This window comes from Clostridium beijerinckii (assembly GCF_008705175.1).
Classification (GTDB): domain Bacteria; phylum Bacillota; class Clostridia; order Clostridiales; family Clostridiaceae; genus Clostridium; species Clostridium beijerinckii.
The window spans coordinates 5,227,230-5,284,900 of record NZ_CP043998.1 but is presented as its reverse complement, the minus strand read 5'-3'; the positions used below and the strand labels follow the sequence as shown (position 1 = coordinate 5,284,900).

At 28.5% G+C, this 57,671-nt stretch carries 52 protein-coding genes (2 of these 52 cut by a window edge); 45 read left to right on the top strand and 7 right to left on the bottom strand.

What is annotated here, in order from left to right:
* The 6 genes from F3K33_RS23615 to F3K33_RS23590 form a co-directional block, all read left to right on the top strand.
* A protein-coding gene (locus tag F3K33_RS23615) for a PTS sugar transporter subunit IIB (RefSeq protein ID WP_012060794.1) crosses the window boundary here: on the top strand, nt 1-50 show its final stretch. Its footprint begins 262 nt before the window's first position; the window shows 50 of its 312 coding nt (coding positions 263-312); its start codon lies off the left edge, out of view; it ends in the stop codon at nt 48-50.
* A gap of 281 nt (nt 51-331) precedes the next feature.
* Complete coding sequence (locus F3K33_RS23610) at nt 332-1,672, top strand: PTS sugar transporter subunit IIC (RefSeq protein ID WP_039769875.1); 1,341 nt, start codon at nt 332-334, stop codon at nt 1,670-1,672.
* A 257-nt stretch (nt 1,673-1,929) separates the two neighbouring features.
* On the top strand, nt 1,930-2,154 hold the full coding sequence (locus tag F3K33_RS23605) for a hypothetical protein (protein WP_012060792.1): 225 nt from the start codon (nt 1,930-1,932) through the stop codon (nt 2,152-2,154).
* Nucleotides 2,155-2,629: 475 nt separating this feature from the next.
* Complete coding sequence (locus tag F3K33_RS23600) at nt 2,630-2,950, top strand: PTS lactose/cellobiose transporter subunit IIA (RefSeq protein WP_017211270.1); 321 nt, start codon at nt 2,630-2,632, stop codon at nt 2,948-2,950.
* Between the two features lie 80 nt (nt 2,951-3,030).
* Nucleotides 3,031-3,339 (top strand): PTS sugar transporter subunit IIB, encoded by a 309-nt coding sequence (locus tag F3K33_RS23595; RefSeq protein WP_039769877.1) that lies wholly within the window; start codon nt 3,031-3,033, stop codon nt 3,337-3,339.
* Between the two features lie 86 nt (nt 3,340-3,425).
* Complete coding sequence (locus F3K33_RS23590) at nt 3,426-4,754, top strand: PTS sugar transporter subunit IIC (protein WP_039769878.1); 1,329 nt, start codon at nt 3,426-3,428, stop codon at nt 4,752-4,754.
* Between the two features lie 117 nt (nt 4,755-4,871).
* On the opposite strand, the gene F3K33_RS23585 is transcribed toward F3K33_RS23590, so the two are convergent.
* Both F3K33_RS23585 and F3K33_RS23580 read right to left on the bottom strand, forming a co-directional pair.
* Nucleotides 4,872-6,713 carry an MBL fold metallo-hydrolase gene (locus tag F3K33_RS23585; protein WP_039769879.1) on the bottom strand — a complete coding sequence of 614 codons (1,842 nt, stop codon included), beginning with the start codon at nt 6,711-6,713 and terminating at the stop codon, nt 4,872-4,874.
* Between the two features lie 315 nt (nt 6,714-7,028).
* On the bottom strand, nt 7,029-7,997 hold the full coding sequence (locus F3K33_RS23580) for a glycosyltransferase family 2 protein (RefSeq protein ID WP_039769881.1): 969 nt from the start codon (nt 7,995-7,997) through the stop codon (nt 7,029-7,031).
* Nucleotides 7,998-8,208: 211 nt separating this feature from the next.
* On the opposite strand from F3K33_RS23580, the gene F3K33_RS23575 reads away from it, so the two are divergent.
* From F3K33_RS23575 to F3K33_RS23560, 4 genes are all read left to right on the top strand, one after another.
* Nucleotides 8,209-9,054, top strand: coding sequence for a LicD family protein (locus F3K33_RS23575; protein WP_039769882.1), 846 nt, complete (start codon nt 8,209-8,211; stop codon nt 9,052-9,054).
* A gap of 453 nt (nt 9,055-9,507) precedes the next feature.
* Entirely contained in the window at nt 9,508-10,491 is a 984-nt protein-coding gene (locus F3K33_RS23570) for a glycosyltransferase family 2 protein (RefSeq protein ID WP_017211264.1), read from the top strand.
* 54 nt (nt 10,492-10,545) lie between these two features.
* Nucleotides 10,546-12,408, top strand: a complete 1,863-nt coding sequence (locus F3K33_RS23565) for a polysaccharide biosynthesis protein (protein WP_017211263.1) — start codon at nt 10,546-10,548, stop codon at nt 12,406-12,408.
* Nucleotides 12,409-12,410: 2 nt separating this feature from the next.
* Nucleotides 12,411-13,916, top strand: coding sequence for an O-antigen ligase family protein (locus F3K33_RS23560; RefSeq protein ID WP_039769883.1), 1,506 nt, complete (start codon nt 12,411-12,413; stop codon nt 13,914-13,916).
* 143 nt (nt 13,917-14,059) lie between these two features.
* Here the strand turns inward: F3K33_RS23560 and wecB are convergent, their stop codons facing one another.
* Complete coding sequence (gene wecB / locus F3K33_RS23555; protein WP_023976453.1) at nt 14,060-15,124, bottom strand: non-hydrolyzing UDP-N-acetylglucosamine 2-epimerase; 1,065 nt, start codon at nt 15,122-15,124, stop codon at nt 14,060-14,062.
* A gap of 537 nt (nt 15,125-15,661) precedes the next feature.
* Between wecB and F3K33_RS23550 the strand changes: the two genes are divergently transcribed.
* From F3K33_RS23550 to galU, 9 genes are all read left to right on the top strand, one after another.
* Nucleotides 15,662-16,918, top strand: coding sequence for a glycosyltransferase (locus tag F3K33_RS23550; protein ID WP_039769885.1), 1,257 nt, complete (start codon nt 15,662-15,664; stop codon nt 16,916-16,918).
* A gap of 562 nt (nt 16,919-17,480) precedes the next feature.
* Nucleotides 17,481-18,209, top strand: a complete 729-nt coding sequence (locus F3K33_RS23545) for a response regulator transcription factor (protein ID WP_012060780.1) — start codon at nt 17,481-17,483, stop codon at nt 18,207-18,209.
* 26 nt (nt 18,210-18,235) lie between these two features.
* On the top strand, nt 18,236-19,630 hold the full coding sequence (locus tag F3K33_RS23540; RefSeq protein WP_023976451.1) for a sensor histidine kinase: 1,395 nt from the start codon (nt 18,236-18,238) through the stop codon (nt 19,628-19,630).
* 229 nt (nt 19,631-19,859) lie between these two features.
* Nucleotides 19,860-20,894 (top strand): N-acetylmuramoyl-L-alanine amidase family protein, encoded by a 1,035-nt coding sequence (locus F3K33_RS23535; protein ID WP_039769888.1) that lies wholly within the window; start codon nt 19,860-19,862, stop codon nt 20,892-20,894.
* 158 nt (nt 20,895-21,052) lie between these two features.
* The gene (locus F3K33_RS23530; RefSeq protein ID WP_039769890.1) at nt 21,053-22,762 is read left to right on the top strand and encodes a PspC-like choline-binding domain-containing protein; all 1,710 of its coding nucleotides are present in this window, start codon (nt 21,053-21,055) and stop codon (nt 22,760-22,762) included.
* Between the two features lie 448 nt (nt 22,763-23,210).
* Nucleotides 23,211-24,428, top strand: a complete 1,218-nt coding sequence (locus tag F3K33_RS23525) for a glycosyltransferase family 4 protein (protein WP_017211259.1) — start codon at nt 23,211-23,213, stop codon at nt 24,426-24,428.
* Nucleotides 24,429-24,538: 110 nt separating this feature from the next.
* On the top strand, nt 24,539-25,144 hold the full coding sequence (locus tag F3K33_RS23520) for a sugar transferase (RefSeq protein ID WP_017211258.1): 606 nt from the start codon (nt 24,539-24,541) through the stop codon (nt 25,142-25,144).
* Between the two features lie 187 nt (nt 25,145-25,331).
* Nucleotides 25,332-26,420, top strand: coding sequence for a Gfo/Idh/MocA family protein (locus F3K33_RS23515; protein ID WP_017211257.1), 1,089 nt, complete (start codon nt 25,332-25,334; stop codon nt 26,418-26,420).
* A gap of 183 nt (nt 26,421-26,603) precedes the next feature.
* A complete protein-coding gene (gene galU / locus F3K33_RS23510; RefSeq protein WP_012060773.1) occupies nt 26,604-27,479 on the top strand; it encodes a UTP--glucose-1-phosphate uridylyltransferase GalU in 876 nt (291 codons plus the stop codon).
* A gap of 135 nt (nt 27,480-27,614) precedes the next feature.
* Here galU and F3K33_RS26555 read toward each other — a convergent pair whose 3' ends face one another.
* Nucleotides 27,615-27,773, bottom strand: coding sequence for a hypothetical protein (locus tag F3K33_RS26555; RefSeq protein WP_017211256.1), 159 nt, complete (start codon nt 27,771-27,773; stop codon nt 27,615-27,617).
* A 336-nt stretch (nt 27,774-28,109) separates the two neighbouring features.
* Between F3K33_RS26555 and F3K33_RS23505 the strand changes: the two genes are divergently transcribed.
* The 9 genes from F3K33_RS23505 to F3K33_RS23465 all read left to right on the top strand — a co-directional run bounded on the left by F3K33_RS23505 (nt 28,110) and on the right by F3K33_RS23465 (nt 38,461).
* Nucleotides 28,110-29,192, top strand: a complete 1,083-nt coding sequence (locus F3K33_RS23505) for a sensor domain-containing diguanylate cyclase (RefSeq protein WP_023973950.1) — start codon at nt 28,110-28,112, stop codon at nt 29,190-29,192.
* A gap of 206 nt (nt 29,193-29,398) precedes the next feature.
* The gene (locus F3K33_RS23500; protein ID WP_023973949.1) at nt 29,399-30,547 is read left to right on the top strand and encodes an AlbA family DNA-binding domain-containing protein; all 1,149 of its coding nucleotides are present in this window, start codon (nt 29,399-29,401) and stop codon (nt 30,545-30,547) included.
* A gap of 297 nt (nt 30,548-30,844) precedes the next feature.
* The gene (gene tyrS, locus F3K33_RS23495; protein ID WP_023973948.1) at nt 30,845-32,065 is read left to right on the top strand and encodes a tyrosine--tRNA ligase; all 1,221 of its coding nucleotides are present in this window, start codon (nt 30,845-30,847) and stop codon (nt 32,063-32,065) included.
* Between the two features lie 321 nt (nt 32,066-32,386).
* Nucleotides 32,387-32,614: a small acid-soluble spore protein Tlp gene (gene tlp, locus F3K33_RS23490; protein WP_023973947.1), complete on the top strand. Its 228-nt coding sequence runs from the start codon at nt 32,387-32,389 to the stop codon at nt 32,612-32,614.
* Nucleotides 32,615-33,047: 433 nt separating this feature from the next.
* Nucleotides 33,048-34,118 carry a butyrate kinase gene (gene buk / locus F3K33_RS23485; RefSeq protein ID WP_012060764.1) on the top strand — a complete coding sequence of 357 codons (1,071 nt, stop codon included), beginning with the start codon at nt 33,048-33,050 and terminating at the stop codon, nt 34,116-34,118.
* 281 nt (nt 34,119-34,399) lie between these two features.
* The gene (locus tag F3K33_RS23480; protein WP_039769893.1) at nt 34,400-36,283 is read left to right on the top strand and encodes a flagellar hook-length control protein FliK; all 1,884 of its coding nucleotides are present in this window, start codon (nt 34,400-34,402) and stop codon (nt 36,281-36,283) included.
* Between the two features lie 141 nt (nt 36,284-36,424).
* Nucleotides 36,425-36,685, top strand: a complete 261-nt coding sequence (locus F3K33_RS23475; RefSeq protein WP_012060762.1) for an EscU/YscU/HrcU family type III secretion system export apparatus switch protein — start codon at nt 36,425-36,427, stop codon at nt 36,683-36,685.
* A 26-nt stretch (nt 36,686-36,711) separates the two neighbouring features.
* On the top strand, nt 36,712-37,401 hold the full coding sequence (locus F3K33_RS23470; protein ID WP_023973945.1) for a metallophosphoesterase: 690 nt from the start codon (nt 36,712-36,714) through the stop codon (nt 37,399-37,401).
* 181 nt (nt 37,402-37,582) lie between these two features.
* Complete coding sequence (locus F3K33_RS23465) at nt 37,583-38,461, top strand: aldose 1-epimerase family protein (RefSeq protein WP_039769894.1); 879 nt, start codon at nt 37,583-37,585, stop codon at nt 38,459-38,461.
* A gap of 89 nt (nt 38,462-38,550) precedes the next feature.
* Here F3K33_RS23465 and F3K33_RS23460 read toward each other — a convergent pair whose 3' ends face one another.
* Complete coding sequence (locus tag F3K33_RS23460) at nt 38,551-39,504, bottom strand: methyl-accepting chemotaxis protein (RefSeq protein ID WP_017211248.1); 954 nt, start codon at nt 39,502-39,504, stop codon at nt 38,551-38,553.
* Nucleotides 39,505-39,543: 39 nt separating this feature from the next.
* A complete protein-coding gene (locus F3K33_RS23455; RefSeq protein WP_017211247.1) occupies nt 39,544-40,224 on the bottom strand; it encodes a DUF2225 domain-containing protein in 681 nt (226 codons plus the stop codon).
* Between the two features lie 203 nt (nt 40,225-40,427).
* Between F3K33_RS23455 and yjbM the strand changes: the two genes are divergently transcribed.
* From yjbM to F3K33_RS23430, 5 genes are all read left to right on the top strand, one after another.
* On the top strand, nt 40,428-41,219 hold the full coding sequence (gene yjbM, locus F3K33_RS23450; RefSeq protein ID WP_023973943.1) for a GTP diphosphokinase: 792 nt from the start codon (nt 40,428-40,430) through the stop codon (nt 41,217-41,219).
* Between the two features lie 233 nt (nt 41,220-41,452).
* A complete protein-coding gene (locus tag F3K33_RS23445; RefSeq protein ID WP_023973942.1) occupies nt 41,453-42,232 on the top strand; it encodes a hypothetical protein in 780 nt (259 codons plus the stop codon).
* A 17-nt stretch (nt 42,233-42,249) separates the two neighbouring features.
* Entirely contained in the window at nt 42,250-43,338 is a 1,089-nt protein-coding gene (locus F3K33_RS23440; protein WP_012060755.1) for an ATP-binding protein, read from the top strand.
* A gap of 55 nt (nt 43,339-43,393) precedes the next feature.
* Nucleotides 43,394-44,728 (top strand): vWA domain-containing protein, encoded by a 1,335-nt coding sequence (locus tag F3K33_RS23435; RefSeq protein ID WP_023973941.1) that lies wholly within the window; start codon nt 43,394-43,396, stop codon nt 44,726-44,728.
* Nucleotides 44,729-44,807: 79 nt separating this feature from the next.
* The gene (locus tag F3K33_RS23430) at nt 44,808-45,479 is read left to right on the top strand and encodes a hypothetical protein (protein WP_039769897.1); all 672 of its coding nucleotides are present in this window, start codon (nt 44,808-44,810) and stop codon (nt 45,477-45,479) included.
* Nucleotides 45,480-45,605: 126 nt separating this feature from the next.
* On the opposite strand, the gene F3K33_RS23425 is transcribed toward F3K33_RS23430, so the two are convergent.
* Entirely contained in the window at nt 45,606-45,935 is a 330-nt protein-coding gene (locus F3K33_RS23425; RefSeq protein WP_017211242.1) for a HesB-like protein, read from the bottom strand.
* Between the two features lie 253 nt (nt 45,936-46,188).
* Between F3K33_RS23425 and F3K33_RS23420 the strand changes: the two genes are divergently transcribed.
* The 12 genes from F3K33_RS23420 to F3K33_RS23360 form a co-directional block, all read left to right on the top strand.
* The gene (locus F3K33_RS23420; RefSeq protein ID WP_017211241.1) at nt 46,189-46,932 is read left to right on the top strand and encodes a hypothetical protein; all 744 of its coding nucleotides are present in this window, start codon (nt 46,189-46,191) and stop codon (nt 46,930-46,932) included.
* Between the two features lie 115 nt (nt 46,933-47,047).
* The gene (gene dcd / locus F3K33_RS23415) at nt 47,048-47,569 is read left to right on the top strand and encodes a dCTP deaminase (protein ID WP_039769899.1); all 522 of its coding nucleotides are present in this window, start codon (nt 47,048-47,050) and stop codon (nt 47,567-47,569) included.
* A gap of 522 nt (nt 47,570-48,091) precedes the next feature.
* Nucleotides 48,092-49,036 (top strand): 2-hydroxyacid dehydrogenase, encoded by a 945-nt coding sequence (locus tag F3K33_RS23405; RefSeq protein WP_039769901.1) that lies wholly within the window; start codon nt 48,092-48,094, stop codon nt 49,034-49,036.
* 213 nt (nt 49,037-49,249) lie between these two features.
* Nucleotides 49,250-49,918: a hypothetical protein gene (locus F3K33_RS23400; protein ID WP_023973937.1), complete on the top strand. Its 669-nt coding sequence runs from the start codon at nt 49,250-49,252 to the stop codon at nt 49,916-49,918.
* Between the two features lie 27 nt (nt 49,919-49,945).
* Nucleotides 49,946-50,149 carry a hypothetical protein gene (locus F3K33_RS23395; RefSeq protein WP_023973936.1) on the top strand — a complete coding sequence of 68 codons (204 nt, stop codon included), beginning with the start codon at nt 49,946-49,948 and terminating at the stop codon, nt 50,147-50,149.
* 209 nt (nt 50,150-50,358) lie between these two features.
* Nucleotides 50,359-51,594 (top strand): sensor histidine kinase, encoded by a 1,236-nt coding sequence (locus F3K33_RS23390; RefSeq protein WP_039769904.1) that lies wholly within the window; start codon nt 50,359-50,361, stop codon nt 51,592-51,594.
* Between the two features lie 159 nt (nt 51,595-51,753).
* On the top strand, nt 51,754-52,440 hold the full coding sequence (locus F3K33_RS23385) for a response regulator transcription factor (protein WP_017211235.1): 687 nt from the start codon (nt 51,754-51,756) through the stop codon (nt 52,438-52,440).
* Nucleotides 52,441-52,642: 202 nt separating this feature from the next.
* On the top strand, nt 52,643-55,312 hold the full coding sequence (locus tag F3K33_RS23380) for a sigma-54-dependent transcriptional regulator (RefSeq protein WP_039769906.1): 2,670 nt from the start codon (nt 52,643-52,645) through the stop codon (nt 55,310-55,312).
* Between the two features lie 442 nt (nt 55,313-55,754).
* On the top strand, nt 55,755-56,171 hold the full coding sequence (locus F3K33_RS23375; RefSeq protein ID WP_039769908.1) for a PTS sugar transporter subunit IIA: 417 nt from the start codon (nt 55,755-55,757) through the stop codon (nt 56,169-56,171).
* A 23-nt stretch (nt 56,172-56,194) separates the two neighbouring features.
* On the top strand, nt 56,195-56,674 hold the full coding sequence (locus tag F3K33_RS23370) for a PTS sugar transporter subunit IIB (protein ID WP_039769910.1): 480 nt from the start codon (nt 56,195-56,197) through the stop codon (nt 56,672-56,674).
* A gap of 34 nt (nt 56,675-56,708) precedes the next feature.
* Nucleotides 56,709-57,470 carry a PTS mannose/fructose/sorbose/N-acetylgalactosamine transporter subunit IIC gene (locus F3K33_RS23365; RefSeq protein ID WP_039769911.1) on the top strand — a complete coding sequence of 254 codons (762 nt, stop codon included), beginning with the start codon at nt 56,709-56,711 and terminating at the stop codon, nt 57,468-57,470.
* 27 nt (nt 57,471-57,497) lie between these two features.
* Nucleotides 57,498-57,671: the 5' portion of a PTS system mannose/fructose/sorbose family transporter subunit IID gene (locus F3K33_RS23360; RefSeq protein WP_051144777.1), read on the top strand. 684 nt of this gene lie beyond the right edge of the window; the window shows 174 of its 858 coding nt (coding positions 1-174); its start codon is at nt 57,498-57,500; the stop codon falls past the right edge of the window.

Here is a 57,671-nt window from a genome sequence, read left to right as displayed (position 1 = left end):
ATGGAGCTAAAGTTTTAGACTTAGCATTAAATCTTGCAAAAAATAAATAATTGAAAAATTAATTATTTTTATAAAATTAACCAATAAAAAATAATTTGCAAAAATAAATAGCATTTGTAGTTTTACATGATTAAGTAAAAGTACAAATGCACATATAAAGATATATCTAATCGGTTAACTTATATTCATATTTTATATGAGAAAAGAAAACCTTTAACAACAATTATAGAAAAACAAAATAAATATGTAAGTTTATAAGTAATAATAGCAAATTTTTATTTGTAATTATTCATATTATAATCACAATTTAGTTATAAGGGGGAAATTTATTATGTCACTCAATCAAACACTGAACGAAAAAGTAGTGCCAGCGGTAATGAAATTCGTTAATCTTAAAGGTGTTCAAGCATTAAAAGATGGTATGTTATTTACTTTACCATTAAATATCGTTGGATCTATATTCTTATTAATTGCTTGCTTCCCAGTAAAGGCATTTACAGATGGTATGGCTGGAGCCTTTGGGCCAGGTTGGAATGATCCATTATTTAAATTACAGCATTCAACAATGGGTATTATGGCAGTGGTAGCTGTTATAGGTATGACTTATGTATACTGCAAAAATGAAGGTCTTGAACCTTTTTCACCAGCAGTAATTGCTTTAAGTGTATTCTTAACTGTAACAAATGATTTTGTTATGTTTAAAGCAACACCTGATGCAACTCCAATTCAAGTTGGTGGAGTTATTCCACAAGACTGGACTGGTGGATCAGGTATGATTACTGCAATTATTGTAAGTTTAGTTGTTTCATTTGTTTATTGCGCAATGGTAAAGAAAAATATTACAATCAAGATGCCAGAAGGTGTACCTCAAGGTGTTGTTAATGCATTCTCAGCATTAATTCCAGCTACAGTTATATTTATAGGTGCAACTGTTGTATATGCGGTATGTAAGTTTGGATTCAATACTTCTTTTGTAGAAATCATATATAAAGTTGTTCAAACACCATTACAAGCTGCATCAGATTCACTTCCAGGAGCTATACTTATTGCTTTCGCTGTTCCATTCTTATGGTTCTTTGGAATCCATGGAGGTATGACAGTATCAGGTATGGTAGGAGCTTTATTAACTGCTAATACTGCAGCTAATGCTAAATTACAAGAAGCAGGGACTTTAGATCTTGCTCACGGAGCTCATATAGTAACTCAACAATTCTATGATAACTTTATTAACTTAGCAGGTAGTGGTCAAACACTTGGATTTACTATATTATTATTAGTACTTGCAAAATCTGCTCAATATAAACAATTAGGTAGATTAGCACTTCCAGCTAACTTGTTTAATATTAATGAACCAGTATTATTTGGTACTCCAGTAGTAATGAACCCAATAATGGGTGTACCATTTATACTTACTCCAGTAGTAAATGCAATATTACTTTATTTAGCAATTGCAACAGGTATACTTGCACCAATGGGTGGAGCATTACCACCTTGGACAGTTCCAGCTGTATTCTCAGGATTAATAATTGGTGGTCCTAGTTATGCTATAGCTCAATTAGTATTCCTACTTATTGGAATGGCAATATACTTCCCATTCTTTAAGAAAGTTGATGCTATGTCATATGCTGATGAATTAGCAGCACAAAAACACGAAAATAGCGCTCAAGCGTAAATACAATTAATTAGCCCTATTATTAACAATTTAAAATAAATTTAAAAACTCTAACATTTCTAATTATTGAAATTATGATTTCTGCAATAGCAGAAGCTCAATGAGAAAATAATTGAAATGTTAGAGTTTACTCAGTATAATTCTGAAAAATAAATGATATAATATGTTAATAATCAAAGTATAATAAAGAATTATTAAAAATTAAATTAAAATAAAGTTGTTTTTTTCAAAAGATTAAATAGGAGTGAGGTAGAAAGATGATATTAATAAACTGTGCATTAAGACAAGACGATATAATAAATATAGTAGAAAATATTGAAGTTGAGAATGAGAAAGTATTTAAATTTGTTAGAAAAGAAGGAATTAAGATACTTTTTGAGTGTAGCCTTAGTGATCAACAAAATGCGGCTGCAATTGCAAAACAATCAATAAAAGATACTGAACTTGGAAAAGTATTATATTTTGGAGTTAGTGTACAATAAAAATTAGATATAATTTAATTATTTATATTGTAAATAAAAAGCATTTTCTTATAGTTAAGAAGATGCTTTTTATTATTCCTATATAATTTGCTTCATTTCTAGTTGTAGAAATTATTTTTTAATGATTAAAATAAATTTAGTGATTAAACAGTTCTTGGAAGTGTTCAAACACTAATCACAATTATATACTTTCATCTAAACACTGGACAATATTACCAAAACGCTAATAAGAATAATCAAACTCTTATATTAGATATTGATTATATTAAGTAAACATATAAAAGATTAATGACAATTTGGATACATAAAAATTTTGTAAACGTTTTATAAATCCGGGGTTAGGATTTATATAGATAATATCAATATATTTAAAATAATGTCTACTAAAAAGCAGAATAGTGTTTGGCATAATTTATGCTATGCAATAGGATAAAAGGAAAAATATTCTAAAAGACGTTAAATGGGGGAGTGTAGAGTGGAAGAGTTAGAAATGGCAATCATGAATATTATAATAAACGCTGGAGATTGTAAAAATCATGCGTATATGGCACTTAACAATGTAAATGAAGGAAAATACGAAGAAGCTGATAAGGAAATGCAATTAGCAAATGATGCATTAGCAAAAGCACATGATGGGCAAACAATGTTCCTTCATAAAGAAGCAAATGGTGAAAAGATTGATATGTCAGTTTTGTTTGTGCATGCACAAGATCATCTAATGACAGCAATAACAGAGAAAAACTTAATTGAACAAATAATCGAACTAAGAAAAGTGGTAAATACACTGGTTAAATAATTAACAAATAGATTAAAATTTCATAAGGACACTTATTAAAAGTTTATATAAATAAATTTATATTTCAGGAGGAATGAACCATGGTAATAATTAGATTGTTTTGCGCAGCAGGAATGTCAACAAGTCTTTTGGTAAACAAAATGAAGGAGGCGGCTAAGAATAATGGGATAGATGTAGATATTGAAGCTTTTCCAGAAAGTCAAATGGATAAGAATACAGAGGGAGTTGATGTTGCATTATTGGGTCCGCAAGTTGGATATACATTGAACAAAGCAAAAAAAATATGTGAACCTAAAGGAATACCTGTGGATGTTATACCAATGGTTGACTATGGAATGATGAATGGTCAAAAAGTTTTAGACTTTGCCTTGAAGCTAGCAGGAAAATAGTTAAAAAGTTTTTACAATATCATTTTTATAAATTATTTAATAAACCTTGTTAATTTATATTTACTAATTTTTAAGGAGGAATTATTATGTCATCATCTGGGACAACTTTAAACGAAAAAGTATTGCCAATAGTTATGAAGTTTGTTGGTTTAAAGGGAGTTGTTGCATTAAAAGACGGTATTTTATTCACTTTACCATTAACTTTGGTAGGATCGGTATTTTTATTGCTAGCGCAATTGCCATACCAACCGTTAAACGATTGGCTAAATGTTACATTAGGTGCAGGATGGACTGACCCACTGTTTAAAGCAAATGGAGCAACTTTTAACATGATAGCACTTGTTGCAACAATAGGAATAGCATACACTTATGCTAAAAATGAAGGTCATGAACCTTTATCAGCAGGAATAATATCATTTGTAGTATTTATATTAACAACTAGCTCTTCAGTAACTACTAAAAGCGGAGAAACAGTAGGGGATGTCATACCAACAGCATGGTGTGGTGGAAAGGGAATGGTTACCGCAATTATAATAGGATTAATAGTTGGAGCAGTTTACTCATGGTTTATGGCAAATAAGATTACAATAAAGATGCCTGATGGCGTACCACAGGGAGTTGTGAATTCGTTTGCAGCATTAATACCAGCAGCAGTTATAGTGCTTGGAGCAACAATAGTTTATATGATATTTAAATGGGGATTACAAACAACATTTATTGAATGGATATATAAAGTACTTCAAACACCATTGCAAGGTATGACAGACTCATTAGGTGGAGTTTTAGTCATGGGATTTTTAATTCCATTCTTATGGTGGTTTGGTGTTCATGGAGCAACAATAGTAAGCGGTGTAATGTCAGGAATATTACAATCAAATACCTTAGATAATGCAGCTATAGTTACGAGTGGAAAAGAATTAACAATAGCAAATGGAGCTCATATAGTAACACAGCAATTTCTTGATCAATTTATGACAGTAACAGGATCTGGTATGACAATAGGTTTAGTAATATGTATGCTATTTTTTGCAAAATCGGCACAATGCAAACAATTAGGAAAACTCGCAATAGTACCAGGAATATTTAATATAAATGAACCAATTACATTTGGAACACCAATAGTAATGAATCCATTTATGGCAATTCCATTTATAATTACTCCAATGCTATCAGGCACAATACTTTATTTTGCAATAGCAACAGGAATAGTTCCACCATTTGGAGGGGTAATGGTTCCATGGACAACTCCGGCACCAATATCAGGACTTTTGACAGGTGGAGTTAGAACAGCAATATTACAGTTATTAGTATTAGCGATGTCATTCTTCGTTTACCTTCCATTCTTTAAGAGACAAGATAGTATAAACTTAAAAAATGAATTGGCAGCTCAACATGGTGATAATATTCAGGCATAAGAATTACTAAATAATATTATTATGACAAGGAAAGATTAAAACTTTAGGTAATTAAATTTAAGCTTATCATTTGTAAAAAAGTACAAATGATAAGCTTTTTTTAAATTTGAGTTAATATTAAGATTTACTATTTGCTGGTTCCACATTCCAATTATCTTTAGTAGAGTATACTGAAATTCCATCAGGATCACTGCTTGTCTCAAATATGTTAACACCACATGTAGTTAGAACATTGTAAGATTCATTAGTAGTGCTAATAGATTCTTTAGCTCTAGAAATTATTCCTACAATTGGGTTAACATATCCGATAAATGGATACGATGAAGATGTTGGATTTCCATGATGAGGAATCTTTAATACATCAACTTCTTTTCCATCTAAGGCTTTTCTACTAACAAAGTCGTTTTCTGCGCCCCATTCAATATCTGCAGCAAATAATTCTTGAAGATCATGATAATTCAAATAAACAAGTGCAGAGTTATTGTTTAGCAATGTGTATTCTTGGTAAGGGTTAGATGCTTCAAAGCTTGGATAATCCTTATCAGCATGAACAAATTGTAAAATATTTTCGCTATCAATATATGATTTTGGTTCAGCTGTAACTAAAGGTACTCCGCTTTTCTTTATAGCATTCATTGTTGCTTTATATACTTCGTAATCATGTTTCATAATTTCTTTTTCACTGGCACTAGAAGCAGTATCATTCATACTTGCAAAATCTTTCATTTCAAAGTATTTTGGAACTAATATTTTTCCGACATCAAAGTTTTTAAGCAAATCAATCACTCCACCAATGTGATCTGAGTGAGGATGTGTAAGCACTACGTAATCTACAACTCCTTTTCCATTAGAAGTCTTGCTAGTGTTAGATTCAACAGCTTGTACACTACTACTAGTAGTAGATTGGAAGAAATCTTTCTTTAAGTTCTGGCTATTTAAGAAATCTATTAATGTACTACTAGTTGTTGTATCACCAGTATCTATTAAAACGGTCTCTCCACTAGGTAATCTTATAAATGCACAGTCAGCATTACCTACATTTAAATGACGTACAAATAGATAATCTTTATCGTTTTTATCTGAACCTTGGTAGTAACCATTTGAATTAAAATCTTCCATAGTTCCGTTTAAATAAAGCTTTCCAGTCGCAACAGAACCATCGGATTTTATGTAATATTTGTGATTTCTAGAATCAACCCAAGTATTTACAACCATTATTCCTTTGTCATCAGAATAATATTCTTTATTTTTATAATAGTAAAGGCCTTTTTGAAGTTGCCCATCATCGCTAAAGAAATACCAATTATCATCTATTAATGTTTTATGAGTAGCCATGTGACCGTATTGATCAAAATAATAAGTATCCCCATTGATTTTTTGCCATCCAGTTTCCATAGCACCGTTCTTGTCTGTATAGTAGATATTATTATCATAAACCCATCCAGTTTGCAGTATTCCATCTTTATTGAAGTAATACCAGGTTCCGTCTATTTCTTTCCAGCCAATTACTACTGAAAAATCACTATCTAGATAATATTTATCATCATAGCCTTTATCTTTAGAAGTTATATCAGGATTAACATCTTTCTCCATGAACCATCCAGTTTTTTCGAGGACTTTATCACTAACTATATAGTATTTTTTAGAATCAATAGTTTTCCATCCATATGGAATAGATACTTCTTCTTGCTTATTCGGTACAGCAGTTGCGTTGTTATTATTATCTGTGTCTTTTTTTGAATCTTTTTCTGATTCGTTACTTGAAACGCTTGTACTGATATCTTTGTTAGTATTTTTTGAAGAATCTTCGTTTGTTGAATTATGTAAAGTTGATTCATTTGTTTTTTGTGAAATTTCATTTGTTTGCTGTTCAGCATATACTATTGTTTCTGTAAAAAGATGAAAAGATAAACAGATTAGAAAGAATAGTATAAAACTTTTAAAATATTTTGTCATCATTATCTTTTAACACTCCTTAAATTCAATACAAAATATTATAGCACATAATCAAGCAAATTTTAAGCCAAGTCTCGGGATTTATTCCGCATTATGTAAAATTAAGAAAAAATTTTTAGAGGTAATAGAAAAATAACAAGTCAATATGTTAGTGGATTTTGCATTATGTTTAGTACGGAAACTAAGCTGATAGTTCTCTATGAGATAGATATCTTTCCGTGTATGACGCAAAATACACAAGGTATTTTAGACTTGTTATTTTCTCTAATAATCATTGAACAAAACAAAATATGAATAACATAATTGTCTTGTTATCTTTTAACTTCTCAATAGCTTTTTATATAATTTAGGATTCATTTTAAATATAGAAAATAAAATTATCCAGTGAAGCTGTTTTTTATTGCTTTGAATATAAGATTTATATGTTTCTGATACCTTATGGTTAATCAATGTTAAATATTCAGTATTATTTTCAATATTATTAGAACATTCAAAATAACAATTTATAAGCTTAAATAAATACCATTTTAATGTTTTTGAATAGATTTCTTCATTATTTATATTTTTAATGAACTTAACTTTTTCATCGTAAACATCTATTATATCTAACCTTTTTTTATTAAACTTACTTGTAGTTATACTGTTAGGAGTGATCCTATAGTAGTATAAAGGCCTATTAGTATAAGTGATCTTATTAGCTTTATAATATAATTTATATGTAGTGCCTTCATCTTCATGAATTTTGCCTACAGGATAAAAAATATCTTTAAAGAGTTCTCGTTTGTAGAGCTTATTCCAAGCTACTACTGTTTGAGTATATAAGCCATTATAGAAGTTATTTAGGCTTTCCATATTATTGTAAGAATTAATAATCTCATCATCTATATGAGATATTGAGTCATCGCTATTAGCTGTTTTAAAAAAATCGCAACATGAAATATCAGAATTATTTTCCTTTAGCAATTTTAACAAAACTTCATACATAGTTTTATCTAACCAGTCATCGCTGTCTACGAAACCAATATAATTTCCGCTAGCTATATCAAGGCCAGCATTTCTGGCAGAACTTAGACCATTATTTTTCTTATGTATAACAATTATTCTATCATCCTTTTTAGAGAATTCATCACATATCTTTCCGGAATTATCCAATGAACCATCATCAACTAAAATAATTTCAAGATTCTTTTCAGTTTGATTTAAAATGCTATCTATACATTGAGGTAAATATTTCTCAACATTATAAACAGGCACAATAACACTAATTAAATCTTTAGTATTTTCCATAATATATTCTCCAATCTTTTACTAAGGTTAAAATTTGCTCTATAGATGGTTAAGCTGTAATAAATTATAACATATTAAGGCATAATTTAGAATTAATAATCTGTAGCAGGTATTGTAATAGAAAATTAAAAGTCAATATTTAATATGTATTATTGAGTTTTATGACTACATTGATATAATAAAAGGTAGATATGTATTAAAGGAGAAAAAGATGAACAATAATACTAATTATTCAAATTATGAAGACTTAGGGCTAAGAGATGCGCAGTTAATAATGGCAAGCATTTTAAAAGATGTAAAAAGAATTTGTGACAAGCATAATATTAGATATTTTTTAGATGCTGGAACGCTTATAGGAGCGGTTAGACATAAAGGATTTATACCATGGGATGACGATATTGACATTGGAATGCTTAGAGAAGATTATAATGAATTTTTAAGTGTAGTTAAGAATGAACTACCTGATCATTTATTTTTGCAGACTCATGAAAATGATCCTAATTATGATATCTATCAAGTTCCATGCAAAATAAGATATAATAATACACTTTTTATTGAAGATAAGATTGCAGAAAATGAAAAGATGCATAATGGTTTATTTATAGATATTATACCTTATGATAGTCTTCCTAAAAAAAGATGGGTATACAATATTCAAAGAAAAATAAGTAATTTCGTATTAAGAAGTTTCATAAGAATTAGAGAAAAACCTGAAAAGCTTACATTAAAAAATAAAATTACATATTTTGTTTATAATATTGTATCAAGTATTTTTACAACAAAAAGAAGACAAAAGTTATTTGATTTTTTAGTTAAATGGAATGATAAAGATTCAGAATGCATGGGATATGGATTGGATACAGTATGGAGTCAATACATATATAAAAAAGAGGACTTTTTTGATTTGATAAAAGTTGAATTCGAAGGAGATTATTTTAATGCGCCTAGGAATTATGATGCTGTTTTAACACAATTGTATGGCGATTATATGACACTTCCGAAAGAAGAAGACAGAGTATGGCATGCCAGAATAATCAAAAAGTTAAAAAATGCCTAATAGGCATGTTCGTTTTAATTATAAAAGAATGTAGATTTATTTATAGTAGTGAAACTATTTCTCTAAATAAGAGTATTTTTACTTAGCTATAATGAATGAAAATGAAAATTTACTTAAGAAAATGGCTTAATATTGCATATGGGCATCAATACTAGTATAATTCAAGTAGTGTTGAAAAGTTTAAAGTTATTTGACGGTACAGTATTTAAATATAAAAGTATATCACTCATTTCTGGTTGGAATATATTTCATGGACTAAGTATAGTTTGTTATTGGGATATCCACAATTGATGTGAAAAATGATAATTTTAACATATATATTCTTTAAAACAAAAGAATATATATGTTCATAATGTCTATTAGTCCAATATTATAGTAAGTTATGGCATTAAATAGGCCAGTATGCTGACTTATTGTTTTCTGAATATAATTAAATAAAAGGAGCGAATAGTTTTGGTAAAAGTATCTATCATTACTCCTGTTTATAATGTAGAAGAATGTATTGAAAGAAGTATTAAATCTGTTATGAATCAAACTTGCAAAGATTTTGAACTTTTACTTATAGATGATGGATCGAAGGATAAAAGTATCGATATAGCAAGAGGATTACTTGAAAATTCAAGTATAAATTATAAAATCATAACTCAAAAAAATTCGGGTGTTAGTGCGGCAAGAAACAGAGGAATAAAAGAAGCTAGTGGAGAGTATATAACTTTTTTAGATTCAGATGATTATATTGATCATAAATTTGTTGAGCGTATGTATGAAAAAGCCGAAGAAAGTAAATGTGAGATAGTTTTTTGTGATTATAGTGAGGTTGACGCTAAAGGAAATGTACTAGTCCAAAATAGAACTAACTATTTAAATGAGTTCATTAGCGGAAAAGAAGCTGCTCTTATGCAGTTAAAAGATGATATAACAATAGGAATGAGAAGTGCTATATATAAATCTTCCATTATACAAGATAATAATCTTTTATTTGATACTAAAAGAAAATATGGAGAAGATATGGTCTTTGTTGTAAAGGCATTGTTATATGCAAAAAAAGTTATAAGCGTAAATGAAGTATTGGCTTTTTATGTTATATGGGGAAATTCTGTGACTCAAAATGTATCATTGAAGCATTTGGATTGCTATTATTCATATATTGACCTATTAAATGATATAAAAGGTGATGAAAGCTTAAAGAAGATAAAAAGTTTTTTAGTTGAATTTAAGATACCTTATTCAATATCACATGTTTTTTCGGTATTAGGTAAGGATTCAAATTTCCATGAGGAACTTTTTAAGTTTTTAAATAAAGAGGATGTAAGAAAATATTTAAAGAATTATAAAATGCAAAAGTTGGATAAGAATAATATTAGATATTCTATTCAATGTAAGGGAATGCTGTCTTGTCCTAAATTATTAATAAAAGTTTTAGATAAAGTAAGATAATAGTTTAAATTAGGACATTTTAGTGAGAATCTCTGAAGTAGGAGGGGAAGTATAGTGAAGAATTGGAAGACTTTTATAGTTATGATAATCGATATGTTTATGGTTAATATGGCATATCTTTTCTCAATAAATATAACCAATAGTGGAGATTTTACATTAATTGCGAAAATATACACTCATGATTGTATAGCGTTAAGTTTAATTTATTTAGTATGTTTTTACTTGTTTAAAATGTATGAAAGTCTATGGCATTTAACTGGTACTGACGAGTTTTTGTTAGGTGTTGGTGGAAATATTTTAGCAGGAATAATATCAATAGGGTATACTAGAATTCTAGGTAATACAATTCCGTTAAATGTTTCGGTTGTCGGAATACTTTTAAGTATTTTCTTTGTATTAGGATATAGAATATTGTATAGGGTATATAGAAGAACTCTTTTGTACATACCATTTAAATACTCATCAGACCAAAGAAGAGTAATGATAGTCGGGGCTGGCTCGGCTGGAACTATGCTTATTAATGAAATGATGGCAAGAAGAGAACTAAAGTATAATCCGATAGTTCTTATAGATGATGATAAAAGTAAGCTTGGAAAAAGAATATCAGGTGTAAAAATAGAAGGAAACAGATACGATATACCTTATATAGTTGGAGATCAGGAAATAGATTTAATATTAATTGCGATTCCATCTCTTGATGCGAAAAATAAGGCAGAAATAATTGAAATTTGTAAGAATACAAATTGTAAACTTCAAATAATACCTGGAATGTACGAAATACTAAGTGGAGACGCTACAGTTAGTAGAATAAAAGATGTTGATTTAGAAGATTTGCTTGGAAGAGATCCTATTCAACTTGATAATAAAGGGATTTCAGATTATATAGAAGGAAAGACTATATTAGTAACTGGAGGGGGAGGATCAATAGGTTCGGAACTTTGCAGACAAATTTCTGTATATAATCCTAAAAGACTTATAATATTTGATATTTATGAAAACAATGTATATGATATACAAAATGAACTTAGAGAAGAGTTTCCAGACATGAATCTTACTGTATTAATAGGTTCAGTTAGGGATAGAAAGAGACTTCATGAAATATTTACAAAATATAGAGTAAATGTGGTATTCCATGCAGCAGCACATAAGCATGTGCCTTTAATGGAAGATAGTCCTAAAGAGGCTATAAAAAACAATGTTTTTGGAACTTTGAATTTAGCATTAGAAGCAAGTGAGGCTAACGTAGAAAGATTCGTTATGATTTCAACAGATAAAGCTGTTAACCCAACTAATATTATGGGAGCAACAAAAAGATTATGTGAAATGATCATTCAAGCCATGGATAAGCAGTCTAGGACAGAATTTGTTGCGGTTAGATTTGGAAATGTGCTTGGAAGTAATGGATCAGTAATACCATTATTCAAAAGACAAATTGCTAATGGTGGCCCTGTAACTGTAACTCATAAAAAGATTATTAGATACTTTATGCTAATTCCAGAAGCTGCGCAGTTAGTGCTTCAAGCCGGTGCTTTTGCAAGAGGCGGAGAAGTTTTTGTATTAGATATGGGAAAACCAGTTAAAATTTATGACTTGGCATGTGATTTAATAAGGCTTTCAGGGCTTGAACCCAATAGAGATATAAAAATTGTGGTTACAGGTCTTAGACCAGGAGAAAAGCTATACGAAGAACTTTTAATGAGTGAAGAAGGATTAGAAAATACGGTTCACAATAAAATATATGTAGGTAAACCAACATTTGAAGATATGAATAGCTTAACAATTAAGCTGGAGCAATTACAAAAGTTATTGGAGCTTAGCGATATATCAGAGATTAAGCATCAAATGCAAAAGATAGTTCCAACATATCATTATAAAAACGAAGATGAAGTGGCTGCAGAAAATGCGGATAAGGAGTAATAATGACGAGAGAAGATGTAATTAGAAATATATTTTTAGCTATTATATTTGCTATTAGTGGATTTTTAGGAATAGCAAATGGAAGTTATATAGTATCTATAATGTACATATTGACAGTAGTAATATTAGTAGTTTTTATTCTTAAAGATAAAGATTTATATAATATGTTCTATACACTACTTTTAATTTCTGCATTTTATGACTATACATTGTATGTACCAAGAGTGCAAAGTGTATATTTATTTCATATAGTTTTGGGCATATTTACACTTATGTCATTGTTTAGAATATTTAAAGACAGACAGATTTTAATGGACTTGGATAGAAAAGTATTAGCAATATATGTACTTTGGTTTATATATATGTGTGTTAGTATAATATGGTCGTTAAATAAAAGCTTGTCAATAAAGTATATAGCTATCTACTTGATGATGTTTGCGTTTATTGTAAACATGATGGTATATAACATTAATAGAGAAAGAATTAAAAAAACAATTACTATATTATCATCGCTAATTTTACTTATAATATTGATTGGTTTTATAGAAGTTATTCTTGGAAGACAGCTACCAGTTAAACATTATGCTGATGCATTTATTGAATTTCTACCAAAAGGTGACCAAGATTTAATACATGCAAGACCTATAGCATTTTCATTTAATCCTAATAACCTAGCGGCTACTCTTGCAATACTGTTACCAATTGGTTTTTATGCGATATATAAATTTGAGAACATATTTTTTAAAGTAGTTTGCATAATTGCTTCAATTATTGCTTTTTCGTTGATTTCAATAACAACATCAAGAACAGGTTTTGTGGCTGCTGCATTTGGAGTTATAGTTTATCTAATTTATTCTGTAATAAATATAAAAAGGATAGGATTAAAGGGGATAGTATGCCCATTAATTTTAGTGATTTCTCTTTTTGTGGCCTTTAAATATAGTTATATGATAATGAATATTTCACAAACAGAATCTGGTCAGGAGCAGAAGAAAAATGGTCTTGCAGATAAGCTTGATGCTCTAGGGGAGCAAGAAATTCAAGAAGGCGGAGATGGATCTCTTAATGTTAGATGGACAATAGTAAGCGATGTATTAAGAGGAACAATAAAAGAGAAACATTATCTAGGCTATGGAGTAGGAAATGTTGAACAATATATTAAAAATCAAGGAAATACAGGAAATATATATAGCCCGCACTGTTATCCAATAGAAATTCTTGGAGACTTCGGTTTACCAGGGCTAGCGCTTTATGGTATATACTATTTATACTTGTTAATTCAAAATATGATTACTGGAATAAAGAAAAAGAGTCCAATGTGTTTTGCAGCTGTAACAGGCCTTATAGCTTTTGCACCAGCAAGTTTTGGACCTAGTTCTATAACATATGTATTTTCATATTGGATGCTTATGGGGTTTGCAGTAGCATGTATACAAGTTTACAAAAAGGAAAGTAGTGAGTATAAACCAACATCGTCATCCTCAATGAAGGAATATAGAATAGGATAATAGAGAGCACGAGTATTTATAAGTTAAAATATAATATAATTCAGATATCAATATATTATCAAATAAAAAATGGAAGGAATACCTTCCATTTTTTAGTTGTTAAAGTCTTATATTTCAAATGTTTAGAATATGTTGATTTATACTTATCCTAAATATTTCTCAATAATTTCTGTGATTATTGAAGAACTGTCTCCACTTCCAAATGCAGAAGCAGGAGTACCAGTTGGATTGAAGTTTTCTATAGCCTCCATTATCTTATCAGAATTACTTCCAACTATAACGTTCCAACCGTTAGTTACAGTTTCAACCCATTCAGTTTCATCTCTCATAGTTATACATGGTTTCTTTAAGAAGTATGCTTCTTTTTGAACTCCGCCACTATCTGTAACTATCTTTTGAGAATTTTCCTGAAGAGAAATCATATCTAAATATCCCACAGGATCAATAATTCTTATATTTTCTCCAACATGCAAATCATAAGTTTCAATAAATTTCTTTGTTCTAGGATGTAGTGGAAGTATGATTCTCTTACCAGAGTTATTTAAAGCAGTAATGATTGAAGATAATCTTTCAATACTGTTAGTGTTTTCAGCACGATGTATTGTTGAAAGTATATAACTATTTGGTGCTAAATCAAGTTTGTCAAGTATTGTTGAGATATCTTTAGCTCTTTCTTTAAAGAGATTTATTGCATCATACATTACATCGCCGACATTATGAACACCTTTTGTAATATTTTCATCCTTTAAGTTATTTAAAGCAGTTAAAGTAGGTGTGAAAAGTAAATCGGATATATGGTCTGTTAATATTCTATTTTGCTCTTCAGGCATAGCCTTATTGAAACTTCTAAGACCAGCTTCAACGTGCGCTACAGGAATTAATAATTTGCTTGCACATAGGCTACCTGCAAGGGTTGAATTTGTATCTCCATAAACTAAAACCATATCTGGCTTTTCTTTTAAGTATATTTCTTCAAGAGATATTAACATGCTGCCAGTTTGATGCCCATGATTAGATGAACCAATGTTTAAATTATAATCTGGTTTTGGAATTCCAAGCTCTTCAAAGAATATATCAGACATATTATTATCATAATGCTGTCCTGTGTGTACTAAAATTTCACTGTTTCCATTTCTTCTAATTTTATTAGATACTGTCGCGGCTTTAATGAACTGTGGTCTTGCACCTATAACAGTTAATACTTTCATATAATAGGCCTCCTTAAATTTTAGGTATTTATTTGTGAATTATTTATATTTACGTATAAATAAATATAAAGTGAAGTTTATTTGAGATTAGAATTATCTCAATTTGAATATTAGTTAAACTTATAAAAAATAATCACCACAATGTCTAGGTGTATGCGAATGATATTACACTTACGCAGAATTAAAAATTGATTTAGTGTGACTCGTCTAAGCAAACCACTCAAAAGCGAATTTCTAAAGTTTATATTTTAGAAACATAAGATTTCGATTTAAAGTTTTTATGTTCTGTCCTTCGCATCTCCCTGTGAGTACTTGGCTTATTGCTATATAATCACTCAGCTGACTTTTGAAAGAAGGCTCTCACATAAAGAGTAAGTGCTGTAGCGACTAGACATCAGATAACGTTATTTTATCATATAAAATTCATAAATGAAATAATATGGGTGATATTATAAAGTAAAAGCTTATATTCATATTGTTGAAATGAAGTATTTCATATGTTATTCTTATACTGATTATAACTCTGGAGGGAAAAAGATGAAAAACTGTTTAGTACTTTTAACTAAAGTTTTTCCTTTTGATAAAGGAGAAGAATTTATAGAAGGCGAAATAAAAATGCTTTCTGAAGCTTTTGAAAAAGTAATAGTGATAGCAACTAGTGTAGCTGATGATGCGATACAAACAAGAAGTATTCCTAGTAACTTTGAAGTACATAAAATTAAGGCTTCAAAAATAAAGCATAGTTTACCTATTAGTGCTGTGAAGCTATTTCCATTTTATAATTATAATGGATGTGTAGATAAAGAAGAACGCAATGTTATTAGTGGTTCCATAAAAAAGAAAGCTTATTTAACATATTTTACAGCAAAAGCAAACAGTGTTTTAAAAGAAGTTTTGGAAATCATTAAAAAATATAATATGGATGAGTATAGCGGGATAACTTTATATAGTTATTGGTTATATGATATTGCTTTTGTGGCAATAAAACTTAAAGAACTTTATGGTAAAAAGATTACAAGAGTAGTAAGTAGAACACATAGATATGATCTTTATGCTAATGAAAACTCGATGAATTATATACCACTTAGATATTATTTCCTAAGAAATTTAGATGCGGTATATCCATGTTCTGACGATGGAAGTAATTATCTAAAGAAGCTTTATCCAGATTACTCAGATAAAATTAAAACTGCATATCTTGGGACAAAAGATTATGGAACTTCGCAAGGATCAAAAGACTTAGCATATAGAATTGTGAGTTGCTGCCATGTTTCACCAGTAAAGCGTATAGATTTATTGGCAAAGTCACTGGCAACATTGAAAGATTCGGGATTAAATCTAAAATGGACACATTTTGGAGCAGGAGATGGTTTGGATCAAATTAAGGAGTATGCAAGAGAAAATCTTGATTTTATGGAGACAAATTTTCCTGGGAGTGTTAAAAATTCCGAGTTAATGGAATATTATAAAAATGAATCAGTCGATTTGTTCATAAACACAAGTAGTTCAGAAGGATTACCGGTTAGTATCATGGAAGCATGTTCTTTTTCAATTCCAACAATTGCGACTAATGTAGGCGGTACGGCTGAGATTGTTAGAGAGGGCGAAACTGGATTGTTATTGGATAAAGATTTCGATCCTGAGGAGCTTGGAAATAAAATTAAATATATGGCAGAAATATCAGAGGAAGAAAAACAAAAATTCCGTGATAGATGCCGTTTACTTTGGACTGAAAATTTTTGTGCAGATAGTAATTTCAGAAAATTTGCACATGGAATTAGAGCGGTCCAATAAAATCAATTAAAAAGTTCTGATTTATTTTTTATCAGAACTTTTTTATATGATTAATTATAGATCATTTACGGAGGAGAGTGTGCCAGAAAGTTTTATTTAAGATGATTCAAGTGATAATTGAAGAATTATCTCAATTTCTGGAAACAGAAGTATGAGTTTCTGTTAGATTAAATTTTTCTGATAAATTCATAATTTTATTGGAATCACTTCCAACTATAAAGTTCTAAACGTTATTCATAGCTTCTATCTATTCAGTATTATATCATTATACATGGCTTCTTTTTAACTCAACCAATATCTGTGTAATCTCTCTATAATAAAAGCATATCTATGTATTCTACAGGTATCAACAGTTTACTTACGCAAATGCTTCCAGTAAGAGCTGAATTCGTTATAAAGCAGATTTATCATAGATAAAATAAGGAATGACTAGCCTTATAACTGGATTAGCCATTCTTAATGTTTATGATTATGATATAATTGGAATTAAATGAAGTAATACTCTAAAATGTAATAGATAGTATTTGAGTTGAAATATATAATTATTATTTGGAGGCGTAATATGTTAAAAAAGAAGATACTAGTAGTAGAAGATGAATTTTCAATTAACGATACTTTAAAATTTGCTCTTTCAAAGGAAAATTTTGAAGTTAGGGGGGCATACAATGGGGAAAGTGCGTTAAAAATTTTTGAAGAATTTGAACCTCATTTGGTTTTGTTAGATATAATGCTTCCAGACATAAGTGGTTTTGAATTATGTAAGATCATGAGCCAAAAAAGTTACATAGTTATGCTTACTGCAAGGGATGATGTAATTGATAAAATATTGGGAATGGAAATAGGTGCCGATGATTACATAACAAAGCCTTTTGAAATAAGAGAAGTTACAGCAAGAATTAATGCTATTTTTAGAAGGGTAAGTAAAAATATTTTTAATAATGAACATGAGAATATAGCTAGTACTGTTTCAGAAAATGATTTAGATGATATCGATGGAGATAAGAATAAAAAAGATGAGTTCACTATTAATTTTGATACAAGAACGGTAATTAAAGATGGGAAAGAGATAATGCTAAAAAGAAAAGAATTCGATTTGTTGAGCTATTTATATAAGAATAAAGGAATTGTCTTTAATAGACAGCAGCTTTTAAATGAGGTTTGGGGATATGATTATTACGGGGATACTAGAACTGTTGATGTTCATATACGAAGGTTAAGGGCAAATCTTGGTGATGATAAGGAAAATTCAATAGTGGAAACAGTTTTTGGTGTAGGGTATGTAATAAGATAAAAGCATAAGGTTAGGAAGTGGAGAATATGCTGAAAACACTAAAAGGAAAAATAATGATAGGAATTGTATTTGCTCTTATTATATTTAATTTTGGGTTAAGTATTTTCATATATAATACTTATTATGCAAATATAAAGAATAATATTAAAGATGATATGGAGAATATTAGAAAGTTCAGCACAAGCACTTTAAAATATAGTGCTATGGTTATTGAAGATGATCTTAAAGTAAAAAATAAAACTGTGTATGAAGTTAATAACAATTATGATTGCTATGTGGGACTGTATGATTATAATAATAACCCAATAGATTATAAAGGTAATATCTTATTTGAAAATAGTATTAATAATGTATTAGAAAATTCAAAAGGAAAAAGCTCGGTAATAATATTTAATGTTAAAAATGGATTGGTTTGTACATATGTTTACCCTATATATCTTAATGGAAAATATGATTCGAGTTTAGTTATACAAAAAAGCTATAATGATTATTATGATAGTATTAAAAATATAATGACCAATATTATAGGAGCTCAAATTGTTCTTTTAATAGTAATAATAGGAGCATTAAATTATTTTATAAATAAAATAATAAGCCCGTTAAAAAAGCTTAGTGTACAAATGAAAAAATATGGAGAAGGAAAAGAAGTTGATAGAATTTCAGTGAAATCTAAGGATGAAATTGGACAAGTTACTAAGTCTTTTAACGAAATGATTGAAGAAAAGAAAAAATTAGAAAATATATCGAAAGAATTTTTTAATAATGCAACGCATGAGCTTAAGACTCCAGTTACTTCAATATACGGATATGTTCAAATATTAAAAGAAGAAGATTTAAATAGTATGGATGAAGAATTCAAAAAAAGAGCTGTTAATAGAATAATGATGGAATGTGGAAAATTAAAAGAACTTATACAAAAGCTTCTTGAAATTTCACGATGTGGTGTTAGAAAAAAGGATATAAAGCAAGAGGTTAAACTTAACATATTAATTGCAGAAATATGTGATAGATTAATTGATAGGTGTAGACGATTAAATAAAGAGTTTATTATTAATATAGATGAAATTGCTGTATTAACTGTAAAAGAAGATATTGAGCATATAATTTTAAATTTAATTGATAATGCATTGAAATATTCAAAAGGAAAAGAAATATATATTTCTCTTAGTAAACCTGACAAAAATAAAGATGATTTTATATTTGAAATAAAAAATAAAATTTCTTTAATACCTGAGAATATTTCTAAAAATCTATTGGAACCTTTTATTAAATATAATGAATTTGATGGAAATATAGAAGAAAGTATTTCAAGTTCTGGATTAGGACTATATTTATGCAATGAATTAGCTCAAAAGAATATGTTTTCTTTAAAATATGAAATAAAAAAAGATGAAATATTTTTCTATTTATTCCGGCTATAAATCTAATTCTTAACTTAGATATCTATAGCATCCTTTTAGGTATATAAAAATCATTTCAAAGTATTACAAAAATGTTACAGAAGTGTTAAATAAGTAATAACTATTAATAAAATACTACAAGAAAATTACAAAAATGTAAAAAGCATTGAAAGTATATGAAATGGGTTTATTATAGGTGATGTACCAAGTGTACAAATTAAATATTTATTATCTGAGGAGGAATAAATTAATGAAGAAAAAAGTATTAAATCAACTAATTGCAGCAGTTTTAGTTTGTGGAAGCATTTTAGCAGTGGGGATGACAGCAGCAAATGCAGAAGTGAAAACTCAAACAGGAATGATTACAGAGAATGGTAAGATATACTTTTATAATGGATTAGGTCAAAAAGAAACAGGTTGGATTAATATTAGTGGGAAATGGTACTATTTTAATGAGAATGGCGAAATGCAAAAAAATACAACTTTAAAGATAAATGACAAAAGTTTCAAATTTGATGAAAATGGAATAGCGCTTGATGAAGATGGAACTCAAGTTAGCGACAATGTAACTGATAAGTCGAAGGAAGAATTAAATAAATATGGAGCACATATTAAAATTAAGTATGGGAAAATTTACTACTGTAATGATTCGGATAAAGAAACAGGATGGGTTCGTGATGTAGATGGTAAAATATATTATTATAATGAAAAAGGTGAAATGCAAAAAAGTACAACAGTTAAAGATCTTACTGGCAAAGAAGTAAAGCTCAATGAAAAGGGCGTAGTTGTAGGTGAGCATGGATATGATCTTGTTAATGGAGAAGAAGTTACTTACGATAGTTCTGAAGCTTATAAAGAGAGTCATAAACAGTGGAAAAAGATAGGTAATGATTGGTATTATTATTTTGGGGATCAAGGAATTAAAATAGTTGACAGCTGGCAACTAGATAATGGATTATACTACCATTTTGATCATGATGGAAAAATGCAAAAAAGTATAACAGTTAAAAGTGAGAAAGGTAATGATTGTATATTAAATGCAGATGGAGCATTAACTAATAAAAGTACACCAGACATTACATTTGATGATGATAAGTATGAGTGGAAACAAGTAGATGGAAATTGGTATCATATGAATTCAGATGGGGATAAAGAGAAAGGATGGATTCAAGATAATGGTAAGTGGTATTATTGCAATAAAGATGGTGTAATGCAAAAAAATACAACTATAATAGACCACGATATTAAATATGTTTTAGGTACAGATGGTGCTTGGATTAAATAATATCTGTATTACAATTAAGTTTTTGATTTAACAATTATGTAATAAGTTTGCCTTATAATTATTTCTATTGAATTAGCTTAGAAAGTAATTATAAGGCTGCTCTGATTTATTTTATATTGCTATTTTATTTATATGTGTATTGTGCTGGGAGGGGAAAGATGAAAAAGATAATTAGTTTTATAGCTTTATTAGCAGTTATATTTTTTGGCATGTATTATGGTGAGTACATAAAGAAAGGCCATGAGGAGATTGAAGTATTAAATACAGATGTAAGTATTAATAATATAAAGAGTATCATAGAGATAGAAAATAATATTAATGATGATTATGAGGAGATTCCATTGGGCTATAATAATGGAAGTGTATACTTAATAAAATACGACTATATTAATAAAAAATTATATGATAATAATATCTTTATTTTAAATAAAGATGGAAGTAGTAAAGAATGTGGAATAAAGCTGCCAGATAATTATTTAAATGGAGAATTAAATATTTATGGTGATAAAATTTTTGGAAGGAATGGTTATTTTAATTGGCAGTCTGGAAAGGAATATAAACTACTTTCTGATGAAGATAATGTATTTCAGTCAAGATGGTATTCTGTTTCTGGAAATAGTGACTATTATTTACGTTCTGAAGATAAGGAGCAAAATAAAAAGTACATATTATATAACATTAATAGCAATGATAAATACGAGTTTGAATGTAACAGCAATAGTGAAGATGTTATAAGTGGCATATTTTATGATGATATATCAAAAGACTTCTATGCAATGTGTCAAAATAATGTAGTAAAACAAATACAGATTAATGAAGGTAATTTTACTATAGAAAAATATGATGATATAAAAGTTCTTAATAAAAATCTAGTAAGCCAGGAAGAAAAATTTAAAAATAGCTATGTATATTGTTTTGAGGGACAGGCATATATAGGTTTGGATTGCAATGATAAATATCAAGATAGTATTAACATTAACCAATATGATATAGTTAATAAAGTTGCAGAGAGATTAGACAATATAAGCCTATATGGTTATGATGATTTTTACAAGGATTATATACTAATTAAAAAAGATGATGAGAAAAGTGTTAATAAAATTTATTTAGCTAAGCTTGAGAAAAATGGATTTGATATGCTTATTGAAATTCCTAAATTATATGGTGATGATAGTAAAATCAGTATTCGTATGGTTGATTCAGAAAATGTATTAGTTAAGGAAGAATATCATGATAAAGAAAATAAAAAAATAAAAAATAGATATGTAGTCTATGATTTATCACAATATTTTCAAGATAACACCAACAAGTTAAGAAGTGATAATGATAAATTAACATTGAAAAATACTTATAAAAATATTAATGAATATGATGATTCTAATAATAAGTCTAAATTAAATACTGAAGAAGTCAAACAGCCTGAGCAAATGCCAAAAGATATTATACCAAAAGAGGAGATTTCAAAAGAGAATACTTCAAAAGATAATGAATCTAATATTAAGACCACTCAAGAAAAGGATTATAGAGAATCTGATTCATCATGGAGAAAAGGAAATGGTGACTGGTATTATTATAAAAATGATGAAAAAGCTATAGGGTGGTTGAAGACTGAAAAGGGGTGGTATTATTTTTACAAAGATGGAACTATGCAAAAGGATGCAATTGTTCTTGGGAAAAATGGGAAAGAGTATAAATTAGGACATGATGGATTATTGCTTAATCCAGACTCAGAACTAGATTATGATTATGCTGGAAGCAAAGAAAAAACGAACAAAGAGAACAATAGTAATAATACAAGAAGTGTTGATAGTAGTGCTACAAGTAGTATTGGTGCTAATAATATAAATGAAAGCAATATTAATAAATAGATTATCATAAAACTAGCATCTGTAATGAATGGAACATTATAGATGCTAGTTTATATTCTGTGAAGTAAAAAAGAATTATTAGTGCGATTTTAGGTTTAAGAGAAATATTTATAAGCTATATAGTCAAGTAATTAAGTCTTATAAAATGATAGTTTGAAAATAAAATTAAAAGTAAAGATGAGGATTTTTAATTGAGAGAAATTTATAGAAAAGTTGATAATTTTCATTTTATAGATAAGTTAGACTAGCAAAATCATAGTTGGATAATGAAGTAGAAGGTATTAATATAATGTTAGGGGGTAGATTTAAAGTTCTTTTTTTAAAGGAAATCCGACTCGCATGCACTCGCTGGATAAGTTCAGTTAGCAAAATCATAGATTTTGAGCTTCACTTATGTTATAATCTATAGCGTTAATTAACATTATAATGCAAAAAAGGAGCAATTAAGATGAATATCTTACTTATAAATCATTACGCAGGGTCTGATTATCATGGAATGGAATTTAGACCTTATTATATGGGGCGAGAATGGGTTGATATGGGACATAAAGTAATCATACTTGGTGCTGATTTTTCACATTTACGAAAGAAAAACCCACAAATAAAAGAGGATTTCGAAGAAGAAATTATAGATGGAATTACATATGTATGGGTTAAAACTCCAGAATATCAGGGAAATGGAGTTGGAAGAATTAAAAATATATCAACATTCATGTTCAAATTGAGAATGAATTATAAGAAACTTGCCGATAAATATAGACCAGATGCAGTAATAGCATCTTCGACTTATCCTTTAGATATATATCCAGCTCATAGGATTGCAAAGAGGAGTAATGCTAAACTGTTTTTTGAGATACATGACTTATGGCCTTTAACGCCAATGGAAATAGGAGGGTATTCTAAGAATAATCCAGCTATAGTTATGCTTCAAAGAGCAGAGGATTTTGCTTTTAAAAATTGTGATAAAATTATTTCAATTTTACCTAATGCAGATAGGCATATGAAAGATAGGGGATTTAGTGCGGATAATTATGTTCATGTTCCAAATGGAATAATTGTTGGAGAGAAAAAAAATGCTCCTATGGAAAAAACTATTGAAAGATTACAAGAACTAAAAGATGAAGGTTATTTCTTAGTTGGATATACAGGAAATCACTCGCCAGCTAATGTATTAGATACGATGATTGATGCTGCAAAGAAAACTACAGATGAAAAAATAAAGTATGTATTAGTTGGAAATGGAAACGTGAAAAATGAATTAATACAATATGCTAAAACTAGTAATGTAACGAATGTTGAATTTCTAGATCCTGTACTTAAAGATAATATGGATAATGTACTAAGATTATTAGACATATGTTATATAGGACTAAAAAAGCAAAATTTATTTAATTATGGCGTAAGTCCAAATAAATTATTTGACTATATGATGGCAGCAAGACCAGTAATATATGCAGTTGAGGCTTCGAATGATCCAGTGAAGGATTCAAATTGTGGTATTACGGTACCAGCAGAAGATCCAGATGCTGTTGTGAAAGCAGTTATGGATATTAGAAACTTAAGCGAAGATGAAAAAAATAACTTGGGCCAAAATGGTAAGGATTATGTGTTGGAAAATCATACTTATCGCGGGCTTGCAGAGAAATTTTTAGATGCACTAAAATAACTTAAAAATTTATGAAGAAATTCAATAATATGAGCTGAATTGACTAAAAAGTTGTAAAATAGTTAATATAATATTATATGTTCTGAAATAAATGAATTAGGAGTAAATAGATGAATACATTCAATAAAGTAGTTAAAAGAATATTTGATTTGATATGTTCTACTTTAGGACTTATAGTTTTAAGTCCGATTTTGATAGTTATTGCCATTAGAATAAAAACAGATTCTGATGGACCTGTATTTTTTAAACAAATAAGAATTGGTGAAAAAAATGAAGAATTTGAGATTTTGAAGTTTAGGACTATGGTTGTGGATGCAGAAAAGTTAGGAAGACAAATTACTGTAGGAAATGATAGCAGAATTACTAAAATAGGTGCTTTTTTAAGAAAATATAAACTTGATGAACTTCCACAATTAATAAATGTATTTAAAGGAGACATGAGCCTAGTGGGGCCGAGACCAGAAGTTCCTAGATATGTAAAGATGTATAATGAGGAACAGAGAAGGGTTCTAGAAGTTAAACCAGGGATAACAGATTTAGCATCAATTAGATATAGAGATGAAAATGATTTACTTGGAGAAGCAGAAAATCCTGATGATTTTTACATAAACACAATTATGCCAGATAAACTTGCATTAAATCTAGAATATATAAATAAAAATAATATATTTTTAGATATTTATATAATACTTAAAACAATAGTGAAATGCCTTTAATCAAAGAAAATTGTTTCGATAGCTAATGAAGTTAAAATACTATTATTTAAAATTAGTCTCTTAACTTGTGATTTTAGCGTATGTATTTAAAATATTGTTCTAAATGCATTAGTAAAACTAACTTTAAAGGAAATTATGAACTATTGAATTTGATTAAAAGTATTTAATTTGAGAGAGGTAGATTAATATGAAAAAATTAAAATTTGCTATTATTGGTTGCGGAAGAATCTCATATAAGCATGTTGAAGCATTAGCTAAAAATGTAGAAGAAGCGGAACTTGTAGCGACTTGTGATGTGGTTTTAGAAAAAGCGGAAGCAAAGAAATCTGAATACATAGAAAAAACTGGAGCAGCTGAAGATTCTGTGCATGTATATACAGATTATAAAGAAATGTTAGAAAAAGAAGATATAGATGTGGTTACAATAGCGACAGAAAGTGGCTATCATGCTGAAATTGCTATTCATAGCATGAAAAAAGGAGCTAGTGCATTAGTAGAAAAGCCAATGGCTATGTCTATTGAAGATGCTAATGAAATGATTAAGGTGGCTAAAGAAAACGATGTTAAGCTTGGAGTTTGTCATCAAAATAGGTTTAATAAGCCTATACAGAAATTAAGAGAAGCTATAGAAGACAAAAAGTTTGGAAAATTAGTTAATGGTACAGCTAGAATACTTTGGAATAGGAATATGGGATATTATGAACAAGCACCTTGGAGAGGAACTTGGGCATTAGATGGTGGTACACTTATGAACCAGTGTATACATAATATAGATTTACTTCAATGGATGATGGGTGGAGAAATCGAAAGAGTTTATGCCGAATGTGATACTTATCTAAGAGATATTGAAGCTGAAGATTTTGGTGCTGTAATAATAAGATTCAAAAATGGTGCTATTGGAATAGTTGAGGGATCAGCTTGTGTTTATCCTAAAAATCTAGAAGAAACATTAAGTATATTTGGCGAAACAGGAGCAGTATCAATTGGTGGTCTTGCAGTTAATGAGCTTGAAACATGGAGATTTGAAGGCGAAGATGAAGAAGCGGTTAAGAAGTCTGTAAATGTTAAAATAGATAATGTATATGGAGAAGGACACACACCGTTATTTAAGGATGTAATAGATTCTATAAATGATAATAGAGATCCGCTAGTATCGGGAGAAGAAGGTAAGAAGGCAATGTCTATAATACTTGCAGCATATAAATCAAGAAAAACAGGAATGCCAGTAAAATTTCCATTAACAGATTTTAAAACATTAGATATGAAAGAGAATTAGCAAAGATTTTAGTTTAAATGTATTAAGTTGTTGAATACATTTAAACTATTATTTCATAAATATGTAAAAAGTATATATAAAATAGGAATACTTAAAAAATGTGTTGGGCAAAATTAATTAGAATTGTTTATTATGGCTTAATATATTTAAATTACCAATAATAAGATGAGAGGATGATATATTGTGAAAGTAAAAAAAGCTATTATACCAGCCGCAGGTCTTGGAACAAGATTTTTACCTGCAACTAAGGCGCAACCAAAGGAGATGCTTCCAGTAGTTGATAAACCAACAATTCAATACATAGTTGAAGAAGCAATCGCTTCTGGAATTGAAGAAATCTTAATCATTACAGGTAGAAACAAAAAATCTATAGAAGATCATTTTGATAAATCAGTAGAATTAGAATTAGAATTAGAGAAGTCTGGAAAATCAGAATTACTTGAATTAGTAAGAGATATATCTGATATGGTTGATATACATTATATAAGACAAAAAGAACCAAGAGGATTAGGTCATGCAATTCATTGTGCAAAAACTTTTGTTGGAAATGAACCATTTGCTGTTTTACTAGGTGATGATATTGTTGATAGCGAAAAACCATGCTTAAAACAATTAATAGACTGTTATAGCGAATATAAAACTACTATCCTAGGAGTTCAAACAGTAGCTAAAGAAAATGTTTCCAAGTACGGTATAGTAGATGGAATACATGTTGAAGATAGAGTTTATAAGGTAAAAGATTTAGTTGAAAAGCCTAATACCGAAGAAGCACCAAGTAATGTTGCTATACTTGGAAGATATATTATAACACCAGAAATATTTAATATATTAGAAAATACTAAGCCAGGAAAAGGTGGAGAGATTCAATTAACAGACGCGCTAAAAACTTTAATTGGAACTGAGGCCATGTATGCATATAACTTTGAAGGTAAAAGATATGACGTTGGAGATAAACTTGGGTTCTTGCAAGCAACAATAGAATTTGCCTTAAAGAAAGATGAATTAAGAGATGAATTTATAGATTATTTAAGTTCTAAGCCATGGGAAAATAATTATTAGAAAATAAATTAAGAGTAATTAAATTAATAAATCCTAAAGTATATTTTAGGATTTATTAATTTATAAAATATACATAACGATAGTAGTTTTGATATGTATATGAAAATCTAATATCAGAAATTAAACTTTTAGAAACTAATAACGATTGGTATACTTTTGAATTAAGAATCTTATACCAAATATAATTAGTGAAATAAGTAATACAATATTTAATACCGAATTACCAAATTGTATAAATAGTGTACATATCAATAAAAATATAAATACACCTAAAAGCCATTGTATAAATCTCATTATTTTGTCTCCTTGTAAAATTAATTTTGTAATATTAGTTTATCCTAAATTGAAAGATGCAATTCATGAAAATTTTCCTAGTAATTGAAGAGAGATGAAGAATATAGTAAAAATCGTTATAAAAAACTAATTATAATTAACCTTATTATGATTTTTTATGGCGTGTACATGCTGGCATATGCAATTTAAAGATATAGTAAAATTTACAAACAGCTTGAAGTAATTGTATTCAATTATTTTATTACTTGTAGTATAATTGTATTAAGTATAAAATAATGGTAAATTTAAGTTGTTATATAATCATGGAGTTCGTATGATTAGAGGATGGTGGGACAAATGCAGGATTATGAGAAGCTGTATAAATCGCTAAAGATAGAATATGAAACATATCAGAAGTTTTCAGAACAACATATACAAGAACTAAATGAGAAAAACGTAAGACTAGAAAAGAGCATAGATTCTTTATCTAATATAATAGAAGTAAGTAAATATATAAATACATTTTTTAGCAGTGATAATTTAATATCTCTAATTAATGACATGATTCTTGGAATACTAGGAGTTACATATTCAACCATATTTATGATAGAAAATGGTGAGTTAATAGTTAAGGCAAGCAATATTGAGAATATGAATATAAATCTAACTTCTAAGGAGTTTGTTCATATAAACAATGGAGAGGAATTCTTAGTTAATTCCAGAAAGCCTTTGAAGCAGACTGGAGAACATAAAATAGACATACATTCAATTATGGGATCGCCAATAAAGCTGAGAGAAAAATTTATTGGATATATAGTAGTAGAACATAATCTCTATAAATTTATGAACATAGAGCTTAAACTTTTCCTTAGATCAATTGCAAACCAGATTGCGATTGCAATAGAAAATTCTTTGCTATATAAAGAATTAGAAAAAATAAATCAAAGAGACCCTCTACTTGGAATATATAATAGGAAATACTTTTTTGAATTCTTAGAAAAGAATGATAATAGAAAATTAAACGATAAATTTGCCATAGTAATGATAGATATAGATGATTTTAAGAAGGTAAATGATACATATGGTCATCAATTTGGTGATAAGATTTTGATTAACACAGCTAATATTGTTAAGTGTGGAATAGATAAAAATGATATCTTCGCCAGATATGGAGGGGAAGAATTTATTCTATATATTTCAGATTTTACTAGTGAGGATAATGTGTATACCAAAATTGAAGCTATACGACGTACAATTGAAGGTAGTAAAATAAATTGTAACGGTAGAGATGAGTCTATAACAGCAAGTTTTGGAATTTCATTTTTCCCTTTAAATGGTACAGACTTAAATGAACTTATAAGTAAGGCTGATGATTTATTATATAAAGCTAAAAAAAGTGGTAAGAATAGAGTTCTGAGTGGAAATATATTTAAAATCTAATAATAATATTATAAAGCAAACTTATTTATATTAATAAGAATGCTTTTTTATTATTTAGGCTAATAATATTTTATAGTGGATAAGTAAAAAAATTATTATTAAATTAAAAAGTAGTTATTGGCTAAATTTATATTATCTTTAAAGCATCCGGTAAAATATTTTGTAACTTGTGGTATTTATTAATAAATATATAAGGAGGGTATATTATGGATAGTAAAAAGTTACTATCTTTGATAAAAAGAGAAGAAGGAACAAAGTTAGATTTTAAATTGAAACTAGAGCTTTTCTGTGAGACAGGTAAGAAAGAATTAACTAAAGATATATGTGCCATAGCTAATTCGAGTGGGGGAAGAGGATATATAATTGTTGGAGTTGAAGATAAAACCAAGAATATTATAGGCATACAAGAAAATGACATGTTTAAAGAAGAGCAGATACAGCAAATAATAACGACAAGATGTGAGCCTCCAATACCAATAGAAGTTGATTTTGTAGAGATTAAAAATAAGAAAATAGGCGTAATATCAATTTATGATGGGGGACAAAAGCCATATCAAGTTAGGGATAATGGAGCTTTTTATATAAGGAGAGGTTCTACTACAGATGTAATGAGAAAGCAAGAATTAATTGTATTATTTGAGGAAAATCTAAGCTTAACTATTGAAACATGCCCTCTTATAAAAAGTAGCATTGATATTCTAAATATGGAATTGGTTAATAAATATTTCAGCAAAAAGGGTATAGAAATTAATGAAGAAAATAAGAGATTTTTACTGTTAAGTGCAGGAATAGCCTTTGAACATAAAGAAGGCGCACCTCTTAAATGCACATATGGAGGATTGCTTGTATTTTCTGATAAGAATTATATATATATTCCTAACAATATGATAAAAATCATTAATAAGTTAGAAAAAACCAATGGAGAATTGCACATAATTCAAGGAAATCTTTTATCTATGATAGATAGTGCAGAAGAAAAAATAAAAGATATATTACCAAAGAATTATCCAATGCAAGCAATAATTGAAGCAATAAAGAATGCAGTTCTATATAGAGAATACTTTGATTTGAATAAAATAATCGAAATAATTATAGATAGGAATAAAATTATTATTTCAAGCCCTGGTGAGTTCATAGATGAAAATGTAAAAGGGCAAAGAACCAATTATAATAAAAGAAATATTTGGTTATATGAAAAACTAATTTCTTTAGATGAGAAAAGAAGATTTTTAAATAGCGGAAGAGGATTTACAATTATTAAAAATTCTTTTAAAGGGAAAGGCAGAGTTAAATTTATTAATTCACGAGCAGAACATAGTTTCAAGGTGATATTGCCGAGCATTGAAATTAAATGACATGGAGTTTAAATCTAAATAAGTGTATATAAAATATGAATTATTGCCAAAATTTAAGGTTGAGGATATACTATAATAAGTAATTCTAATATGAAATTTAGAATAATATTACTTTATTAACCTGAAATGCAGCATAAGTTAAAAACTTATGTAACAAAAAGTTGTGATGAAAAGTTTAATAAATTTATGAAGCTAAAATATATTTTTTGAGAAATACGTATAGTTTTTATAATCTGGACTTGTAATCTGCAATTAGTTTATATTAACTCAAATAAGAAAATTTTAGGAGGTACTATAATGGCAAATGTATTAGATGAGCTATTAGAGAGAGGATACATAAAACAATTTACACATGAAGAAGAAACAAGAAAATTATTGGAGAATGAAAAAATAACTTTCTATATAGGCTTTGATCCTACAGCAGATAGCTTACATGTAGGACATTTTATAGCAATGATGTTTATGGCTCATATGCAAAGAGCAGGACATAGACCGATAGCTTTAATTGGTGGTGGAACTGCCATGGTTGGAGATCCAAGTGGTAAAACTGATATGAGAAAAATGCTTACTAAAGAAGATATTCAGCATAATGTAGATTCTATTAAGAAACAAATGGAGAGATTTATAGATTTTTCTGATGGTAAGGCAATATTAGCAAACAATGCTGATTGGCTTTTAAATCTTAATTATGTTGATTTCTTAAGAGAAGTAGGAGTGCACTTTTCTGTAAACAGAATGTTAACAGCAGAATGCTTTAAACAAAGATTAGAAAAAGGATTATCATTCTTAGAATTTAACTATATGTTAATGCAAGGATATGATTTTTATGAATTAAATCAAAAATATAACTGTAAAATGCAGCTTGGCGGAGATGATCAATGGTCTAATATGATAGCTGGAGTTGAACTTGTAAGAAGAAAAGCTCAAGGGGAAGCTATGGCTATGACTTGTACTTTACTTACAAATAGTCAAGGACAAAAAATGGGTAAGACTGTTGGAGGAGCATTATGGTTAGATCCTGCAAAAACTTCACCATATGATTTTTATCAATATTGGAGAAATGTAGATGATGCAGATGTTGAAAAATGCTTGGCATTATTGACATTCTTACCAATGGATGAAGTGAGGAGATTAGGTGCGCTTGAAGGAGCTGAGATAAATGGAGCTAAGAAAGTTCTTGCGTATGAGATAACTAAACTTGTTCATGGAGAAGAAGAAGCTAAGAAGGCAGAAGAAGCAGCAACAGCATTATTTGCTGGTGGAGCTGATATGTCAAATGTTCCAACTGTTACTATAGCTAAAGAAGAAATTGGTTTACCTATATTAGAGGTAATGGCAAGTACTAAAATTATTCCATCTAAAAAAGAAGGTAGAAGATTAATTGAGCAAGGTGGCTTGTCTATTAATGGAGTCAAAGTTGAGGACGTTAATAGAATCTTAACTGAAGAAGACTTCCAAGATGGTGCTGTATTAATTAAAAGAGGAAAGAAAAACTATAATAAGATAGAAATTAAATAATTTTATTATACAAAATATGTTGTTAATTGAAGGTGTAAAAACTTTTAGTTAACAACTTTTTGTTTTTTTGAATACTAATAAAAGCTTTCAAATATTGTTGCCAAATAAGTATAAATCATATATATGGCAGTCTCATCTATAATACATACAAACATATTAATAATATTTTATTATGATGTATCGGCAAGTCAGATTAGTATTTATATTTTTTACGGGTATCATATGTTTGTACATAATAAATTATTATCTTGTAAATAATAAAAAATGAAAATTACTTGAATATAAGTAATCCTAATATTTAAACAAAGGAGAGATACAATTATGAAAAACAAACTAGATAACAGAAAAGATAATGTAGATAGAATTCAATATAACATTGATAGAACCATCTTGAATTGCGAACTTGCAGATGAAATGATAGAAAAAACTGATGATCCTAAAATGCAAGAAACATTAAAAGAGAAGAATGATAGAAGAGAAGAAGCGCTTCGAGGCATGAGAGAAGAAATTAGAGATGAGGCATTGGATAAAGAAAGAGGATATAAGTAGAAGGAATACGTATAAATTTAATAGCATTTAACAAAAAAATGAAGTATAAAGTATATTATTAATATATAGTATATCCTATTAAAATATATTAAGTTACTAAGTGTAAAATAAAAATCACTTGTGAATTATTTATAAGTCACAAGTGATTTCTATTTAAAAGCTTAATGAATATCCTAATTATATGAAAAAAGTATTTGTTAATTTACATAGTTTCAGGTTATAATAGTAAGGTGATGAAAAGGTTTAAATTATATAGTAATTATTTCTTGTAACAATCCGATATACAGTATATAATATTATCGCCAACATATTTGTATTTTCTACAAAATTTTCATTAATGGCAGTAGCAATTAATATTTTTGAATTACTATAAAATTTAATTTTACAGGTCATATTGGAATATTGAAAATAAAATCTTAAGGGAGGAAAAAGTGTGAGCTATAAATTATTAATAATAAACCCAGGTTCTACGTCAACAAAAATATCTGTATTTGAGGATGAAAAGGAAGTATTTGGAGAAACTATAAGACATTCTTCAGAAGAAATAGGAGAATTTAAACATATCTCTGATCAACAAAACTTTAGAACAGAAGTTATATTGAAGATATTGAAAGATAATAAAATAGATATAAAGGAATTAGATGCAGTAGTAGGTAGGGGGGGGCTTTTAAAACCAATCCTAAGTGGCACATATAATGTAAATGATAACATGTTGAAGGATTTAAAGGAAAGTATTAAAGGAGAGCATGCATCTAATCTAGGTGCTATAATAGCAAATGAAATTTCTAAATCTATTGGCAAATCTGCATTCATAGTAGATCCAGTAGTAGTAGATGAAATGGAAGAAATAGCTAGATTGTCAGGTGTTCCAGAGCTTCCTAGGAAGAGTATTTTTCATGCGCTAAATCAAAAGGCAGTAGCTAAAAGATACGCTAGAGAAAACTCTAAAAATTATGAAGATATAAATGTTATCGTAGCACACATGGGTGGCGGTGTTTCTGTAGGTGCACATAAAAAAGGAAAAATAGTGGATGTTAATAATGCACTTGATGGTGAAGGAGCTTTCTCCCCAGAAAGAAGTGGTGGAGTTCCATCAGGCGATTTGGCTAGAATGTGTTTTAGCGGAAAGTATACATTGGAAGAAATCTTAAAGAAAATAACAGGAAAAGGTGGATTTGTAGCTTATCTTGACACAAACGATGCTAGGGTTGTAGAAAGTGCTGCACTAGATGGAGATCCAAAGGCTAAGATGGTACATGATGCTATGGGATATCAAGTTTCAAAGGAGATAGGTGCGGCAGCAACAGTACTTAACGGTAATGTTGACGCTATAATTTTAACTGGGGGAATGGCATATGGAAAGCCTATGGTTAATCTAATAAGAGAACGAGTAGGCTTTATAGCACCTATGGTGATCTATCCAGGTGAAGATGAAATGCTTGCTTTAGCACAAGGCGTAATTAGAGTACTTAACGGAGAAGAAGAAGTTAAAGAATACAAATAAATTATTAAGTGAATTTAATAAGATAATGATAGAGGTGAGGGTTCTTTAAAACGGAAGCTTCACCTTATTTTTTATAACCTTAAAATTTGCAAGTATAAATGCTATAATGTTATATCGAATAGGTGTGTACTCGGATAATATTATAATAGATTAATCATGCTGAATATCTAAATTGTAATTAATAACATTTAATTTTTTAGTTAACTTATGCTATGTTCATACGATAAGTATAATAGAGTGATCGGGAAAGTACGAATGAAATTAGTAGGGGAGAAGATAATATGCCAGGAATTTGGAATATAAATAATGGATATAATATAAATACAAAAAAAATTTCTAGCAAGTTAACTTTTGAAGTAGGGGAACGCTTTACAGGAAGAGTAGTTGCAAAGGGAGATGGAAAAGATATTACAGTCAAGTTATCAGATGGATGGCAATTTATTGCTGAGCTTGAGGGAAATATCAATTTGGATGATCTTAAGTTAGTTAAGTTCCAAGTAAACGGATTTGAAAATGGGAAGTTAAAATTAAAACTAGTAGAAGATTCTGTAGATGAAAAATCAACTGGTGATGAAAGCTTTCAGGAAATAATCGATAAAGAAGGCCTTTCAAAGGAAGATATTGATATTTTAAAACAGATGGTTAAGCGTAATCTTCCTCTAACTAGAGATAATATTAATTTAATTAAAGGATTAATTCAATTTAATGGAAAGATAAGTTCAAATCCAAAGGAAATAGATGCATTTATTCAAACATATCTTCAAAGTAAAAATATATCTGGAAATAGTGAGGAAGGTCAAGCTGTTAAAGAGATGCTTACCAAGTTCCTGAATGAATTTAAGAATATGTCACAAGACGATATACTTACATTTATAGAAAATAATTTGGATTTTTCGGAAGAAAGTATAGATAGTTTTAACAAGTTGTTTAAAGGAAATTCATCAATAGAGCAAATATTAAAAAAGATGAATGAGTCATTAAATTTTATAGAATCACCAAATAATAACCTTGAGACTGTAGTTAAAAATAAAACAATAGATAGAGAAATTGACCTGATGAAGAATACTACAGATACAACTAAAGCAATAGCATCGAAGTTGTATAATGAGAATGATCCTTCAAATAGGAAAATAAATGTTCTGGATGTATTAAAAACATTAGCAGGAAGTGAAGATAGTGAATTAAATATAGCTCAAAAGTTTGCTGATAATGAGAAAAATAACTTAAATACTCAAAAAGTAAATCTTTCACCTTCGTTAGTTGAAAAATTAAATAATAAAGAAATAGTTGAGCTAATAAAGGAAACAATGGGTAATAGTATCACAACTGATAGTGAACCCAGGACACAAGCACAAAGTCTTATAGAATCATCAAATAAAAATAAATTAGAAATATTATTAAGTAATATTGAAGGCAGGGAAGTTAAACTTACTGATAGTGAATATAAAGAATTCAATAAATTATTGAATAATAGAATTGAAGGAAAAGATCACTATGAAGAAACAGTATCTAATGATAAAGGTGGAAATATACAGCCTAAGGAATTGTCAACATCATTTAAGGAAAACTTTGCTGATCTAAAAAATGAGGATTTACTATTAAGAAGTAATTTAGATAGCAAAGAAGCTATAAAAGCTGATATGAAATTCAAGATAGATGGAGTAAGGGATATAGTTAAGAACTTAATAGCACATGTGGATTTAAAGGATGCAGGATATGAAAAAATAATGGATTTAATAAAAAATAATATAAATGATATTAAGGTATTCAATTCCGTAAGCAATGAGTATTATTATTTAAATATTCCTATAAATGCAAATAGCCAAGAATATCCATGTAAACTAATAATAAAGGATAATAGAAAAGATGGTAAAAAAATAGATAAGACTAATGCTAAAATGGTTGTTAGTGTTAAAACAGCTAATTTAGGAGAGGTCGATGGATATTTGACATTAAGAGATAACAGAATTGATGTAAATTTAAAATGTGAAAGTCATTTTGCATCTATTTTAAACAATAATAAATCTAAATTAGCAGATGGGTTATCAACACTTGGGTTGTTTGTTAATATAAGTGTATCCATGAAAGAAAAGCCTGTGGACTTAGTAAGTTGTAGAAATTTCTTTAACGATTTAACTATTTCTGCTATCGATATTAAGGTATAATAATTAGTGTATTCATTTAAAATACGCAGTTAATGTGCAATGAAGGAGTCTTAATTATAATGCTTTTAGATCGTAAGGAATTTTAGCTTTAATTGTACATTTTGGCACTATTGAAAATATTGGTTAGGAGTGTACAGGAATATGAATCAGAGGAAGAAAGCCGCAGCATTAAAGTATGAATTTAATAGCGATGCACCAGTAGTTACAGCAGCTGGGATGGGGCATATTGCAGATAAAATAATAGAAAAAGCAACGCAAAACGAAGTACCAATAGTATACAATAAAGAGCTAACTGATTTATTGTGTAATGTAGATGTTGGAGATGAAATTCCTACGGAATTATATGAAGCAGTAGCTCATGTAATTGCTTTTCTTACTGATTTGGATAAGAAGAGATTATAGACAGAAGAAACACGGAAGGTGAGAAAATGGCACTTTATACTATTTCAGATTTACACTTAGGTTTTAATGTTGAAAAGCCAATGGACATTTTTGGAGATAAGTGGAAAGCGCATTCTGATAAAATAAAAGAAAATTGGCTTAAAAAAATAACTGAAAAAGATATGGTGCTTATAGCTGGAGATATATCTTGGTCTTTAAAAGAGAATGATAGTAAATATGATTTGGACTGGATAAATGAATTACCAGGTAAAAAGATTATAAGCAAAGGAAACCATGATTATTGGTGGGGGAGCATATCGAAATTAAATAAGATGTATGAAAATACTAAGTTTCTCCAAAATAATTTTTATACTTATGAAGATTATGCTATATGTGGGACTAGAGGATGGATGTGCCCAGGAGGGGATAAATATACTAGCAAAGATGAAAAAATATATACCAGAGAACAAATAAGGTTGAAACTTTCGTTAGATGCTGCGAAAAATAGTGGATTTGAAAAGATAATTGTTATGCTTCATTACCCTCCTACAAATGATAAATTTGAGGAATCTGAATTTACACGAATGATTAAAGAATACAGTGTAGAAAAAGTTATATATGGACATTTGCATGGTCCAGTACTACTTGGAAAAGTATTGAATGGATATTTAGATGGAGTAGAATATATATTAACATCAGCAGATTATTTGAATTTTGATCCTAAAAAGATATTATGATGCAGATAAATATAGAATGAAATTTAATTCAACAAATATAAATAGAAAATTTGTTGGAGTTTAAAATTAATCTGAATAATAAGCAAGTAGGTAATTGTATTTATATATTATTATAAATACAACTGGAATAAGTAGGTTATATTTCTTTACATAATTATAATAAGATTTGGAGTGACGTTTTATGATTTATTCCTTAGAAAATGAAAAAATTAAAATTACTGTTAGTGAACATGGAGGCGAACTACACTCTATAACAGGTAAGAAGGAAGGTACTGAATATCTTTGGAATGGGAATCCGGAATATTGGAAATACCACGCACCACATTTATTTCCTATAATAGGCAAGCTAAAGGATTCTAAGTATAGAGTTGATGGAAAGGAATATGAATTACCATCTCATGGATTAGCAAGAATTTCTCAATTTACCTTGCTAAGTCAAAGCAATGAATCTATTACTTTTGAGTTAAAGTTCTCGGATAAAAGTCTTGAAGTATATCCATATAAGTTTTCTTTGCAGGTTACTTATGATATTAAAGAAAATAGTGTAAAGGTAAGTTATAAAGTTATCAACTTGGATGATAAAAAAATCTATTTTTCAATTGGAGCTCATCCAGCATTTATGTGTCCAATTGAAAAAACAGAGATATTAGAGGATTATTATCTTAAGTTTAATGAGAGAGAGGATAGCTCAATTATGTGTTTTGATAGGAATACATATTTTACTCATGAGAAAAAAGATTATTTAACTAATAGTGATATTATTGAACTTAAAAAAGATATATTTAAAGATGACGCATTAGTATTTGATGATTTAAAATCAAATAAAATTACAATAAAATCAAAGAATCATAATAAGTCTTTAAGTGTGGAGTTTGATGGATTTCCTTACATGGGAATATGGGCTCCAGCTGATGGCGCTCCATTTGTATGTATAGAACCTTGGTTTGGTCATGCTGACTATGGCGATTTTAATGGAGACTTTAAGGATAAAGAAGGAATAATGTTCCTAGAAGAAGGAAAAGAATTTAGCTGTAGCTATATAATTTCTATTGAAGAGTAAAAATTATAGCATAATTGAAATAATAAAAGCTATCTAATTGAAAATATTAGATAGCTTTCTATTGTTTATTAATAAATAGATTTTAAAATCTATGATAAATGTTCTATTGAATTACTCATCTTTTTAATAGCATCTTCTTGGCTATTAAGATCTGTAATAATTTCTTTTGATAAAGATTCATGTTCTTTGAAAAGAACGCTTACGTTATCAATTGAATTAATAACAGTATCTTTTGCCTCAGAAGCAGTAGTCAAATTTTCTATGCAAGTGCTAATTTCTTCAGTGGCATCTTCTATAGAAGTTTTAATATCGGAAAAACTAGTTTTAGCTTCTTGTAGTGAGTTATGTTGAGTTGTTAATGCTGAATTACCAGAATTCATTGCATTAGAAGCTTTTAATATGTCTATTTTAATTTCTTCAAGTATACTAGTTATACTTTGAACAGCAAGTTTTGAGTTTTCTGCAAGTTTTCTAACTTCACCTGCGACAACAGAAAAGCCTTTACCAGCTTCACCAGCTCTTGCAGCCTCTATAGCTGCGTTTAATGATAGAAGATTCGTTTGGCTTGCGATTTGGCTTATAGAATCAGTTATACTGTTTACAGATTCAAGTTTTGATACTAAAGCATTTACTGTTGAAGTTGATATTGTGAAAGCGTCTTCAAGCTCATTTAGAGATGTATCTAAATTTCCTATTGTATTTAATCCTGTATCAGCCAATTTATCAGTATCCAACACTTTAATGTGAACATTAGTAATGTTAATTGCTAAGTCTTCCATATTAGCACGAAAACCTGATAAGATATTCTTAACATTACTTATTTCTCTGCTTTGAGCTTCAGCAGAAGATACTAATTCTGATGCAGTAGACGAAGCGTTTTTTATAGAACTATCAATTAAAACGGCTTTTTCTCTTAAATCATTGATGTTAGTTAAATTTTTCTGACTAGCGTTAGTATTGTTTTCCCCACTGTTAGAAACATTTGATACAATAGTTTCTGTCATAGTAGTATTTTTATTATTGTTTTTGTTAAAAAATCCCATGTTATATTCCCCCTTGAAATGATAAATAAAAATATATTTTTATGTGTTGGCAGTTTTAATTAAATCTTTTCCAACGCGAGCCATCTCTTTAATTTTATAAGAAGAATTTGTATTAACAATAGTTTTAGAGTACCATTGTAATGCATCTTGATTATTTCCTAATCTTCGGTTTAATTCTCCCAAAAGATACATTAAAGAATCTCTTTGTAAGCCATATATAGGAAAAATCTCAGTCATATAAGCAGTGTTGAATCCTTCGAGAGCTTGCTTTAAAAACAAAGTTTCTTGAATATTATTATCCAATAATCTATTCAACCAAGCAATTTTTAGAGAAATCATACCTTTTGTACTATTTGGCAAATCAATAAGCATAGCATTTAATAAAGCCAATTTATAGCGCTCAATTGCTAATTTTTCATCTAAAATATGAGGATATTCTCTTGGTTTCCATTTTGGTGTTACGTTACTTAAAACAAGTTCTTTTTTATGTGATTTTAGTTTTTCAAAATCTGATCTCATTGCAGCGTAGCCGCATGAATTACATATTAATACATCATAAAAATACGGATTTACTACAGAGTATCTTATAAAGAAATCTGAATCCTTAGAAATAACTCGTGGTGACTTAGATTTAACTGTTTTAGCTTTAAAATGTGAATTACAAACAGGACAGACTATCTGTTTGTCAAAAAGATGATTTAATATACTCGTATCACTCATTTTCAGTCACCCCATTAAAAATGCAATCTAGAATAAAATTCTATATTATACATTGATTATAACATATTAAAAGCATTCATAAATAGTCTATGAATATTTTTTAAATAGTTTATTTATTATTAATTACACTTAATTTAAAGTTTTTGATATAATAGATAAGGATGAAATTGAGAAATGATAGTAATGTATTAAAGGGTGATATAATGGCAATGAATGATTGGAAGGTTTTCTTAATGCCTTATGAGCAAGCAGTAGATGAACTGAAAGTTAAGTTAAAATCAATTAGAAAAGAATATAGAAAAAAAAATGAATATTCACCTATAGAGTTTGTAACAGGAAGAGTAAAAGAAGTATCAAGTATGTTAGAAAAAGCTAACAAATTTGAAATACCAATAGATAGGATTAGATATGAACTTGAGGATATTGCAGGAATAAGAATAATGTGTCAGTTTGTTGATGATATAGACACAGTAGTGCAGATATTAAGAGAACGTAAAGATATGCAGATTCTTTATGAGAAGGATTATGTAAGGAATGTTAAAGAGAGTGGTTATAGAAGTTATCATATGATAATAAAATATCCTGTAAATATGGCAGAAGGACTAGTTGAAATTTTGGCTGAATTTCAAATAAGAACATTAGCAATGAATTTCTGGGCAACTATTGAACATTCTCTTAATTACAAATATAAGCAACATATACCAGAACAATTAAAGGAAAAACTTAAAAGATCTGCAGATGCAGCATTTAGATTAGATGAAGAAATGTTAGAAATCAAAGATGAAATTAAGGATGCACAAAAATTATTTGAGGTTAAATCACATTTAATTTCAAATATAATGAATTTACTATTAACTTTAATTTCACTAGGTAAGGAAACAGAGGCAGCCAGATTCCAAAAAACTTTAAATAAGTTAATAGAAGATGGGGAAGTTTGGGAGCTAAATAGTTTATTGTTTTCTGTTAAAAGAGAAATTGAAAAATATACAGATTAAGAGTTTTTGTATATTTAGTTCATAAGGAAAATTATGTTTTGTTGTTCAAATAGTTTAAAATATAGCTGTAGATTTTCAATATTTAAAAGAAATATCTGCAGCTATGTTTTTTATTTTGAAGGGGATATTGTATTTATTAATCAAGCATAGTGAATATGTCAGTAATATCAAGTATAATGTTTTATATAGAAATAATATAGTACGAAATTAATATATATGATAAGGAGATAAAAATGGATAGAGATCAACTATTATTGAGATTGAGAAACAATCCTGAATATATTCAGGAAATAGACAAAGTTGATGAGGAATTAGAGTTATTTATTGTTAAGAATAATGGTAACAATATTAAATATATTAAGAACCCGAGTAAGGAAGTGCAAAAACAAGCTATTGCAAATACCCCGCTGTCAGCAAAATATATTAAAGACATTAATGAAGAAGTTGCTATAATGTGTGTTAAAAGCTTGTGGAACTCTTTAGAGTTAATAAATAATCCTACTAAAAAGGTGATAGAGGAAGCTATTAAGACTAAAGGATGGGCTATACAATTTATAGAGAATCCTAGCGAGGAACTTCAATTATTAGCTGTTAGTAGGGACTATGATGCAATTAAATATATAGAGAATCCTTCTGAAGAAATTCAGCTTAAGGCTATAGAAAACTACTATGTAGCAATTAGATTTATAAAGAATCCAAGCCTTAAGGCGAAAATAAAGGCAATAGAGCTAAATGGAGAAGCTATAAATTATATTTCCAACTATGATTTAGATGAAATAAAGAAATTTATATATGAAAATATAAATGTAGTTAAGTATATTTATGAAAGCATAGATGTAGAACTTGTAATTGATGTGCTTCAAGAAAAAATCAAAGAAGAAGATATTAGTAAGAAGTATATTGAAGATTTCTTAGAGTTAGAGGTTTTGGAAATGGATAAAATTAATTTTGTAAGAGAATATGGAAGCAAGAATGCCAAAAAGTTGCTAGTAGATTATAAATTATCTATATAAGAATGGAGGCGAAAAGATTGAATTATTTAGAGTGTTTAAATACAGTAGATTTAGTAGTCGCATCAAATGATGTGCCTTTAATTATAGGAGAAAGTGGAGTTGGAAAGACTTCATTAGTTAAGCGTATAGCAAGAGAAAATGGATATTATCTTGTTACAATAGATGCAAACTTGCTAAAGGAAGGGGAAATAGGAGGACTACCTGTAGTTGAAAATAGGACGACTATATATGCGACACATAGTAAGCTAATTGAAATCAAAAAAGCATTAGATGAAGATATAAATAGAGATGTTATTTTATTTATAGATGAATTGAATAGATGCGATCATGCCGTAGCACAAGAACTTATGAATCTTATCTTAAATAGAGAGATTAATGGATATATTTTGGATGAGAGAGTTAAAGTAATAGCTGCAATGAATCCTTCTAATAAAAATGATGGCTTTAATAATAGTCAATATGATGTTGTTGATATGGACCCAGCTCAAGAAGATAGATTTGTCTGGGTAAAGTTAGACTCGGATATTAAAGAATGGATTAAGTGGGGAATGAGTAATGATGGAAATATAGATGAACATATCATAGAATTTTTGTCTACATTTCCTGAATATCTTCATACTCCTGATTCAGAAGAAACAATAAAGGCTACTCCAAGAAGCTGGGAGAGAGTATCAAAAGCATATAAGGTATTTGTAAAAAATAAGGGAAAATACTCTTTAGATACTCTACTGAATGTTGTAAAAGGAAATGTTGGGATTAGCATTGCAAATGATTTTGGAAACTTTTTGATAAACCTAAAAACACCTTTAGTAAAGGTTGAAGATATATTCAGCAGTGATATTTTAAATTTTGATCTAAAGGAAAAAATAGAAAAGGAAAATCATTCTAGATTATACATATTGTCTAAAAATTCGTTAAGGTATTTGGAAAATATGCCGATAGAAAGGAATTTAAGGCTATTTTCAGAACTTTTAAATTTATATCCAAGAGATTTGAGACTTGGTATTATGAAGGAAATAAAAAGAGATTATAAGGAAAGTGGACTATATGAAAAGTTACTAGGTACTGAAGAGTTCTTAGAAGCATTTTTTAATATATTTGGTTGATGAGTTAAGATATAAAAGTTTTTAATTAAGCTTTGGAAGGAGGCTGAGTTTGTATATGGATTTTGAAGAAAAAAGACAGCAACTTTTAAAAGAAGCCTATCAATTGAGTGAAGATGATAAATTTAGTGATAATTATAAAAGAAATTTCTTTGAGCTAGTAGAGGATATTATATTATATTTGTTGCAAACTCAAGATGTTTTTTTTGGGCAATTCATGCTTAGAGTTCAACGGAAAATAAATACTACCTTAACAGCGCCAATATCAACTATTCCAAAGCGTGATAGATTCGAGATGTATTTTAATCCATTTTTATTTTTGGATTGTAATAGAAAAGAAATGGCAGCATTATTTAAACATGAAATATATCATATAATGAATTCTCATTTTGAAAGAGAAAGAAAATTGAAGGATAGATTTAGTAAAGAAGCGGTAAATGTTGCTTTAGATATTTCAATTAATCAGTATATAAAAGATTTACCACCCTTTAGCAAAAGGCTTTATGCAGTTAACATGGAATATAATTTATCACTTGAGGAAAATAGAAGTGTCGAGGAATATGCAGAAGAAATTCATAAATCAATTAAGTCTAGAATAAAGCAAGATAAAGTTGATAAAGATGATGATTCGAAATATGAAGTGGATATGTCAAAAGTCCATGATTTGTGGGAAAGTGCTCAAATAAGTGATGAAGATATTAGCAATTTGACTAAGAAAACGGCTCTAAGTGCTTATAATGAAAACACTCCAAAAGGATTAGAAAACATAATTTTAGCGTACAAAGAAAAGGCAGAAATACCTTGGCAACTTGTTCTTAAAAATATACTCCCAAGTGTGAAATCAGGATATAAGAGGACAATAACAAGAAGGGATAGAAGACAGCCGGAAAGATTAGATTTAAGAGGGAGGTTACCTAAGAGTCAAACTGAATTAATTGTAGCAATAGATATAAGTGCTAGCATGAAGGACAGTGATATGCATAAGATACTAGTGGAGATATTGTCTATAACTTCAAATATTAAGAATAAAATCACAATTATCGAATGTGATAGTGAGATTAGAAAAGTATATGACTTAAGAAATGAGAATGACATAAGAAAGAGAAGCAAAGATAATGGATCTACGAAATTTACACCTGTATTTAGGTATATAAATGAAAATAATTTAAGAAGTGCTGTATTAATATATTTTACAGATGGTGTTGGAGAAAGAGAGCTTGAAGTAAAGCCAATTAACAAAAAAACTATATGGGTTGTATCTGGAAATGAAGAATTATCATTAAAAAATCCTTATGGAGAGATTAAAAGAATAAATACTGAAAAGAAGGAAAGCTCAGGTGGGAATATCGGATTGAAAATGGTAAATGAAGCTATACACGACTGGGCTAGATAGGGAAATTATTAACCAATTTTAAATAGGCAAATATAAGGTAATATGTTAAAATAAATTACAGTATAGAGGAGTGATATTCTTGACCCAAGGAATGAAAATTACAGATTATACAAGGTTTTTATCTATACTTCTTGTAGTAAGTATAATACTTAATATATATGTAGTATTTAAATTAAATAATTATAAATATAAACTAGGTCAGGAATCCTATACTAAGATAGAGGATTTTAAGCAAAGAAATGAAAGCAATATGGATATATTGTCTAAAGGAATTGAAGAGAATAGTTTAAAAAATGAAGATTTAGTAAAGCTTTATAAGAATTATGATGAAATGTCTAATGACATAATAGAATTATGGCAACAGTATAGAGCATACACTCAAAATGCAATACCGTTTTTCTCTAAGGTAATTAAAACTGATAAGATAATGGAAAATAATATAAATGAAAAGATAAAGGAGTATATGTTGTCTACTGTAAGTAAAGAGATGAAAAATGAATCAAATAAAATAAGGCTAGAAAGTGAAGATTTACAATCTTTTAAATATATGTATGAGATTTCTTCAAAAACATACGAATACTTTAATGAATTTAATGAAGAAAATTTAAATGGAGCTACAGGTGAAGATAAGGAAAGTAAAGTTATAAAAAATCATTATTGGATAGATCTTTTGGAAGGTATATATAAAATAAGTGATGACTATGGGAATGTGCAGTGGAAAATAGAGTCGGTTGATAGTACAAATAAGTAAAGTGATTAACTGTAGAGTAAGAATTAAGCTTTTTGTAAGGGGAATGTTAGATGGTATAAGAACTCAGAACAACAAAAAAATGTAGAATAAATATTCTTCATTTATTCTACATTTTTTATTATGATTTTAGTGGCATCCTGAGCAAGAACCACCACATCCGCCTTCAGGCGCTATAACAGGCTTTAAACTTAAGCCATTACCTTCATTTTCATCAGAAGAAAGTATTATAAATCCACCAAATTGTTCTATTAGGGATTTTTCGTATATAAATGAAATATCATTCATTTTTTCAACCTCGTCGGCATCAGTAGCTTCTGAAAGAGATATGTTAAAAACTGGACCGCTACATGCATAACCAGCAAAATTTATTCTAATATTGAAATCAGTTATTTTATTTTCTTCTAAAAAAGCTTTAAATTCATTATAAGCTTCTTCACTTATATTAACATTTTTCATATATAAACACCTACTTTATGAAATATTAATGATATTAAATCATTAAAGTAAGTATAGCATATATATATTAAAATAAAAAGTTAATATTAATAGTTATATTATGTCTAAGAATGTGCTATTATATTATGGTTTATTGAATATATAATGTTAATAAATAAATTATACAATATTATACATAAATTGGAAAATGTGCTATAATAATATAGAACTATTAAAGATTTTGCATTAAATATTGTAAGAAGGGGAATTAACTATGAAACCATATAATAAAAGTTTTGTGTTCCAAGAGATAAAGCGATATAGTGACTTAATTAATCAAGGAACTTGTGGCGACTATAAAATAGTTAAAGATACCATAATAAAGCAAGAATTACAAGGTTATATGTATGAAAATGAAGAAGAATATGATATAGATATAATTCAATTATATAAAAATGGCAGTGATTTAATGAAACTAACACCAGAGACAGTTGAAAGTTCATATGGAGCAATTTCTTTTGCTCACGGAAAAGTTGGTGTAATTGGACTTGGCATTGGATATGTAGTTCAAGAAATTGCAAAAAAAAATAGTGTAGAAGAAGTAATTGTATATGAAATTAGTGAAGAAATAATAAAATTATATAATAATAATTTTCCTAAAAATAAAAAAATACGGATAATAAAAGGGGATGCCTTTAAAGCAAAAAAAAATAAATTTGATTTCTTCTATGTAGACATATATAAATGTGAGTTAAGTTCTAAAATAGTTAAGGATTATAAGATTCTAAATGAGCTTCACGAAATTGAAGAATATGCATTTAGAGGATTAGAACATTTTTTATTAAGTTGTAAATATGAGGATATAGTGTGGATTTATATACCTGAAAATTGGATTTCAATGAGTAAGAAAGCATATGAAGCTCTTGATGCTTCAGGATATTTAAATAGCTATAAGCCTTTAGATGAAGAGAATGTTAAAAAAGTATTGTTTGAGTTTAAAGAAATCTTAAATGCATAAATTTTCTTATATATTGTGATATTATTGGTTAGGCATTTAGAATTTATTAGATTTAATACATTAAAATAATACATTATGAACTATTTATTAAAGTATATAGCTTGGAGGAGAACTAATGATATTATCAGGAAAAGAAATATTAAAAAATATTGGTAGTAATATAATAATTGAACCTTTTGATGAGGAAAAAATAAATCCTAATAGTTATAATTTGTCTTTGCATAATGAATTATTAGTTTATGAAAATGATATTTTAGATATGAAAACTCCAAATCCAACAAAAGTTATAAAAATTCCGGAGGATGGATTATTATTAGAACCAGGTAAATTATACTTAGGTAGAACAAATGAATTTACGAGTACTAGTAAATATGTCCCTATGCTTGAAGGACGCTCTTCAACAGGTAGATTAGGGTTATTTATTCATGTTACAGCTGGATTCGGAGATATTGGATTTTCAGGCTACTGGACGTTAGAAATTTTTTGCGTTCAGCCAATAAAAGTTTATCCTAACGTAGAAATATGTCAAATATATTATCATGATATCCATGGAGAATATGATTTATATAGCAGTGGAAAATATCAGAATAATAAAGGAATACAGCCAAGTTTAATGTATAAAGATTTTGAAAGATAGTTGTATTTATGAGCAATACGTTCTAAAAATTTTAAGCATCAAAATCTGTATTAAGTCATCAGGCAATGCAAGGTAAGCACTCTTATAACGAATGAATTATATTGCTCAAAATCTATACATTGTTATTTTAAAACTAAGTTCGTAAATATGTTCAACTTACTAAGTCTTATTTATAATAATAAAATTGAGATTTATTAAGTTGAAACAACAAATACGATATGCAAATATTATCTGCAAATTCATGTAGTTCATCATATACTGATATTTCAATTTTATTTCCGAAATTGCATTCAGAAATATCACTTATATGTTGGTTAATATGAAAAAAGGTTCGGATGTTTTTTTAGATACTCTAGAAGAAAATATCCGAATCTTTTTTTATCTGAGGATAATTAAAATAAAAAATTTCACATATATCTATTCAAAAGATTCTGATGGGGATGTATCATATATAATATAGATAAAGCGCTTTTAACAAATCATTTTTAAATATAAATTAATATATAAAGGAGAATGAAGTAAATGAAATTAGTGATATTAGAGCCATTAGGTGTAAATAAGGATAAGTTATTGGGAATGGCAAAGAATAGTTTAGGAAATGAAGTAGACATAATATATTATGATACAAGAGTAGAAGATACCGAAACATTAATAGAAAGAAGCAAAGATGCTGATGCTGTAGTAATATCCAATCTTCCATATAAAAAAGAGGTAATAGAAAACTGTCCAAATTTGAAAATGATTTGTGTTGCGTTTACAGGAGTAGACCATGTTGCAATGGATTACTGTAAGGAAAGAGACATTTTAGTATGCAATTGTGCTGGATACTCAACTGCTGCAGTTGCAGACTTAGTATTTGGTATGGTTATTTCTCTATATAGAAATATTATACCATGTGATAAGGTGACTAGAGAAGGTGGAACGAAGAATGGGCTTGTGGGATTTGAACTCGCAGGAAAGAAGTTCGGAGTAGTAGGGGCAGGAGCTATAGGTATGAGAACTGCCGCAATTGCTAAAGCATTTGGATGTGATGTATACGCTTATAGCAGGACTAAAAAAGATGTTGAAGGAATCGAATTTGTAGATTTAGATACATTAATGGCTACTTGTGATATAGTATCGCTTCATGTTCCACTAAATGAAAGCACTAAAGGATTAATAAATAATGAAAAATTATCATTAATGAAAGAAAGTGCAATTTTAATAAATACAGCACGAGGTCCTGTTTTAGATAGTTCAGCACTTGCGGAAGCTTTAAATAATGGCAAAATTGCCGGTGCGGGAGTAGATGTATTTGAAATTGAGCCACCAATTCCTACAGATCATGTATTGTTTGGAGCAAATAATTTAATAGTTACTCCTCATGTTGCATTTGCAACAGCGGAAGCTTTCGAAAAGAGAGCAGTTATTGTTTTTGATAATATAAAAAAATGGTTAAAAGGTACTCCGCAAAATGTAATTAAATAAGTCAATTTATATATGTTAATTTAGAATTAGAAACCTGGGAAGAAAAGCCTTGATGCTTTTCTTAGATAGTATAAATAGAAATCCCTTTTGAGGGATTTTTATTTTTTTATAAAATTTTTATAATTGCTTTAAAAGATTTTTAAAATTAGATTTTATAATGAATTCATAACAAGCAAGGGAATAAATCTTTGAAAATATTGGGAGGCGTTATAAATGAATAAAATTAAAGTATTATATGATGTATTTAAAACTATGAAGGAAAAAGAAGTGTTTAAAGGAAGCGTAAAATTGGAAGCAACTAAAGGAGATGTAAAAGTATTATCATTTTCTAATGAATTTGAAACTGATACTAAAAGTGGGGAAACAAAAGCTAACATAAGTGTTGATTTAGATGCTGAAGGCAAAAAAGTAAAACATGATAGTAATTCTGAATTTAATATAAAGGAGTGCCCGCATCATGGATTTCATAGAGGAATGCATAATCATGGAATGAATATGCACGGTCACGGTGGAATAAAAGGAGGACTTTCAAAAGTTACGTTTATATTAAATTTATTAAATAATGTGCAAGTAGAAGAAAAAGATGAAAAGGCTATTATTTCTTTAGAATTGAAAGAGGTATTTAAAGAAATCAAGGACATTCATAAAGAATGCCATAAAGGAATGGATGAAGAAAAGATAATGGAGCATATAAGACAAATGAAGGAAAGTGATGATAGAGGTTTCCATAAGCATCATAAATTTATAAAAGAATTATTATGTTCTGAAAACAGCGATGCTATATTAAAAATATATGCAAATAAAGATAATGAAGTTGAGAAAGTAGAAATTTCTTCTAAAGGCGAAAATGCTGTAAATGGATCACTAGATTTAGTTTGGTAAATTAATTAAGTTAGGAGATAGTAGTAAATGCCCAAATATCTTATTTGTACTAACACTAGAAAGTATAATGAATTAGTTGAAGCTCTAAATAGTAGAGGAATTCAATTTGAGACAACGAATTGTGATAATAAATGCTTTAAATGTTGCACTAGAGTGATGATTAAAGAAGATGATAAATATATATATGCAACTGATGTGAAAAATCTATTAAGAAAAATGAGTATTTCTTAATGTAAAGAGGGGTTGAAATTCAGAAATCTCTAAATTATTGATGTAAAATTCAATTATTTAGAGATTTTCATTTATAAATAAATAAGTAAATAAGGAACTCTGTTCCAAATCAAAATTTAAGTATATCATAGAATAATTTTATTAGAATTATTAATAGTCGGTTTTAATTTAATTTATTAAAAGTTAATTTGAATGTTATAATCATTACAATGGTAGAAATTTATTTTAAGGTGGTGGAAAGCATTAGAAGGTTTAGAGGAAGAGTTTATTCTCATTTTCATAATAGAATTGATGAAGAACATCGGGAATTTTTTGAAAAACTCAAAGAGTTAAATAAAATGCGTTACGAGTTAGTTTATGAGCATCAAAAAATACATCATAATTCTCATCATAAACAATTTAATGAATTTAATAGGATACATAGATATTTAAGATGGATGCGTCCAACGGGAATTTTAATAAGCATGTTACTTGTTTTTTCCATATTTAAATTTGTAGATGTAAAGGCAATTACTATATTTTTTGCAATAATTTTTATTATTCATCAAAGCTCTCATATATATATAACTTTGAGAATGGAAAAAAGAATTATGAAACCTATAGAGAAGTTAAAAGATGGTGTTGAACAGATAGCCAGAGGTAACTATGATGTGAAAATTGATAACGACGTATATAATGAAATAGGAATTTTAATATATGATTTTAATAAGATGGCTGAAACCTTAAAAAAATCTGAAGAGATGAAACTTGAATATGAAGAAAATAGAAAAGCATTGATAGCTAATATTTCCCATGACTTAAAAACACCAATTACTTCAATTAATGGATATATTGAAGCCTTAGTGGATGGTGTTGTTACTTCACCAGATAAAGTGAACAATTATCTAAATATAATTCATAATAATACTACTTATATAAATAACCTTATTGATGATTTGTTTTTATTTTCAAAATTAGATATGCAAAAATTAGATTTTAATTTTGGGATAGTTAAATTTAAGGCATTTATGAGTGATCTTATGGAAGAGTTTGATTTTGTTCTTAAAGAAAAGGATATTGAATTTAAATTTGAAGATAGGTTGTCGGAAGAATTAGAAATTAACATAGATGGAAAAAGAATATATCAAGTTATTAGGAATGTTATAGGGAATGCTATAAAATATGGAAGGCAAAAAGATTCAATAATTAAAGTAGAATTAAGTAATAATAATGAATGGATTAAGATAGAAATTAAAGATAATGGTCCTGGGATTCCAGAAGATAAACTTTCAAATATATTTAATAGATTTTACCGTATAGATACAGAACGTACCAAAGACTTTATGAGTACGGGTTTAGGACTTGCAATTGCAAAGGAAATGGTAGAAGCTCATGGAGGAAAGATTTATGCATCAAGTATAATGGGGAAAGGAAGTACGTTTACTATAGAGATACCAATAAAGTGAAGTTTTTCAGATGGAGAGAACTATAGCTGAATTTATACCAACAAGGGGTACAATGCTAAGGAGTGTTTAGATGTTATTTCGTGATTAAATAGTGATACGGATCATATATATCTGACAGTGTGTCATTTAAGAGCATAAATAATAAAGAGGAGGAAGCATATGAAACAAATATTAATTATAGAAGATGATATAAATATCGCTGAACTAGAAAAAGAGTATCTTCAATTAAATGGTTATAAAGTGGAAATAATTCAGGATGGTATTCAAGGATTAAAAAAAGCTCTTATTGGTACATATGATCTTATAATAGTTGATTTAATGCTACCAGGTAAAGACGGGTATGAAATAGTAAGAGAAGTTAGAGAAAAATATGAAATACCTATAATAATAGTATCAGCAAGAAGTGAGGATATTGATAAAATAAAGGGGTTAGGATTTGGTGCAGATGATTATTTAACAAAACCTTTTAGTCCTGCAGAATTAGTAGCCAGAATAAAGTCTCATATGCTTAGATATGAGCGATTATCAGGAAATAGACCCCAACTCAATATTATTAGCCATAAAGCATTGGAGATAAGAACAGATTCACATAAAGTTTTTGTAAATGGAAAAGAGGTTATTCTTACTACAAAAGAGTATGAGCTTATGGTATTTTTAGCTTCTAATCCAAATATAGTTTTCACTAAAGATCAATTATTCGATAGAATATGGGGAGATGATTATTACGGAGATACAGCAACTGTGGCAGTCCATATACAAAAGTTAAGAAAGAAGATAGAAAAAGATCCAGGAAATCCAGAGTATATTGAAACCCTTTGGGGAACAGGATATAGATTTAATTCATAAGTTTCAATATTGATTTATTTGGATTTGCCTGGAGTTAAACCACATAATTTGGAGTTAGAGCTAACGAGGAGAGTTTTTGATAATTATAATTAAGATATAATTATAATTTAAATTTAGAATTATATAAGAGTGGTAATACATATATTACAATATGTAGAAATAATTTGATGAATAATTATGTTAAAAGGGATTGGGCTATTGTATGATTATAAAACTGGAAAATAATAAATTGAGTAGAAAAGATAGAGTATATGGAAGGCTAAAGCAACTTACAGCAGAAGCAGCTTTTGAGACTGATTTAATAGAGAAAGTAGGATTTGAAGCAAGTTATATAGCTGAAGAACTAAAAATATCAAGAAATAATGTTAGTAAAGAATTAAACTGTCTTGTAAATGAAGGTAAAGCAATTAAGATATTGGGCAAGCCTGTATTATATTTAGATAAGGATTATCTAGAAGCTACCTATAAAATAGAGATAAATGAACCAATAATAAAAGAATATAATTTCTTTAGAAAAATTATAAATAAAGAGCTGAATTTAGAGTCGCAAAATAAGAATATAATAGAAAGTTATAATAATAATGAAGTTAATAGTAATTTGGGAAATACAAAAATTAAAACTAGGGATATATTTGAAAATATAATAGGAAATAGGGATTCTTTAAAATCACAAATTAAACAGGCAAAAGCAGCAATATTATATCCAACCAATGGCTTACATACATTATTAATTGGGCCCACGGGGGTTGGAAAAACTACTTTTGCAGAAATGATGTATAGATATGCTATAAATGTAGGGATTCTGAAAGCTAACGCGCCATATGTTATTTTCAATTGTGCGGATTATGCAGAAAACTCTCAATTATTATTATCACATCTGTTTGGATATGCGAAGGGTGCATTTACAGGAGCTGATAAAGAAAAAAAGGGATTAATAGATGAAGCTAATAACGGAATTCTATTTTTAGATGAAGTTCATCGTTTACCACCTGAGGGGCAAGAAATGTTATTTTCATTAATTGATAGAGGTAGCTATCGTAGATTAGGAGAATCTGAAAATACAAGAAGAGCTAATATATTGTTTATAGCAGCTACTACTGAAGAGCCTAAATCGACTATACTAAGTACTTTCTTAAGAAGAATTCCAGTAACTATTAAACTACCAAGTTTAGATGAACGTTCCTTAAAAGAGAGAATGAAACTTATTTATGAATTTTTTAAAAACGAGTGTCTTAAAATTAAAGCTCAATTAAAAGTATCGAAAGAAGTTTTAAAAGTGCTGCTGCTTTATAAATGTCCAGGCAACATAGGCCAACTGAAAAATGATATCCAGCTTATTTGTGCCAATGCATTTGTTGAATATATAACACAAGATCAAAAATACGTACACGTGAAGTTATCCCAGCTTTCACAGCGCTTTAAAGAAGGATTATTTACAATTGAGGATAAAAGGCGAGAACTTTTTAAATATTTTGATTTAAATGACTTTGAGTCTATAACATTTAATAGCTCCAATGAGGAATTTGATGATAACTTAAATGGCTTACTACTTTATGATAAATATAATACTGAAGAAGACTTCTATGATGTTATGTTAGAAAGAGCACAAAAATTTTATGAAGATGGCTTGTCTGTAAATCAAATTAGGGAGAATATAAATAGTCAAATTCGAGATCGTTTTAATAACTCACCGCTATCAGAAAAGTCTCAAAATTTAACTATAAATAAAGAAGTTTTATCAAAAATTGTAACTCCTGAAATCGTTAATATTATAGAAGAATCATTTTTTGAAAATGAAGATTATTTCGCTACTAGTACAGATACAAAGTTAATTTATAGCCTGGCGCTGCATATTGAAACCCTTATAGAACGTTTGAAATTAGGAAATGTAACAATTTATCCAAATATAGAAAGTTCTTATAGGGAGCATATAAATGAATACAATATAGCTGAAAGAATAAAATTGAAAATTGAAAAACAATTTCTAATTAAAGTGCCTAATGATGAGGTAGCATTTATAACTATGTTTTTATATTCAGTAAATACAAAAAGAGCATATGGAAATATTCAAGTTTTAGTTATTGCTCATGGGAATGGGACTGCAACGAATATGGTAGAAGTTACAAAGACACTTTTAGGCTGCAACTGCATTCATGCATTGGATATGCCATTGGAAGAAAAGGTGGAGATAGCCCTAAATAAGGCTATAGATATGGTTAAGGAAATGGATTGTGAAGGAGGAGTTCTTTTACTAGTAGACATGGGATCCCTAACCACATTCTCAGATGTAATTACAGAAAAAACTGGTATAAAAACACAAACGTTGAAAATGGTTAGCACTCCAATGGTTATTGAAGCGGCTAGAAAAGCAATGATGCCTGATATAACTATGGATATATTAGTTGAAAGTGTAAAAAATGTAAGCTCATTAATTGGAGATAGCATAAAATTAAGTAATCCACCTATGGAAGTTGAACCAGAAAATACAAATTGTAGAGATTATGCTGTGAATATGCTAGAAGAAATATTAACTTTTTTAAGTGCTAAAAAAGCGTCTAAAACGTTAGATGAAGTTTTAAAAAATATAGCGTCTGTTTATAATAAAGAAATTGATGATGCTATGTATATTAAATTTTTATTTCATTGTTCATGTATGATTGAAAGAGTTATAAGAAATGAGACATTGCCATATAAAAAATTTTCCAAAATCAAATCTGCAAAAGAGCAACTTTTTGAGGTTATAAAAAATAATTTTATTTTAGTAGAAGAAGTATTTGGAATACACATTCCTAACAGTGAACTAGCATATATAGTTGAAATGGTGGATATTAATTTTGATTTAAATAATATTAAAAGTGAAGAAGAGATTTAGCAGTAAGCTAAAGTTACTGTAATTGATAAAAATATAATAATACTATTAAAAAGTCTAAATGTGTATTTACATTTAGACTTTTCTTAAATACACATTAAATACACATTGAATACATATGCTGATTTCTAAATATTAAATTATCCAATAAATAAGTTTTCTTATGATGAAAAATATTGTATTAACTAAAAAATGTGTAAGGACATAGTGTTTAGAAGGCGTCAAATATTATGCTATATATAGTGAGACACTTTAAGTTAATTATTGGCACGATAGTTGCTTGTATATAAGGCATAAAGTGAAACTTTTCAGGTGGAGTTTTATACTTCAGCTGAATTTAGTTTGACTTATCCAGGAGCGTGCAGCCGTTATCTCGCACTTTAAGAAGTGGGAGTGTTACAGATGCTAGCTATCGGATAAAGAAAAACAAGAGGAGGTGAATCTTATGATAGGAATTTTACTCGTCACTCACGGAAAATTTTCAGAAGAAATATTAAAAAGTGCTGAGCTTATTGTAGGAAAACAAGATAAGATATTAACTTTAGGACTTGAACATGGAGATAGTATCGAAGTACTAGGAGACAAAGTTAGAGAATCAATTAAATTATTAGAAAGTGGTCAAGGTGTTTTAGTACTGGCAGATCTGTTAGGTGGAAGTCCTTATAATGTTGTTGCTTTAAATTCAAATAAAGTAAGTGATATTAAATTTAAATGTATAACAGGCGTTAATTTACCTATGTTACTTGAGGCAATTACTATGAGAGAATCTTATGAGTTAGATGAATTGACTAGGCATTGCATGGAAGCAGGAGTTATGGGAGTAAAAGAATTATTTAATGAATTAAATACATTATTAAAATAAATCAAAAAAGGGAGAGATTATATATGTTAAATATTGTTCTTACAAGAATTGATGATAGGCTAATTCATGGTCAAGTTGCAACTGCATGGTCTAAAATTACAAAGGCAACTAAAATTATAGTAGTAGACGATGCAGTAGCACAAGATTCATTTATGCAAATGGTTCTAAAATCTGCAGCACCTAGTTCACTTAAAGTGGAGATATATGGAGTAGATGATGCAGTTGAAATTTTAAATAAAGATGACGATGGTGAGAAAATATTGGTTTTAGTTAAAGCTCCTATGACTGTCCTTAGCCTTGTAAAAGCAGGAATTGGAATTAAGGAGTTAAATCTTGGAGGAATGGGTGCAAGGCAAGGAAGAAAACAATTATATAAAAATATTTCAGTTTCTGATGAAGAAAGAGAAGCATTTATAGAGCTTATAAGATGTGGTGTGAATGTTTTTATGCAAATTGTTCCTGATGCAAAACAAATAGCATTAGATAAATTATTAAAGAAATAATTAATAATTAAATTATAATTTAGGAGGAATTTATATGCATGTTACGATTTTTCAAGCGGTATTAATAGGGTTATTTTACTATATTTCATGGAGTCCATGGTTTACTTATGTTGGATTTTTTACATTTAATAGGCCTTTAGTAGCAGGACTAATAACAGGAATAATATTAGGACAACCTTTAGAGGGAGCATTAATAGGTGCAGGTATAAATGTTATATATTTAGGATTTATATCAGCAGGTGGAGCTCAAATGGGGGATCCATCATTTGCAGGATATGCAGGTACTGCATTAGCTATAACTTCTGGTTTAGATGTATCAACTGCTATGGCAATCGCAGTTCCACTTGGAACTATAGCTACAGTATTATGGATAGGAAAAATGACAATCAACTCATTTTTTGTTCATTGGGCTGATAGAGAGGTAGAAAAGGGAAATATAGATTCACTTAGTCTCATAAATACAATACCACCGCAAATAGTGTTATTTTTACTTAGTTTTATACCAGCTACATTAGTAGTATATTTTGGTCCAGATGCAGTGTCTGGAATGTTAAGTGTTATGAATGATAGTGTATTGCATGTATTTAATGTAATAGGAGCAATGTTACCAGCACTAGGTATTGCAATGAATTTAAAACTAATAGGAAACTCATTTACAATGCCATTTTTTGTACTAGGGATCATAATGTCAGTATACTTTAAACTTGATATAGTTATCATTTCTATAATAGGATTAGTAATCGCATTAACTGTAACTGCAATAAAAGGCAATAATTCATCACCTAATAATGCATAGAAGAAAATTTACAAGGGGGGAATATACATGTCAAATATAAAGATTATACCTGAAAATAAATCAATTGATGATAATAAAACTAAAGTTTTAGATAAAAGAGATGTAATTAAGTCATGGATTAGATGGTTTTTTTTCGCACAATCAAATTATAATTACGAAAGATTACAAGCTACGGCTTTTGCACACTCCATGTTACCTGTA

Coding starts and splice junctions, on each gene's coding strand:
- F3K33_RS23610 (WP_039769875.1), top strand. CDS start 332: ATGTCACTCAATCAAACACTGAACGAAAAAGTAGTGCCAGCGGTAATG.
- F3K33_RS23605 (WP_012060792.1), top strand. CDS start 1,930: ATGATATTAATAAACTGTGCATTAAGACAAGACGATATAATAAATATA.
- F3K33_RS23595 (WP_039769877.1), top strand. CDS start 3,031: ATGGTAATAATTAGATTGTTTTGCGCAGCAGGAATGTCAACAAGTCTT.
- F3K33_RS23590 (WP_039769878.1), top strand. CDS start 3,426: ATGTCATCATCTGGGACAACTTTAAACGAAAAAGTATTGCCAATAGTT.
- F3K33_RS23585 (WP_039769879.1), bottom strand. CDS start 6,713: ATGATGACAAAATATTTTAAAAGTTTTATACTATTCTTTCTAATCTGT.
- F3K33_RS23580 (WP_039769881.1), bottom strand. CDS start 7,997: ATGGAAAATACTAAAGATTTAATTAGTGTTATTGTGCCTGTTTATAAT.
- F3K33_RS23575 (WP_039769882.1), top strand. CDS start 8,209: ATGAACAATAATACTAATTATTCAAATTATGAAGACTTAGGGCTAAGA.
- F3K33_RS23560 (WP_039769883.1), top strand. CDS start 12,411: ATGACGAGAGAAGATGTAATTAGAAATATATTTTTAGCTATTATATTT.
- wecB (WP_023976453.1), bottom strand. CDS start 15,124: ATGAAAGTATTAACTGTTATAGGTGCAAGACCACAGTTCATTAAAGCC.
- F3K33_RS23550 (WP_039769885.1), top strand. CDS start 15,662: ATGAAAAACTGTTTAGTACTTTTAACTAAAGTTTTTCCTTTTGATAAA.
- F3K33_RS23545 (WP_012060780.1), top strand. CDS start 17,481: ATGTTAAAAAAGAAGATACTAGTAGTAGAAGATGAATTTTCAATTAAC.
- F3K33_RS23540 (WP_023976451.1), top strand. CDS start 18,236: ATGCTGAAAACACTAAAAGGAAAAATAATGATAGGAATTGTATTTGCT.
- F3K33_RS23535 (WP_039769888.1), top strand. CDS start 19,860: ATGAAGAAAAAAGTATTAAATCAACTAATTGCAGCAGTTTTAGTTTGT.
- F3K33_RS23530 (WP_039769890.1), top strand. CDS start 21,053: ATGAAAAAGATAATTAGTTTTATAGCTTTATTAGCAGTTATATTTTTT.
- F3K33_RS23525 (WP_017211259.1), top strand. CDS start 23,211: ATGAATATCTTACTTATAAATCATTACGCAGGGTCTGATTATCATGGA.
- F3K33_RS23520 (WP_017211258.1), top strand. CDS start 24,539: ATGAATACATTCAATAAAGTAGTTAAAAGAATATTTGATTTGATATGT.
- F3K33_RS23515 (WP_017211257.1), top strand. CDS start 25,332: ATGAAAAAATTAAAATTTGCTATTATTGGTTGCGGAAGAATCTCATAT.
- F3K33_RS26555 (WP_017211256.1), bottom strand. CDS start 27,773: ATGAGATTTATACAATGGCTTTTAGGTGTATTTATATTTTTATTGATA.
- F3K33_RS23505 (WP_023973950.1), top strand. CDS start 28,110: ATGCAGGATTATGAGAAGCTGTATAAATCGCTAAAGATAGAATATGAA.
- F3K33_RS23500 (WP_023973949.1), top strand. CDS start 29,399: ATGGATAGTAAAAAGTTACTATCTTTGATAAAAAGAGAAGAAGGAACA.
- tyrS (WP_023973948.1), top strand. CDS start 30,845: ATGGCAAATGTATTAGATGAGCTATTAGAGAGAGGATACATAAAACAA.
- tlp (WP_023973947.1), top strand. CDS start 32,387: ATGAAAAACAAACTAGATAACAGAAAAGATAATGTAGATAGAATTCAA.
- F3K33_RS23480 (WP_039769893.1), top strand. CDS start 34,400: ATGCCAGGAATTTGGAATATAAATAATGGATATAATATAAATACAAAA.
- F3K33_RS23475 (WP_012060762.1), top strand. CDS start 36,425: ATGAATCAGAGGAAGAAAGCCGCAGCATTAAAGTATGAATTTAATAGC.
- F3K33_RS23470 (WP_023973945.1), top strand. CDS start 36,712: ATGGCACTTTATACTATTTCAGATTTACACTTAGGTTTTAATGTTGAA.
- F3K33_RS23465 (WP_039769894.1), top strand. CDS start 37,583: ATGATTTATTCCTTAGAAAATGAAAAAATTAAAATTACTGTTAGTGAA.
- F3K33_RS23460 (WP_017211248.1), bottom strand. CDS start 39,504: ATGGGATTTTTTAACAAAAACAATAATAAAAATACTACTATGACAGAA.
- F3K33_RS23455 (WP_017211247.1), bottom strand. CDS start 40,224: ATGAGTGATACGAGTATATTAAATCATCTTTTTGACAAACAGATAGTC.
- yjbM (WP_023973943.1), top strand. CDS start 40,428: ATGGCAATGAATGATTGGAAGGTTTTCTTAATGCCTTATGAGCAAGCA.
- F3K33_RS23445 (WP_023973942.1), top strand. CDS start 41,453: ATGGATAGAGATCAACTATTATTGAGATTGAGAAACAATCCTGAATAT.
- F3K33_RS23435 (WP_023973941.1), top strand. CDS start 43,394: ATGGATTTTGAAGAAAAAAGACAGCAACTTTTAAAAGAAGCCTATCAA.
- F3K33_RS23425 (WP_017211242.1), bottom strand. CDS start 45,935: ATGAAAAATGTTAATATAAGTGAAGAAGCTTATAATGAATTTAAAGCT.
- F3K33_RS23420 (WP_017211241.1), top strand. CDS start 46,189: ATGAAACCATATAATAAAAGTTTTGTGTTCCAAGAGATAAAGCGATAT.
- dcd (WP_039769899.1), top strand. CDS start 47,048: ATGATATTATCAGGAAAAGAAATATTAAAAAATATTGGTAGTAATATA.
- F3K33_RS23405 (WP_039769901.1), top strand. CDS start 48,092: ATGAAATTAGTGATATTAGAGCCATTAGGTGTAAATAAGGATAAGTTA.
- F3K33_RS23400 (WP_023973937.1), top strand. CDS start 49,250: ATGAATAAAATTAAAGTATTATATGATGTATTTAAAACTATGAAGGAA.
- F3K33_RS23395 (WP_023973936.1), top strand. CDS start 49,946: ATGCCCAAATATCTTATTTGTACTAACACTAGAAAGTATAATGAATTA.
- F3K33_RS23390 (WP_039769904.1), top strand. CDS start 50,359: ATGGTAGAAATTTATTTTAAGGTGGTGGAAAGCATTAGAAGGTTTAGA.
- F3K33_RS23385 (WP_017211235.1), top strand. CDS start 51,754: ATGAAACAAATATTAATTATAGAAGATGATATAAATATCGCTGAACTA.
- F3K33_RS23380 (WP_039769906.1), top strand. CDS start 52,643: ATGATTATAAAACTGGAAAATAATAAATTGAGTAGAAAAGATAGAGTA.
- F3K33_RS23375 (WP_039769908.1), top strand. CDS start 55,755: ATGATAGGAATTTTACTCGTCACTCACGGAAAATTTTCAGAAGAAATA.
- F3K33_RS23370 (WP_039769910.1), top strand. CDS start 56,195: ATGTTAAATATTGTTCTTACAAGAATTGATGATAGGCTAATTCATGGT.
- F3K33_RS23365 (WP_039769911.1), top strand. CDS start 56,709: ATGCATGTTACGATTTTTCAAGCGGTATTAATAGGGTTATTTTACTAT.